This is a genomic window from Rothia nasimurium (assembly GCF_042660305.1).
In the GTDB taxonomy this organism is placed as follows: Bacteria; Actinomycetota; Actinomycetes; order Actinomycetales; family Micrococcaceae; genus Rothia; species Rothia nasimurium.
On the sequence record NZ_JBHSTW010000003.1, the window covers coordinates 1 to 57179 of the forward strand.

General features: G+C 60.8%; 53 protein-coding genes, 1 tRNA gene and 1 riboswitch. Of the genes, 40 read left to right on the forward strand and 14 right to left on the reverse strand.

All coding sequences use genetic code 11. The features are described from left to right. Positions 1 to 309 precede the first annotated feature (309 nt). The 21 genes from ACFP6B_RS01330 (at position 310) to ACFP6B_RS01430 (ending at position 19359) form a co-directional block, all read left to right on the forward strand. Positions 310 to 1188 (forward strand): DsbA family protein, encoded by an 879-nt coding sequence (locus tag ACFP6B_RS01330; protein WP_377125818.1) that lies wholly within the window; start codon positions 310 to 312, stop codon positions 1186 to 1188. Between the two features lie 198 nt (positions 1189 to 1386). Next, positions 1387 to 2400 carry a nucleoside hydrolase gene (locus ACFP6B_RS01335; protein ID WP_377125821.1) on the forward strand — a complete coding sequence of 338 codons (1014 nt, stop codon included), beginning with the start codon at positions 1387 to 1389 and terminating at the stop codon, positions 2398 to 2400. Between the two features lie 152 nt (positions 2401 to 2552). After that, a complete protein-coding gene (locus ACFP6B_RS01340) occupies positions 2553 to 3308 on the forward strand; it encodes an ECF transporter S component (protein WP_237209662.1) in 756 nt (251 codons plus the stop codon). Between the two features lie 3 nt (positions 3309 to 3311). Then, a complete protein-coding gene (locus ACFP6B_RS01345; RefSeq protein ID WP_237187443.1) occupies positions 3312 to 4067 on the forward strand; it encodes an energy-coupling factor transporter transmembrane component T family protein in 756 nt (251 codons plus the stop codon). Next, positions 4064 to 5302, forward strand: coding sequence for an ATP-binding cassette domain-containing protein (locus ACFP6B_RS01350; RefSeq protein ID WP_377125826.1), 1239 nt, complete (start codon positions 4064 to 4066; stop codon positions 5300 to 5302). The genes ACFP6B_RS01345 and ACFP6B_RS01350 overlap by 4 nt, the downstream gene beginning before the upstream one ends. Before the next feature lie 190 nt (positions 5303 to 5492). Further along, positions 5493 to 5569, forward strand: a tRNA-Thr gene (locus ACFP6B_RS01355). A 513-nt stretch (positions 5570 to 6082) separates the two neighbouring features. Continuing rightward, complete coding sequence (locus tag ACFP6B_RS01360; protein ID WP_377125829.1) at positions 6083 to 7135, forward strand: ABC transporter substrate-binding protein; 1053 nt, start codon at positions 6083 to 6085, stop codon at positions 7133 to 7135. Between the two features lie 3 nt (positions 7136 to 7138). After that, entirely contained in the window at positions 7139 to 8188 is a 1050-nt protein-coding gene (locus ACFP6B_RS01365; RefSeq protein ID WP_377125832.1) for a FecCD family ABC transporter permease, read from the forward strand. After that, positions 8188 to 9246 (forward strand): FecCD family ABC transporter permease, encoded by a 1059-nt coding sequence (locus ACFP6B_RS01370; protein ID WP_377125835.1) that lies wholly within the window; start codon positions 8188 to 8190, stop codon positions 9244 to 9246. Before ACFP6B_RS01365 ends, ACFP6B_RS01370 begins: the two co-directional genes overlap by 1 nt. Positions 9247 to 9250: 4 nt before the next feature. Next, a complete protein-coding gene (locus ACFP6B_RS01375; RefSeq protein ID WP_377125838.1) occupies positions 9251 to 10090 on the forward strand; it encodes an ABC transporter ATP-binding protein in 840 nt (279 codons plus the stop codon). Further along, positions 10083 to 11156 carry a siderophore-interacting protein gene (locus ACFP6B_RS01380; protein ID WP_377125841.1) on the forward strand — a complete coding sequence of 358 codons (1074 nt, stop codon included), beginning with the start codon at positions 10083 to 10085 and terminating at the stop codon, positions 11154 to 11156. Before ACFP6B_RS01375 ends, ACFP6B_RS01380 begins: the two co-directional genes overlap by 8 nt. 41 nt (positions 11157 to 11197) lie before the next feature. After that, positions 11198 to 12013, forward strand: a complete 816-nt coding sequence (locus ACFP6B_RS01385) for an SGNH/GDSL hydrolase family protein (protein WP_377125844.1) — start codon at positions 11198 to 11200, stop codon at positions 12011 to 12013. A gap of 544 nt (positions 12014 to 12557) precedes the next feature. Next, positions 12558 to 12794 (forward strand): 50S ribosomal protein L28, encoded by a 237-nt coding sequence (gene rpmB, locus ACFP6B_RS01390; protein ID WP_083090534.1) that lies wholly within the window; start codon positions 12558 to 12560, stop codon positions 12792 to 12794. A 2-nt stretch (positions 12795 to 12796) separates the two neighbouring features. Continuing rightward, on the forward strand, positions 12797 to 12967 hold the full coding sequence (gene rpmG / locus ACFP6B_RS01395; RefSeq protein ID WP_083090533.1) for a 50S ribosomal protein L33: 171 nt from the start codon (positions 12797 to 12799) through the stop codon (positions 12965 to 12967). A 3-nt stretch (positions 12968 to 12970) separates the two neighbouring features. Beyond that, a complete protein-coding gene (rpsN, locus tag ACFP6B_RS01400) occupies positions 12971 to 13276 on the forward strand; it encodes a 30S ribosomal protein S14 (protein WP_135011231.1) in 306 nt (101 codons plus the stop codon). A gap of 79 nt (positions 13277 to 13355) precedes the next feature. Next, complete coding sequence (locus ACFP6B_RS01405) at positions 13356 to 13643, forward strand: HU family DNA-binding protein (RefSeq protein ID WP_237197087.1); 288 nt, start codon at positions 13356 to 13358, stop codon at positions 13641 to 13643. Positions 13644 to 13780: 137 nt separating this feature from the next. Continuing rightward, on the forward strand, positions 13781 to 14353 hold the full coding sequence (locus ACFP6B_RS01410) for a hypothetical protein (RefSeq protein ID WP_377125849.1): 573 nt from the start codon (positions 13781 to 13783) through the stop codon (positions 14351 to 14353). 43 nt (positions 14354 to 14396) lie between these two features. Further along, positions 14397 to 15020: a copper resistance CopC family protein gene (locus tag ACFP6B_RS01415; protein ID WP_377125852.1), complete on the forward strand. Its 624-nt coding sequence runs from the start codon at positions 14397 to 14399 to the stop codon at positions 15018 to 15020. Between the two features lie 34 nt (positions 15021 to 15054). After that, positions 15055 to 15717: a copper chaperone PCu(A)C gene (locus ACFP6B_RS01420; RefSeq protein WP_377125855.1), complete on the forward strand. Its 663-nt coding sequence runs from the start codon at positions 15055 to 15057 to the stop codon at positions 15715 to 15717. Between the two features lie 112 nt (positions 15718 to 15829). Then, positions 15830 to 17182 carry a Dyp-type peroxidase gene (locus tag ACFP6B_RS01425; protein ID WP_377125858.1) on the forward strand — a complete coding sequence of 451 codons (1353 nt, stop codon included), beginning with the start codon at positions 15830 to 15832 and terminating at the stop codon, positions 17180 to 17182. 29 nt (positions 17183 to 17211) lie between these two features. Then, the gene (locus ACFP6B_RS01430) at positions 17212 to 19359 is read left to right on the forward strand and encodes a cytochrome c oxidase assembly protein (RefSeq protein WP_377125861.1); all 2148 of its coding nucleotides are present in this window, start codon (positions 17212 to 17214) and stop codon (positions 19357 to 19359) included. 103 nt (positions 19360 to 19462) lie between these two features. Here the strand turns inward: ACFP6B_RS01430 and ACFP6B_RS01435 are convergent, their stop codons facing one another. Together ACFP6B_RS01435 and ACFP6B_RS01440 are read right to left on the reverse strand one after the other, a co-directional pair. Beyond that, positions 19463 to 19672: a hypothetical protein gene (locus ACFP6B_RS01435; RefSeq protein ID WP_377125864.1), complete on the reverse strand. Its 210-nt coding sequence runs from the start codon at positions 19670 to 19672 to the stop codon at positions 19463 to 19465. Between the two features lie 234 nt (positions 19673 to 19906). Next, entirely contained in the window at positions 19907 to 21277 is a 1371-nt protein-coding gene (locus ACFP6B_RS01440) for an amino acid permease (protein WP_377126102.1), read from the reverse strand. A 245-nt stretch (positions 21278 to 21522) separates the two neighbouring features. Here ACFP6B_RS01440 and ACFP6B_RS01445 point away from each other — a divergent pair, with 245 nt between their 5' ends. After that, entirely contained in the window at positions 21523 to 23454 is a 1932-nt protein-coding gene (locus ACFP6B_RS01445) for an NHL domain-containing thioredoxin family protein (protein WP_377125867.1), read from the forward strand. A gap of 17 nt (positions 23455 to 23471) precedes the next feature. Here the strand turns inward: ACFP6B_RS01445 and ACFP6B_RS01450 are convergent, their stop codons facing one another. Then, positions 23472 to 24452 carry a zinc ribbon domain-containing protein gene (locus ACFP6B_RS01450; protein WP_377125870.1) on the reverse strand — a complete coding sequence of 327 codons (981 nt, stop codon included), beginning with the start codon at positions 24450 to 24452 and terminating at the stop codon, positions 23472 to 23474. Between the two features lie 64 nt (positions 24453 to 24516). Here ACFP6B_RS01450 and ACFP6B_RS01455 point away from each other — a divergent pair, with 64 nt between their 5' ends. After that, positions 24517 to 25212, forward strand: a complete 696-nt coding sequence (locus ACFP6B_RS01455) for a hypothetical protein (protein ID WP_237187188.1) — start codon at positions 24517 to 24519, stop codon at positions 25210 to 25212. A gap of 94 nt (positions 25213 to 25306) precedes the next feature. Here ACFP6B_RS01455 and ACFP6B_RS01460 read toward each other — a convergent pair whose 3' ends face one another. Beyond that, a complete protein-coding gene (locus ACFP6B_RS01460; RefSeq protein WP_377125873.1) occupies positions 25307 to 26410 on the reverse strand; it encodes a MauE/DoxX family redox-associated membrane protein in 1104 nt (367 codons plus the stop codon). A gap of 138 nt (positions 26411 to 26548) precedes the next feature. Between ACFP6B_RS01460 and dcd the strand changes: the two genes are divergently transcribed. Both dcd and ACFP6B_RS01470 read left to right on the forward strand, forming a co-directional pair. After that, positions 26549 to 27145, forward strand: a complete 597-nt coding sequence (gene dcd / locus ACFP6B_RS01465; protein WP_135011219.1) for a dCTP deaminase — start codon at positions 26549 to 26551, stop codon at positions 27143 to 27145. Between the two features lie 9 nt (positions 27146 to 27154). After that, entirely contained in the window at positions 27155 to 28357 is a 1203-nt protein-coding gene (locus tag ACFP6B_RS01470; RefSeq protein WP_377125876.1) for a hypothetical protein, read from the forward strand. A gap of 12 nt (positions 28358 to 28369) precedes the next feature. Here the strand turns inward: ACFP6B_RS01470 and ACFP6B_RS01475 are convergent, their stop codons facing one another. After that, positions 28370 to 29677 (reverse strand): MFS transporter, encoded by a 1308-nt coding sequence (locus tag ACFP6B_RS01475; protein ID WP_377125879.1) that lies wholly within the window; start codon positions 29675 to 29677, stop codon positions 28370 to 28372. A gap of 127 nt (positions 29678 to 29804) precedes the next feature. Beyond that, positions 29805 to 30068 carry a DUF4235 domain-containing protein gene (locus ACFP6B_RS01480; protein WP_377125882.1) on the reverse strand — a complete coding sequence of 88 codons (264 nt, stop codon included), beginning with the start codon at positions 30066 to 30068 and terminating at the stop codon, positions 29805 to 29807. 178 nt (positions 30069 to 30246) lie between these two features. After that, positions 30247 to 30351, forward strand: a riboswitch (TPP riboswitch). 55 nt (positions 30352 to 30406) lie between these two features. Here ACFP6B_RS01480 and ACFP6B_RS01485 point away from each other — a divergent pair. The 4 genes from ACFP6B_RS01485 (at position 30407) to ACFP6B_RS01500 (ending at position 34555) form a co-directional block, all read left to right on the forward strand. After that, a complete protein-coding gene (locus ACFP6B_RS01485) occupies positions 30407 to 31024 on the forward strand; it encodes an ECF transporter S component (protein ID WP_377125885.1) in 618 nt (205 codons plus the stop codon). A gap of 15 nt (positions 31025 to 31039) precedes the next feature. Beyond that, entirely contained in the window at positions 31040 to 32641 is a 1602-nt protein-coding gene (locus ACFP6B_RS01490; protein WP_377125888.1) for an ABC transporter ATP-binding protein, read from the forward strand. Further along, positions 32631 to 33431, forward strand: coding sequence for an energy-coupling factor transporter transmembrane component T family protein (locus ACFP6B_RS01495; protein WP_237205706.1), 801 nt, complete (start codon positions 32631 to 32633; stop codon positions 33429 to 33431). Before ACFP6B_RS01490 ends, ACFP6B_RS01495 begins: the two co-directional genes overlap by 11 nt. 242 nt (positions 33432 to 33673) lie before the next feature. After that, complete coding sequence (locus ACFP6B_RS01500; protein ID WP_377125891.1) at positions 33674 to 34555, forward strand: aminotransferase class IV; 882 nt, start codon at positions 33674 to 33676, stop codon at positions 34553 to 34555. A gap of 18 nt (positions 34556 to 34573) precedes the next feature. Here ACFP6B_RS01500 and ACFP6B_RS01505 read toward each other — a convergent pair whose 3' ends face one another. After that, complete coding sequence (locus tag ACFP6B_RS01505; RefSeq protein ID WP_377125894.1) at positions 34574 to 35803, reverse strand: multidrug effflux MFS transporter; 1230 nt, start codon at positions 35801 to 35803, stop codon at positions 34574 to 34576. Between the two features lie 112 nt (positions 35804 to 35915). Next, positions 35916 to 36530 carry a nucleoside/nucleotide kinase family protein gene (locus ACFP6B_RS01510; RefSeq protein WP_377125897.1) on the reverse strand — a complete coding sequence of 205 codons (615 nt, stop codon included), beginning with the start codon at positions 36528 to 36530 and terminating at the stop codon, positions 35916 to 35918. Positions 36531 to 36621: 91 nt separating this feature from the next. Here ACFP6B_RS01510 and ACFP6B_RS01515 point away from each other — a divergent pair, with 91 nt between their 5' ends. After that, positions 36622 to 39273 carry a DEAD/DEAH box helicase gene (locus ACFP6B_RS01515; RefSeq protein WP_377125900.1) on the forward strand — a complete coding sequence of 884 codons (2652 nt, stop codon included), beginning with the start codon at positions 36622 to 36624 and terminating at the stop codon, positions 39271 to 39273. A gap of 170 nt (positions 39274 to 39443) precedes the next feature. Here the strand turns inward: ACFP6B_RS01515 and ACFP6B_RS01520 are convergent, their stop codons facing one another. After that, positions 39444 to 39917: a low molecular weight protein-tyrosine-phosphatase gene (locus ACFP6B_RS01520; RefSeq protein WP_377125903.1), complete on the reverse strand. Its 474-nt coding sequence runs from the start codon at positions 39915 to 39917 to the stop codon at positions 39444 to 39446. 302 nt (positions 39918 to 40219) lie between these two features. Between ACFP6B_RS01520 and ACFP6B_RS01525 the strand changes: the two genes are divergently transcribed. From ACFP6B_RS01525 to ACFP6B_RS01570, 10 genes are all read left to right on the forward strand, one after another. Beyond that, a complete protein-coding gene (locus ACFP6B_RS01525; protein WP_377125906.1) occupies positions 40220 to 40645 on the forward strand; it encodes a hypothetical protein in 426 nt (141 codons plus the stop codon). Next, complete coding sequence (locus tag ACFP6B_RS01530) at positions 40645 to 41505, forward strand: hypothetical protein (RefSeq protein ID WP_377125909.1); 861 nt, start codon at positions 40645 to 40647, stop codon at positions 41503 to 41505. The genes ACFP6B_RS01525 and ACFP6B_RS01530 overlap by 1 nt, the downstream gene beginning before the upstream one ends. Before the next feature lie 103 nt (positions 41506 to 41608). Continuing rightward, complete coding sequence (locus ACFP6B_RS01535; protein ID WP_237187165.1) at positions 41609 to 42286, forward strand: hypothetical protein; 678 nt, start codon at positions 41609 to 41611, stop codon at positions 42284 to 42286. A gap of 316 nt (positions 42287 to 42602) precedes the next feature. Further along, positions 42603 to 44450 (forward strand): molecular chaperone DnaK, encoded by a 1848-nt coding sequence (dnaK, locus tag ACFP6B_RS01540; protein ID WP_377125912.1) that lies wholly within the window; start codon positions 42603 to 42605, stop codon positions 44448 to 44450. A gap of 2 nt (positions 44451 to 44452) precedes the next feature. Beyond that, positions 44453 to 45058: a nucleotide exchange factor GrpE gene (locus ACFP6B_RS01545; protein WP_377125915.1), complete on the forward strand. Its 606-nt coding sequence runs from the start codon at positions 44453 to 44455 to the stop codon at positions 45056 to 45058. 104 nt (positions 45059 to 45162) lie between these two features. Further along, complete coding sequence (locus ACFP6B_RS01550) at positions 45163 to 46158, forward strand: DnaJ C-terminal domain-containing protein (RefSeq protein WP_377125918.1); 996 nt, start codon at positions 45163 to 45165, stop codon at positions 46156 to 46158. A gap of 2 nt (positions 46159 to 46160) precedes the next feature. Further along, the gene (locus tag ACFP6B_RS01555) at positions 46161 to 46586 is read left to right on the forward strand and encodes a heat shock protein transcriptional repressor HspR (protein ID WP_237207531.1); all 426 of its coding nucleotides are present in this window, start codon (positions 46161 to 46163) and stop codon (positions 46584 to 46586) included. Positions 46587 to 46801: 215 nt separating this feature from the next. Next, a complete protein-coding gene (locus tag ACFP6B_RS01560; protein ID WP_377125923.1) occupies positions 46802 to 47545 on the forward strand; it encodes a DUF2785 domain-containing protein in 744 nt (247 codons plus the stop codon). 128 nt (positions 47546 to 47673) lie between these two features. Beyond that, the gene (locus ACFP6B_RS01565) at positions 47674 to 48759 is read left to right on the forward strand and encodes an LLM class flavin-dependent oxidoreductase (protein ID WP_377125926.1); all 1086 of its coding nucleotides are present in this window, start codon (positions 47674 to 47676) and stop codon (positions 48757 to 48759) included. A gap of 151 nt (positions 48760 to 48910) precedes the next feature. Then, complete coding sequence (locus ACFP6B_RS01570) at positions 48911 to 50362, forward strand: alanine/glycine:cation symporter family protein (protein ID WP_377125929.1); 1452 nt, start codon at positions 48911 to 48913, stop codon at positions 50360 to 50362. 91 nt (positions 50363 to 50453) lie between these two features. Here ACFP6B_RS01570 and trmB read toward each other — a convergent pair whose 3' ends face one another. The 5 genes from trmB to ACFP6B_RS01595 form a co-directional block, all read right to left on the reverse strand. Continuing rightward, positions 50454 to 51275: a tRNA (guanosine(46)-N7)-methyltransferase TrmB gene (gene trmB / locus ACFP6B_RS01575; protein ID WP_377125932.1), complete on the reverse strand. Its 822-nt coding sequence runs from the start codon at positions 51273 to 51275 to the stop codon at positions 50454 to 50456. A 153-nt stretch (positions 51276 to 51428) separates the two neighbouring features. Beyond that, positions 51429 to 52082: a hypothetical protein gene (locus ACFP6B_RS01580; protein ID WP_377125935.1), complete on the reverse strand. Its 654-nt coding sequence runs from the start codon at positions 52080 to 52082 to the stop codon at positions 51429 to 51431. An 18-nt stretch (positions 52083 to 52100) separates the two neighbouring features. Further along, positions 52101 to 53705, reverse strand: coding sequence for a GMC oxidoreductase (locus ACFP6B_RS01585; RefSeq protein WP_377125938.1), 1605 nt, complete (start codon positions 53703 to 53705; stop codon positions 52101 to 52103). 434 nt (positions 53706 to 54139) lie between these two features. Then, positions 54140 to 55831 carry an alanine/glycine:cation symporter family protein gene (locus ACFP6B_RS01590; RefSeq protein WP_377125941.1) on the reverse strand — a complete coding sequence of 564 codons (1692 nt, stop codon included), beginning with the start codon at positions 55829 to 55831 and terminating at the stop codon, positions 54140 to 54142. 127 nt (positions 55832 to 55958) lie between these two features. Then, complete coding sequence (locus tag ACFP6B_RS01595; protein ID WP_377125944.1) at positions 55959 to 57047, reverse strand: hypothetical protein; 1089 nt, start codon at positions 57045 to 57047, stop codon at positions 55959 to 55961. Positions 57048 to 57179: the final 132 nt, after the last annotated feature.

The window sequence follows — 57179 nt, forward strand, 5'->3', positions numbered from 1 at the left end:
GGCTCTTTGCGCCGATGGTACTGCACTGGTGACGGTGTGGGAGAGTAGGTCACCGCCGGTTTTTATATTGGGATACAGGAAGGTCCTGGACTGTTTGTCCAGGACCTTTTTGTTTTAAGTATCGAAAAATATCACCAGTCTTTTACGCTCCATCGGGCATAAAGACCTGGGCTCTCCATACTGCCCCTCACCTAAACTAATTGTTTCCTGGGAAACCAGTTTGAGCTTCTGTGGAAGGGCAGATATACCCGTCAAATCACGGTAGGCTTGAATCTATCAAGAACGCACGTACGAAAGTGAGGCACACCTGTGTCTAAGGGAAACCCCTCCACTGACGCCCGCGAGCGTGCCCGCCAGCTGGCGGCACAGCAGGCCAAGAAAACCTCGAAATCATCCACCCGTTGGATTCAGTTCACCGTCCTTGGCGTCATCGCCCTCATCGTAGCTATCGTTGCTGTCGTCATCATCAACGGCAACCGCAACCAGATTGCTGACGCTGGACCGGTGCCGTCCTCAGCTAACCAGTACGGCGGTATCGTCCTGACTGCTGACGGTATTGAGCAGAACAGCAGCAGCGAAGAAAGCCGCGACAGCAACGACCTGGGTACTTCAGAAGCAACCTACACCGCTGCAGACGGCTCCGAAGCTAAGATGCCCCTGGGTGTAGCCCTGCCCGAAGAAGCAGACAATAACGGCGAGCCCGTCCGTCTGACGATTTTCCAGGACTACAACTGCATCCACTGTGCAGCCTTCGAAACCGAAAACGCAGACACCATTGCAGCCCTCGTTGCCAGCGGTGACATCACCCTTGAGGTCCGTAACCTGACCTTCCTGGATGCCTCCAGCCCCACTTTCTACTCGGCCCGTACTAACAACGTGGCCTACTCCGTGGCTAACCAGGTTTCCACCGAAGACTTCCTGAACTTCCAGAAGGAAATCTTTACCTACCAGGGCACCGGTGGCCTCTCTAACGAAGAGCTTGTTGCGATTGCTGAGAAGTACGGTGCAGATGTGAAGGACGACGTTGCTAACAACACCTGGCGTCCTTTCGTCCAGACTGTAACCCTGGAGTCAGCCTCCAACGGTGTGAGCGGTACCCCCACCATCTTCGCTGACGGCGAGGTCTTTAACTCAACTGACTTCAACGCCTGGATCACCGAAAAGATTGAAGCTAAGAAGAACGCCTAAGTTCACCCAGTAAACAGTCTGTAGAAGGCCTGGCCGCTGTGTACTAAACTGGTACACAACGTGTAGGGGCAGCTACACGCCTTTACCCATGCTCACAGCGGGGTAAAGGTGGGTAGCTGCCCCTTTTTCTGTGCCCCGCGCTGGGCACGTCAGCCTGCCCCTTGCCAGTAACCGACTACCTAGCACCGTAAAGATTTCATGACCCTGCACTTCTTCATCGACTGCGACCCCGGCATCGACGATGCCCTTGCCCTCACCTACGCTTTTGCCCACCCGCAGGTTGCTGTAGAGGGTATCGCGGCAACCGGCGGGAACGTGAGTACCGAGCAGGTAGGACGCAACGTCCGCGGTCTGCTGGAACTGCTCGGCGGGCAGGGTACCCCCTGGGCCCTCGGTGCTGAGAACCCGCTGGCCCAGCCGCTCACCACCACCGAAGAGACCCACGGCCCGCTGGGCACGGGGCACAGCTTGCTCCCCGGGCAGACCAGGCCCACGGAGCGTACCCACGGTGAAGGGGCGGACCTGTGGGTGCAAACTGCCCGCCGTTTCCCCGGAAAGCTGCACGGGCTCGTCCTGGGGCCTTCAACTAATCTGGCGCTGGCTCTACGGCAGGATCCAGAGCTGCCCCGTTACCTAGCCAGCCTGACCATCATGGGTGGGGCCCTGAACCACCGGGGGAACACCATGCCCACCACCGAGTGGAACGTGCACTCTGACCCCGAAGCCCTGCACGAGGTCTTAGCTGCCTATAGCCGCCCTGGCCTCGATCTGCCCTATGCGCCGCTGCTCTGCCCGCTGGATACTACCGAGAACGCCGTCATGACTCCTCAGCTACGCGAGCGTCTACTGGCCGGCGGGGGAGAACTCTTTACCGCCCTGGACGGGGCTCTGCAGTTTTACATGGAATTCCACGAGTGGGACAAACTGGGGTTTATCGCCCACGTGCACGACCCCTTCGTAACTGCTCTGGCTGTGAACCGCGCCCTGGCCGCCGACGGCCGGGCCCACACCCAGCTGGGGGAGACCACCCCGGTGACGCTCGACGTTGAGCTGGCCGGGACCCTCACCCGCGGCCAGGTAGTGGCCGACTGGTTAGGACGCTGGGGGCGCGAACCAAACGCCCAGGCCCTGACCAGCGCCCGGGCCCCTGAATTTTTTGAGCACCTGATCCAGACCGTTCGGGCTGTGTATGCCCCAAAGGGGACTGGCTAGAACCAGCTCAAAAAATAAAAAGAACAATTATTCTACAGAAAGGGGTGGGCATGGCCCCCTCATCACACGCACCTGCACAGCCGTCAACGTCTGGGCAGAGGAGCTCAGTAGCCGCTGGTCTCCTCGGTAAAAACCCGGAACACAACACACCCTTGACCACCTCCCAGAAGGTGCTCAACCTGCTCGCCGCCCTGGTGATCGCAGGAACCTACACCTGGGCCGTCCTCACCGCAGGCGGTGCCACCAACTACGCGGGCTACCTGGAAGGCACCAGCGATGCCCAAGCCGCTATCTCCCTGCCGCTCATGCTGGGCTATACCGCGGGCGTCCTGTTGCTTCTGGCGGCTAACCTAAGCCGCCTACCCCTTGCCACCATTGCCCTGATTCCTTTTGCGGCAGCTTTCAATATCATCGTGGGCCAGCTCATTGGCTTCTCGGGTATTCCCCTCTACCTTGACTCCGTTGCTACCGTGCTCATTGGTGTGCTGGCCGGACCCGCCGCCGGAGCCATGACCGGTATTATCACCAACCTTGCCTGGGGCCTCACCATTAACCCCACCACCATTCCCTTTGCCGCCGGTGCCGCCCTCATCGGCTTCCTTGCCGGTTACGCTGGCCGCCTGGGCCTCTTCCGCAAACTCTGGGGAGCCCTGCTCGCGGGCTTTATCACCGGCATCCTGGCCGGGTTCGTCGGCGCCCCCATCGCCGCCTTCGTCTTTGGCGGCGGCCAGGGCGTGGGTACCGGTTCCGTGGTTGCGGCCCTGCAGGCTGCTGGCCAGTCCCTGCTGGGTGCTACAACCCTGCAATCCCTGCTCTCTGACCCGCTCGATAAGACCATTGCCTTCGCCCTGGTCTGGCTCATCATCAAGGGCCTGCCCGCTCGCGCCCGTCGTCAGTTCGGCCGCTAACCGGTGAGCGCCCCCGCCCTGAACCCCCGCACCTGGGTCACCCTGGGCTGCGCCGGGCTCCTGCTCGCCTTTGCCCCGCTGCCACTGATCTGGCAGGCGGGGCTGCTGGCTGTGCTCATCGCCCTGCACGGGGTGGGGCGGACGCTTGCCCCCTGGGTGCGCCTGGTCCTGGTGGGGTTGGCGCCGGTTGCGGTGATGGCTTTTATCATCCAGCTGGTGTCACGCGGGGGAGAAACCGTATGGGCAACCTGGGCGCCCGTGCACTGGATGGTGTTTGAAGTGACCGCCGAGGGCGCCCGAGCTGGCCTGGCTCTAGCCCTACAGATTCTGGCCTTCGGGTCGGCCTGTGCCCTGCTGATCCTACCCACCGGGGCCGCTGGCCTGCGCTATGCCCTGACCGTCTGGGGACTGCCACCTAGACTCATCTACCTGCTGGTCGCTTCGCTCAACGCCCCTACCCAGCTGGCCCACTACTCCCGCCTAGTGCAGCGGGCCGCCCGAGCCCGAGGTATGGCCGACGGGTCGCGAGGTGCCCGCGCCTGGTTGGGGGTGCGGACGGCGTCCGCCCTCTTCAACCTGCTGTTGCTCGACCACGAGGTGCGAGGGGCAACCCTGGCCACGCGCGGGATTGACCGGGCCGGGCCCAGAATTTTCTGGCAGGACTACACCGACAGTCGCACCCAGTGCTACCTTCGCTGGGTGCTCCTACCGCTGGCCTGCCTGCTCGTGCTTGCTACCTATACGGGGGTGCTGCTGTGACCTATACGCGGACGCTGGTCTTTGGGGCCCGGGGGACGGGAAAGTCTGCCCGGCTACAGGCCTGGGCCCAGGAACGGAACGGGCTCTTTGTGCCCTCGAACCCCCATGCCCTAATGACGGGGTTGGTACCCACCGTGGCCGAAGAAATTGCCCTGGGGGTGGAGCAGATTGTGGGTAGCCGGGATCAGCTCCACCGGGCTGTACAGGCTGTTGCAGCTGACCTTGGAATTACCGACTTACTGGCAGCCCACCCCCTGCAACTTTCGGGTGGGCAGACCCAGCTGGTAGCCCTGGCAGCCTACCTGGTGCTGGGGCAGGTGGACGGAAACCTCGACGGGGCGACTGTGCCAGTCCTAGCCCTGGACGAACCCCTGCTCGGCCTCGACGATGCCATGCGGGCCCGGGTGCTGGACGCTTTCTCCCGCTACCCGGCAAATCTGGCCTGGGCCTCAGCCAGGCCCCAGACCGACGAAGAGAGCCTTGCCGCTAGCGTCGAAAACCTAGGGGAAAGTATTTCACCGTCTGCTGGGGCGCCGTCTCCGCCGCCTTTGCCCGCCCGAGCCGCGGCAGACGTCCTGGCCCGCGACCTCGCTATATCCCCGGTTACCCCGGCCCGCCGCCGGTGGAAGAAACCGGTAGCTACCCCCGTTGCTACCGGTATTAATGTCGAGATAGCACCCGGCGACTGCCTGATCCTCACCGGCCCCAACGGCACCGGAAAATCCACCCTGCTGCGCACCATCGCGGGGCTCCTACCCCCAGTTGCCGGGCAGCTCACCATCGGTGGGCTACAGCCCCACAGGCAGGACGCCCCCGCCCGCGCAGCCCTCGCCCAGCTGGTGGCGCAAACCCCCGCCCACCACTTCTTGGCCTCCACTGTGGATGCTGACATGAAGCTAGGGAACGGGGCGAAGGCTAGTAGCCCTACCCGCGAAGCCCTGCGCGACGCCGTCCTACCTACCGGCTCCGGCGAAACACACCCCCTCGACCTACTCCCCGCCGAGCAACACCTGCTTGCCCTCGCAGAAGCGCTCGCCGCCGGGGCGTCCTGCCTACTCCTCGACGAACCCACCGCAGGGCTAGACGCCCCCGGTCTTGAGCAGGTCGCAGCGCTCATCGCCGCCCACTGCGCGGCAGGAGGCAGCGCTATCGTCGCCACCCACGACCAACAACTCACTCAAGACCTCACAGCCCGCCTGCCCCTACACCACTACCAGCTAGGTACGAGCTGGTAACGAAGCTTATTCATAAGGGGTTCCGCAGGCTCACGCTCGCTGCCGACCCTCTCGCCTGGTTCGCTTCGCTCACAAGGGCGATTCACGCCAGCCCCGAGCCAGCAGCTTCACTGTGAGCCTGCTTCACCGCGTTGATGAATAAGCCGCAACATGCACCTGCCTGCGATATCGGGTACACTTGAAAAGTCTTGCCTCCTTAGCTCAGCTGGCCAGAGCACCTGTCTTGTAAACAGGGGGTCACCGGTTCGAATCCGGTAGGGGGCTCCACTATATGAACTCTGCGATCGATTGGACACCCATAAACCGGTGACCATTCGGTCGCAGATTTATTTCCTCGCGCGCCAGTTTCGCTGACGCTCAACTGATTCCAGGCCCTCTTGAGTGCTCGCGAGCTCGCACCCGGGCCTTCCATCCGCTCCCTTATCTGGTTCGAATCCGGTAGGGGGCTCTCTTTATGCCCAAAACAGGGCAATACCCGCTATCTAGACGCGGGGCGTCCGGGCTTACTCTCGCTGTGCAGGGTTCTTGGGCTGTGTGCAGAGAAAAGTCTGCACACAGCCCAAGAACCCTGCACAAGCCAGGTGAGCGGCAATTTCACTACGAGCCTGGGGCGCACGCGAAAAGCATAACTTGCCCCTATCTCACCATGCGCACCTAGCTACCCAGCGTTTGCACAAATACGCAAACAAAAGATAGTGTTATTCCTGGCTTAGGGTCGCCTAAGCAGTTCTATAGATAGTCCTATAGAACCAAACACCCTTCCCAGGAGAACACAAGACCATGGTCGCCATCACTCGAAGCACCTTCCTCAAAGCCACCGCAGCTACCGCCCTCACCGGCCTACTCGCAGCCTGCACCACCGGCTCCAACGACACCTCAAGCAGCACCACCAGCTCAGCCGCCTCAGGTGAGAGCTACACCGTCAAGCACGCCTTTGGTGAGACCACCTTCACCGCCGTCCCCCAGAAAATTGCCGTCGTGAACTTCTGGAAGAACCCCGACGTCCTCCTCGCCCTGGGCGTTGTACCCGCAGGCACCCCCGTGGTCACCTACGGAGCTAATGCCAAGGGCTCCACCGACTGGTTCGACGCCAAACTGGCCGAACTGGGCGGCACCGCCCCCGTCACCTACGACGAAACCGACGGCCCCGACTACGAAGCTCTCGCCACACTGGCCCCCGACGCCATCTTCTCCGTCTACGGCGACATGACCCAGGAAGTCTACGACAAGCTCACCGCCATCGCACCTGTCGTTGCCGCCCCCGAGGGCGTCGGCGCCTTCGCAGCCTCCTGGGAAGACGTCGTCAACCAGGCCGCAGCCATGCTACAGAAGACCGACGAAGGTGCCGCCCTCATCGAAGCCACCCAGAAGACCATCGACGACGCCGCAGCCCAGTACTCCAACCTGGCAGGCAAGACCTTCGTCGCTGGCATGTTTGACCTGGAAGCCCAGAGCCTTTCAGCCTACGTAGCCAGCGACTCCCGCTCCCAGTTCCTCACCTCACTGGGCATGGAACTAGCCCCCTACATTGAGCAGAACGCCACCGAAGCCGACGCCTTCTTCATGACCATCTCAGGTGAGGTTCTGCCCGAGGTTCAGTCAGACGTGCTCTGGGCCTGGGGCACCAGTGACTCCGACGAAGAAGCAATCAAGAGCAACACCCTCTTCTCCCAGATGCCCGCCGTAGCTAACGGCGGCCTGGTCGTAGAAACCGACGCCGCTATCTCCCTGGCTCTCTCAGCTGCTTCACCGCTGTCTTTGGACTGGGCTATTAACCAGACCGAAACCCTGGCCAAGATTTCTGCCGCCGTAGACGCAAGCCAGGCGTCCTAACCCGTGAAGGTCGCTCCCGTCCGGCCCTCTAGCAGCCGCCGCGCCACCCCCGCCGGGGGAGCGCGGCGGCTGGTCGTGCTGAGTCTGGCCCTGGGCCTGCTCCTCGCTCTCGCTGCCCTGGCTAGCTTCGGCCTGGGCGCTCGCCCCATTAGCCTGACCACCTTGCTGGACTACCTGGCTGGCGGTTCGGTTGCTGAGGCGGATGCGGCGGTGCTGACCCAGCGGTCGGTGCGGACGCTGACGGCCGGGTTGGTGGGGGCGGCGCTAGGTTTAGCTGGGGCCGGGCTTCAAGGTATTACCCGTAACTCTCTGGGTGACCCCGGAATCCTCGGTATTAACGCCGGGGCAGCCTGCGCTGTGGTTGCCGGTATTACCTTTTTCTCCGCTGACTCCACAGCGGCCTTTGCCCTCTGGGCTTTTGCCGGAGCGGTGGCTTCGGCGGTTGCGGTGTATGCCCTTGCCTCGCTGGGGGCTGGGGGAGCGACCCCCATCAAGCTAGCCCTGATGGGGGCAGCCCTGACCGCCGGCTTAGGTGCGGTAACGAGCGCCCTGATTCTTACCAACCAGAACACCCTGGATAACCTACGCCGCTGGCAGATTGGAACCGTTGCCGGAGCCGACCTTTCTGATATGGCAGTGGCCGCTCCACTGCTCGCCGTAGGAGCCCTCATCGTGCTCACCGGTGCAAAAACTATCAATAGCTTTGCCCTGGGGGATGATATGGCTGCTTCTTTGGGGGAGAACGTTGCGGTGCGCCGCCTGGTCATTACCGGTGGCGTCACTTTGCTGGTGGGCACCGCCCTAGCCCTGGCCGGCCCTATCGCCTTTCTGGGGCTCATGGCTCCCCACGCCATGCGGGCCCTAGCCGGAGCTGACTACCGCACGCTGCTGCCCCTCTCCACTCTTTTCGGCGCCGCCCTGCTGATCCTCGCAGATACCGCCGGGCGCGTCATCGCCCCGCCCCAGGAAATCCAGGTGGGCGTCATGATGGTGGCTCTCGGCGTGCCCGTCTTTATCTACCTGGTACGACGCGGGAAGGCGGTTAACCTCTAATGTCGGCCCTACCGCGCCCCCAGTCCCAGGACGCCGCCCAGGCGGTGGCTAGCGTCCGCGCCCGGGCCCGACGCCGCCCGGCTTTCGCTGTCATCGGCCTGGGCCTAGCCTTACTCGTAGCCTGCGCGGTGCGCGTGCTACTGGGCTCCTATACGGTCACCATTCCCGACTTCTTCACGATTCTCGGCGGAGGAAGCATCGAGAATGCCCGGGGCGCCCGCTATATCGTCATGGAAGAAAAACTCCCCAGAGCCGTGCTGGGTACCCTGGCCGGGGCCGCCTTCGGCCTAGGCGGAGCTATCTTCCAGCTGCTTCTGCGCAACCCCATCGCCAGCCCCGACATTATCGGCGTCTCCAACGGGGCTGCCCTGGGTGCTGTTATCGGCATCGTCTTTCTGGGCCTGGGTGGGCTGCCACTGACCCTGCTGGCTATAGCCGTTGCTCTGGCCGTTGCCCTCTTGATTATGGCCCTCTCAGCGGGCGACAGTAGCGCAGGTAACCGCTTCATTCTGGTAGGCCTGGGTATCTCAGCCCTGGGGGCAGCCTTCATCCAGTACCTGCTCTCTCGCACCTCAACCACCAGCGCCCAGACGCTCACCCACTGGCTGGCAGGTTCCCTGTCCACCGCCAACTGGGACCGCATCAGCCTACTGGTCCTGATCCTACTACCCCTGCTGTTGCCTCTTATCCTTTTCTACCGGCCCCTGCACGCCACCGCAGTTGGCGAAGAACTAGCTTTTGGCCTGGGGGTGCCCACCCGCGCCGTCCGCACCGGCTTTATCGCCCTGGGCGTGCTCCTGGTAGCCGTAGCAACCGCTGCCACCGGCCCCCTGGCCTTCATCGCCTTCATGGCCGGGCCCATAGCCCGAGCCCTGACCGGCGGACGCCACAACCTCACCGCCGCCGCCCTGGTTGGTGCAAGCCTGGTTGTGCTCGCTGACTTCATTGGCTCCAACCTGATACCGGGCGGCGTTAACCTGCCCGCTGGCGTCCTCACCGGTGCCTTTGGCGCCCCCGCCCTCATCTGGCTGCTGACCCGCCCACCCGAAAGAAGCTAAGCCCATGAAAACCGTAACTTCCCGCGACCTGACCGTCTCCCGCGTGCGCCTGGGCTACGGGGACCGCACTATCGTGCCGGACCTCTCGCTGAGCATACCTGCCGGAAAAATCACCGCCATCATCGGGCCCAACGGCTGCGGCAAGTCCACCCTGCTGCGCGGTATCTCCCGCCTGCTCAAGCCCAGTGACGGCGAGATCACCCTGGACGGTAAGCCCGTTACTTCCTACGGCGGTAAGGAATTTGCCCGCATGGTCGGTCTGCTGCCGCAGAGCCCCATCGCCCCTGAAGGTATCACCGTTGCCGACCTGGTCTCCCGTGGGCGTTACCCCTACCAGGGGCTCTTTCGGGGCAACAGCAAGGAAGACGACGCCGCGGTCGCCTGGGCCCTAGAAGCTACCAACACCCTAGAACTGGCGGAGCGTCAGGTCACTGAGCTCTCCGGCGGCCAGCGCCAGCGCGTCTGGATTGCTATGGCCCTGGCCCAAGACACCGATATTTTGCTTCTGGACGAACCCACCACCTACCTGGACCTCGCCCACCAGGTAGAACTCCTTGACCTGCTGGCCGATATCAACGAGCGCCGCGGCACCACCATGATCATGGTGCTGCACGAGCTCAATCTAGCTGCCCGCGTCGCCCACCACCTGGTCGCTATGAAGGGCGGAGAAATTGCCGCAGCCGGTACCGCTGCAGAGGTCATGACAGGGGAGAACCTGCACCGGATCTTTGGCCTACGGGCCTCGGTGGCTGACCCCCTGGGGGACGGCTCTACCGTCGTAGTGCCCCACGCCCGTGCCGCAAGCCACCCGGCAGAAAACCTAGAAAGCCAGAGCCTTGTCTAAGCCCCGCCCGTCCGCACCTCGCTCCTCTGCCCGCCGCGAGGTCAAGCGCTCCATCAACCAGTACGGGGTCTTCCCCGTCACCGTCTCGCGGGTTGAGAAGCTGACCGATTCCTTTGTGCGTGTCTCACTGACCGGCCGTTCTCTACTGCACGCTGCCGCCCCTATCTCTGACGGCACCGGGCAGGTCTATGACGCCTACATCAAACTCTTGATTCCCCCGGCGGGAGCCAGCGGGCCCACCATGATTGAGCTCGATACCTCCTGGCGCACCCGCTGGCTGGCTGCCCCCGAAAGCGAGCGGGGGTACATGCGCACCTACACCGTCAGCAACTCCCGGTTAGTGCCTTCGGTTGGGCTGGACGAAACACCCCTGCTGGGCATGCTCCCGGCAGCTGAAGCGGACCTCGAACCCCTGGAGCGTGAGCTGCCTGAAGGGCAGCAGCCCGAAATTGACGTGGACTTTGTGCTACACACCGATAGTGAGGGAAAGAGCGGGCCCGGCTCAGCCTGGGCCGAACAGGCAAGGGTAGGTCAGCAGATTTCCCTCCTAGCTCCCCTGCGCGGTTCTACCCTCTGGGCCTCCTACAACCCGGGTGAGGCCCGTTCGCTCCTGCTTGTGGGGGACGAAACCGCAGCTCCGGCCATTCTCTCTATCCTGCGCTCCCTGCCCACCGAGGCTACCGGGGCGGTGTTTCTTGAGGTGCCCGGTGCTGAGGACGCCCTCGACCGCCTCCCCGAGGTGCGGCGGGCTGCTCAGCGGGTGCCGGGCGTCCGCCTTAACGTGCTGGATCGAACCGATCAGCAGGCGCGAGGTCAGCAACTTGCCGACTCCCTGCGGCAAGTCTGCGGCGTCGAAACGCTTGAAGAGAGCGCACCTCGGGAGGAAGCTACACCCGGTGAAATTGTCTGGCATCTGGCGGAGAACCCGGTCGATACCTATGTGCTCCTTGCCGGTGAGTCATCGGTGGTTAAAACCCTGCGCCGAATCTGCGTGAACGAAGCCGGGCTACCCAAGGAAAGCATCTCTTTTATGGGGTACTGGAAGGCAGGGCAGGCCGAGGGGTAGAGTGGCCTGGTACCCACCTCATAGAGAAAGGCCTAGTCCGCATGATATCGATCCTCGGCAAAGACGAATCTATCCGCTACGTTGCTCTGGGGGACTCCTTCAGCGAAGGAGTGGGCGATGACGCCCCGGACCGCCCCAACGGAGTACGCGGCTGGACTGACCGAGTAGCTGAACAGTTCATGCTGGCAGACCCGCAAGCCCAGTACGCCAACCTGGCGATTCGCGGGCGCCTGCTCGTGCCCATCATTGAAGAGCAGCTAGAACCTGCCCTGGAACTTAAGCCCAACCTGGTCTCGCTGGTTGGCGGTGGCAATGACTCTTTGCGCCCCGGCTTCGATGTGGACGCTCTGATGGTGCGTTACGACGAGGCCTTTAAAACCCTGCGCGATGAGGGTATAGAGGTCTTTACCATGACCGGTTTTGATCCCGGCCCCAAGGGTTTCTTTAGCGGTAACCGTGCCCGGGTGGCCCTCTTCAACGAGCTTCTGCGTGAGGTTGCCGATGACCGCGGCGTCACCGTGGTGGACTACTGGCGCATGCATGAGCTGCTTGACCTTCGATTTTGGGCCCCTGACCGTTTGCATATGAACGCAGCCGGGCACATCCTGACCGCCCGCCGGGCACTAGAAACTCTGAGCGCCGAGAACATCCGTATCGGGGACCCCGTCATCCCCGCACCCCTGCATAAAACCCGTGTGCAAGAGGCCCTGGACAATGCCAAATGGGCTCGGGAGTTTGTGGTTCCGTGGATTGGCCGACGTCTGCGCGGCACCAGTTCCGGTGACAATATCAGCCCCAAGTACCCCACCTGGACGCGGTTTGATGTCCTCCCTGAAGAATCCGACCCAGCCCTTTAACAGCTAGGCTCCTGGATTAAAAGACTTAAGCTGTTAACATCACACTTAAGATTACACGCCTGTAATTTACCCTCTTGGCAGGGGCGGACGCCGGTGGCAGCTGCCGCCTGGCAAGGGCGAAAAACCGCGGATTAAAGCCTGAGATGACTTGCGAAAAGTTAAAAGCCCGGTAGAATTGATAGAGGTTCAAACGCACCCTTGAGACCATGAAAAGCAGCTTGCGCACACCGGAGCAGGTAGCACCAGCACCGGCTGACGCAAGCTTTTTATTGGCCTCATAGGTTGCGTGGTATCCCGTAATTACCTAGACTTTAAGGCTGTTCGTAGTGGTGGCAACACCTCTCGTACACCTAAGCTTCACCGTTTTTCCCGCGGCGGGGATTCTCATCGGCCTCTCACCCGATGTGGAGTCTCAAACACTCTAGCCTTGGAGAATAACCCGGTGCTCTACCTATAGGTGACGGGACGCCCATTGCTGATCGCCAGAAAACTGGCGAACGCCAACTGCGTACCGTCATTTCGTCAACATTTGGAGGAGAAAACTATGGCAGCTGTCTGCCAGGTGACCGGAGCTGTTCCCGGCTTTGGACACAGCATTTCGCACTCGCATCGCCGCAACAAGCGTCGTTTCGATCCGAACGTACAGAAGAAGAAGTACTACGTACCCTCACTTCGTCGCAACGTAACCCTGAACGTCTCTGCAAAGGGCATCAAGGTTATCGACGCACGTGGTATCGACGCAGTAGTTGCTGACATCCTTGCACGCGGAGAGAAGATCTAAACATGGCATCAAAGGCTAAGGACGTACGTCCTATCATCAAACTTAAGTCCACTGCGGGCACCGGCTACACTTACGTCACCCGTAAGAACCGCCGTAACAACCCCGATCGTATGGTTCTCAAGAAGTACGATCCCGTTGTCCGCAAGCACGTTGACTTCCGAGAGGAGCGCTAAACAATGGCGAAGAAGTCCAAGATTGCTCGCAACGAGCAGCGCAAGGTCATCGTTGCACGCTACGCTGAAAAGCGCCTGGAACTGAAGAAGACCCTGGTTGACGAAAACGCAACCCCCGAAGAGCGCGAAGCAGCCCGCCTGGGTCTCCAGAAGCTGCCCCGCAACGCTTCACCCGTTCGTGTTCGCAACCGCGACCAGATTGACGGCCGCCCCCGCGGTACCTTCCAGAAGTTTGGTATCTCCCGCGTACGCTTCCGCGAGATGGCACACCGTGGCGAGCTGCCCGGTGTTACCAAGTCAAGCTGGTAATCTGTAGCTGATACGGTTAGCCTTGTGAACAGGGCTAACCCAGCCACTCACTTTTTGAAAGTCTCAGGAGGAGCATTCAATGGCTAAGAACCGTAGCGAACTCGTTGCAGAGGTTGCAGAGAAGGCCGGCACCAGCCAGGCAGCAGTGAACGGTGTGCTCGACGCACTGTTCCAGGTCTTCGAAGCATCTGTTGCACAGGGCGAGAAGATCACCATCCCCGGCTGGATGGCAATTGAGCGCACTGACCGTGCCGCTCGTACCGGTCGCAACCCGCAGACCGGCGAAACCATTCAGATTCCCGCAGGTCACGGTGTTAAGCTGACCGCAGGTTCAAAGCTGAAGGCAGCAGTCTCCACCAAGAAGTAAATTCTTGAACAGACTTTGAAAAGGGCCATCCCGTTTTTCGGGGTGGCCCTTTTGTGCCAGCTGGGCAGAATAAAGTGAACCGACTATGAGATAATGGGCAGGTAAGACACCAGCAGAGACCGGCCGGGGAGGAAAACATGCGCCGAGGGCACCAGCTAGCCCGCTCCTGGCTCATTGCCGGTAGCGCCACGGGCCTAGGCGCCATCTCGCACCTGCTGGCCGGTGGGCACCTACCCCACCCCATCGTCCTAGCCCTTGCCACCTCCCTGGCAGCCCTCCTGACCCTGGGCGCTACCTGCCTGAAGCTCACCCACACCAGCTTGGCACTCGGCGTGGCTGCCGGACAGGGCACCTTGCACCTTCTCTACAGCCAGGGCCAACCTCTGGCCCCTATGACCGGATACGCTCATCACGGCCCTGCAAGGCTTACGGCACCTGTAGCCCTTGACCCCCTAACCCAGGCCGGGCCTGCCATGTGGGCTGGTCACGCCCTAGCGGCAGCTGCCAGCTTCGCCCTGCTGGCCTACGGTGAGAGCCTGCTTAAGGCCCTCACCGCCCTGCTAGCTTATCTGCGGGCCAGACTGGAACCTGTGCGGGTGCGTCCGATCCTAGCTATCTCTTCCCTCCCGGTGGTCGCTACCGCTAGCAGTCCCTTTAGTCTGCTGATCAGAACCTGCACCGCCCCGCGCGGCCCACCCCTCCTTGCCTAAGCCGAAATAGAAGCCAGTTTTTCGACCAGCAAGGATAAATCCTATGTTTAAGGCTCCTAGAGCCTCAGTCGTGCCCCCTAGCCTGATTGCAACAGCGGCCCTGGCCACCGCCAGCCTGCTGGGCATGAACCCTGCCGCGGCCCACGACGAGCTGATTTCTACCAACCCAGCCAATGGGGCCAGTCTGCCCGAAGCTCCCACCAGCCTGAAGCTGACCTACAGCGGTGAGATTATGGACCTGGAGGGGGCCAATCAGGTGCGCGTTACCAATGCCGCCGGAGAAAGTGTAACGGACGGTGCCCCCCAGATAGCCGGCAAAACGGTTACTCAGGACCTGGCCACCGCTAGCGCCCATGACGCCTATACTGTCACCTGGCGGGTTGTCTCATCTGACGGCCACCCCATTCAGGGCATCTTCACCTACACCGTAGGTCAAGGAAGCACCGCAGCTAGTTCTAGCGCCGCGAGCCTGGAAGCGGCTCAACCCTCGGCAGTTAATACCGGCAGCTCCGGTGAAACTGCCAGCAAGACCGGGGCTACGAAGAAGGCAGCGAGCTCGGCAGAGCAGGGACTTTCTACCCCCCTGAAACTGGCCCTAGCCCTGCTGGCGGTAGCGGCTCTGGGGTCAGCCCTGGTCGTCCTGCTGGCTAAAACCAAGGGTAAGTAAACTATCCATCTTTCGTATTCAAAGAAGAAGTACTATGTCATCACAGAAAATTTTGTCCACTCTGGCCCTGCCCGCTCTTGCCCTACTGGTCCTGACCGGCTGTGGTAGCGACAAGACAGCAACCGATAGCTCCTCAAAGGCCTCCGCTAGCTCCAGCGCCTCCGCCAGCACATCTGCCAGTGAGACTAGCGCCCCAATTACCGTTGAGGAAGCCTGGATTAAGGCCAATAATGGCGATATGACCGGGGCTTTTGCCCGCCTGACCAATACCAGTGCTAGCCCGATTACTATCCAGGGGGCCAGCAACGCAACCGCCGGTATGGTCCAGCTACACACCACCGTCTTCGACCCGGCAACCGGCACTAGCGTGATGAAGGCCGTTGAGGAGGGCTTCACCATCGAACCCGGCACCACCTTTGAACTGGCCCCCGGCGGGAACCACATCATGCTTATGGGCATGTCCTGTGCCCTGGGAGCAGGAAGTAGCGAGTTCATCACCCTACAGACCTCAGCCGGTGAGCTGACTTTTGAAGCTACAGTACGCGATTACGCCGGTGCCCAGGAAGAATACGCCCCCGGCGGGGCCGCTAGCAGCGCAGCCCAAGAAGCTAGAAGCCAGGCTAGTGACCATTCCATGCAGACTGACCAGGCCAGCGCCAGCGAATCAGCAGCTGCTGTGCTACCACAGTGCAACTAGGGCACCAGCTACCTAACCCACCCCTAGCTACCGGCAGGTAGCAAGCGGCCTGCCCGCCGTCCCTCCCTTTTTAGCTCGGAGCGGACGGCGGGCAGGCTACCTAAGGAAGATTATGACTAGCTCATTTGACCCCGCTTCGCACCGGGCCCGAAGCGGTGCAGAAACAGACTGGCAGACAGAAGAAAACCCCAAGAGGCAAGAAGAGGCGGTAGGTTCTGCTGGAACCAACCGCCGTGTGGCTCTAGCCGGTGCCCTGGGCCTAGGAACCGGTGTGGCCGCTAGCCTGGCAAGCCAATATGCCTCAAGCCTTATTAAGGGCCAAGACGAGGAGACAGCTAGCACCGCGCCCCTGCAAGAAGCTGTCGTGCCCTTTTACGGGGCCCGCCAGGCAGGTATTGATACTCCCGCCCCCAGCCACGGTGTCTTCATCGCCCTGACCCTGCACCCGGGGCTGGATCGCGATGGTATCCGCCGCCTACTCACCGTGCTAACCGACGATGCCGCCCGCCTGACCGCAGGGCGCCCCTCCATCACCGACCAGGAGCCGGAGCTAGCAAGCGTCCCGGCCAACCTGACCGTCACCTTCGGCTTCGGCGAGCGCATTTTCGATATCGTAGCGCCCGAGAAAAAACCCTCCTGGCTAGGCCCCCTCCCCGCTTTTGAGCAGATCGATCAGCTTCAAGAGCAGTGGAATGACGGCGATTTGCTCCTACAAATCTGCTCATCTGACCGCTTCACCCTGGCCCATACCCAGCGCGTGCTGCTAAAAAGCATTCGCAGTTTTGCCTCGGTGCGCTGGGTTCAGGAGGGCTTTCGCCGCGCCTACGGTAGTGAGCCGGAGGGCATGACCATGCGTAACCTCTTTGGCCAGGTCGATGGCACCATTAACCCCTCCACCGGCGACGGAAGCATGGAATCCTACGTCTGGGGTAAGCACAAGGACCTCACCCCCTGGGAAGAGGGCGGAACCTCCCTGGTGATTCGTCGTATCCACATGAACCTAGATACCTGGGACCAGGCCGACCGCCCTGCCCGCGAAGACGCTGTAGGCCGCAACCTCACCAACGGTGCCCCGCTCACCGGCACCGAAGAGCGGGACCCGGCAGATCTTTCCGCAAAGAATGAACTGGGCTTTACCGTCATTGCCCCCTACGCCCATATCCGGCGGGCCGCCGCCCAAAACCCGGTGGAGCAGATCCTCCGCCGGGGTTACAACTACGATCTGCCGGTACAGGAGGCCTCGGGCTTCTCGGATCACCAGCAAATAAGCGGGGGAGTAAGTTCCACGGGCCTCATCTTCTGCTCCTACCAGGCAGACCCCGTCAAACAGTTTCTCCCTATTCAGCAGCGCCTGGCCCAGCTCGATATGCTCAATACCTGGACAGTACCCATCGGCTCTGCGGTCTTTGCCCTACCAGCCGGGGCCCGCGAAGGTAGTTTCGTGGGCGAGGGACTTTTTAACTAAACCACCGTGGACAGGAAACAGATATAGACATGGCAGCACAGGAGATAGAGCGCGGGCTCAAGGGTAGCTGGATTTGGGTTTTCCCAGCGGCCTCCCTGCTAGCCTTGGTTGTCAGCCTGCTGGCAACCGGTTCAAACGCCGCTACTGACCTGGCGGATGCTGGTGCCCTGGTGCGCTGGGGCCTACCGCTAGCCGAGAGCCTCCAAAACTTCTCAATGGCCGCAACCATAGGCTCACTTGTCTTTGCCCTTGGCCTGGTGCCCCGCTTCCTTGATGCGGCCCGGGGGCGGGTAAAGGTGAACATGGCTCATGCCACCGACGCGGTACAGCGGAAGAAGAACCTGCACCGCCCGGAGCACCCGGCCTTTACCCGCACTCTTCTTCTGGCCTCTGCTGCTGCCCTGACCTGGACTATCGCCGCTATCGCGGTCCTGGTCTTTAGCTATGCCGATATTTCAGGCCGCGCCCCCTCGGGCGAAGCCTCCTACACCTCAGAACTCATCAGCTATATCACCACCATCGACCCTGGTAAGCAGGCAGCCACCAGCGTCATTGTAGCTGCCACCGTGACCACCCTGGTCTTTGCTGTGCGCTCGCTGACCGGTCTGCTCCTAACCTTGGGGCTGTCCCTCATCGGTATCGTAGCTATGGCCCTGGGGGGGCACTCAGCCGGTGGCAAAGACCATATGGGGGCGGTCAATTCCCTGGGCCTGCACCTGCTAGGTGTGTCACTCTGGTGTGGCGGGCTGATAGTGCTGGCTTTCATCTCCCGTGATATTACGGGTAAGGAGGCAGGCAGCGGCACCCTGGCCGAAGGGCAGCGGGGGGCTACTGCGCCTTCTGCCCGTCGCGTACCCCTGGCGGTAGCGGTACTGCGCCGATACTCGGTATTGGCCCTTTTCAGTTTCGTGCTGGTGGTGCTCTCTGGCCTGATTAATGCCCTGGTTCGCCTGAACACCCTGAGCGAACTTTTCACGACCACCTACGGGGCCCTGGTGCTGGCCAAGCTCACGCTAACCCTGCTACTGGGGGCCTTGGGGGCCCTACATCGCCTGCGGCTGATTCCCCGGATGCAGACGGGGCAGACCAGTGCCACCGGTGGTCTTTGGTACGCTATCGCCTGCGAGCTGGTGTTGATGGGGGTAACCAGTGGCCTGGCCGTCTCCCTCTCCCGCACCCCGCCCCCGGCACCTGAGACCCTGGAAGCTGGAGCCGAGCCCGTCCGCATTATCACTCTCTACGATATGCCCCCTGAACCGGGCCTAGCTGAGTGGTTTACCCAGTGGCGTTTTGACTGGTTTTGGGTGGCCTTTATCAGCCTGGCCGCCTTCTCCTACATCTGGGCCCTGCTTAAGGTTCGCCGTGCCGGTGGGCAGTGGCCGCTTGTCCGGGCCCTGTCATGGTTCTTAGGGCTTCTGGTCCTGCTCTATATCACCTGCGGCGCTCTTACCGTCTACTCCATGGTGCTCTTCTCAAGCCACATGGTGGCGCATATGTTGCTGACAATGGTCTGCCCCATCTTCCTGGTGCTGGGTGCCCCCGTTACCCTGCTCCTGCGCGCCTTAGAACCCCGTCAAGACGGCACCCGTGGGCCTCGTGAATGGATTCTGCGCCTGGTACACTCGGGCTGGTCTAAGGTCATCACCCACCCCATCTTCGCGGCAGTGAACTTTGCCGGGTCAATTGTGCTTGTCTATTTCACCCCCCTCTTTGGGGTCATGCTGCGTTATCACGTGGGCCACGAGTTCATGCTGATCCATTTCTTGATAACCGGCTACATCTTTAGCCTGGTGCTGATTGGTATCGACCCCATTCCCCACCGCCCCACCTACCCTATGCGTCTGATTATGATTATCGCGACCCTGGGGTATCACGCCTTTGTGGGGATTTCGATGATGCAGATGGATGCCCTGCTCCAGGCCTCCTGGTTCGGCAACCTGGGGCGGCCTTGGGGTCTATCTGCCCTAGAGGACCAGAAGCTAGGTGGCTCGCTCATGTGGGCTATTGGCGAGATTCCCACCATGATTATCGCTGTGGCGGTAGCGGTGCAGTGGTCCATGAACGATAAGAAGGTGCAAAAACGCATCGACCGTCAGGCTGATCGCGACGGGGATGCCGAACTCAACGCCTACAACGACATGTTCGCGCAGCTGGCAGAAAAGGACGCCCGCCGCTAGGACCTTGCTCGGAGGCGCTGGAGGCTTATAAGAGTAGAGAAAAGCCCGGGTAGGTACCTGCCCGGGCTTTTCTTTGTCTTTTTTCTCTCTCTGAGGTGCTGTGCTAGGAGGTGCGGCTCCAGGGCTGAACAGGAGGAGTGGGTTCCTGAACTTGGGTGGCGAAGCGGGTGCCGCCAACGGGCTGCTGGCTAGTTGCCTGAGGGACAGCAGGAATTGAGCCGCTGAGCGGGCTGACCTGCTCTAGTCGGGCGGAAATCTGAGAGATTTTCTCGAACAGGTTCGATGACGAGGGAGCTGCAGTGTGCTGGGTCATCAGAAGCCTCCAAACATCGTAAAGGTGGTTTCAGAAGGGTACTAAGCGGAGCTGGGAAGTCTCTGCCTGCCCCCGGGGTCTCTTTAATATAACCACCCCCAGACAGGCTTATTCTTTCTTTTACCTGGGAAAACCCTTGAAGAATGACCACTTGGGGGACAAGTTGCTGAGGGGGCTGCCCCTAGATCGGCCAGAAGCGGGGCTGCGTGGCCTTGATCTGTCCCCCAAACATCTTCAGCTATGTGATGAAACAGTCGTGCTATGACGGTGGGTGAAGGCTCCCATCATGGCCAGCACCGCCGCAACTGCGACCGATATCAATACCTCTACGCGGTGGGCTTCGGTGAAACCCATATAGATGAGCAGGGCTAGCAGGCCCACAATCAGTAGGTAATTAACAACGACAGTGCCCTGCCCCCCGTCTAACCTGCGGCTTCGCAAGTGGGAGACAGCTACAATCAGCCAGACAAAAATACCTACCCCACCGGTGGAATTAACCAGCAACGAGAAAACCTGTTCGGGCATGAAGTAATTGAGAGCTACCGACACCAGGCCGATGAGGGAAGAGAGCATAATAGCGTTGCGGGGAGCCCGAGACGTAGAAACCCGAGAGAAGGAGCGGGGGGCGTCCCCCTGCTCGGCCAACGCAAAGATCATACGTGAGGCCGCATAGAGACTAGCGTTCAAGCAGGACAGCAGGGCAGTGAGGACCACAATGTTCATCGCCAGCCCGGCATAGGGGATACCCAGGGCTTCGAACATGGTGACAAAGGGGGAAGAGCCAGCCGCCACCATGGTCCAGGGAATCACCAGCAGAGTCACCGCAATAGACCCCACATAGAAGAAAAGCACCCGGAAAATCACCGACCGCACCGCCTTAGCCACAGCAACCGCAGGGTTACTAGACTCACCGGCTGCCACCGTGGCAATCTCAGCCCCAAACATCGAAAAAATCACCGCCAACAGGGCGGTAAAAATCGCACCCACACCGTTAGCAAAGAAGCCGCCCCCCGCCGTGTAGTTAGAAAAGGACGCCGTCGAGTTGGGAATCAGCCCCAGCACAGCAAGCAGACCCACCACAATAATGACGGCGATCGCCCCAATCTTGATGGAGGAGAACCAGAACTCAGCCTCCCCGTAAGAGCGCACCGACAGCAGATTCAGGCCCATGAAAGCCAGCACCAGGACCAGGGCCACCAGCCACTGGGGTGCCACCGGCCACCAGCCACTGATGATAGTGGCAGCCGCAGTAGCCTCAATCGCTACCGTCACCGACCAGAACCACCAGTACAGCCAGCCCACCGAGAACCCAGCCCAGCGGCCAATATAGCGGCGGGCATAGACCGAAAAAGACCCTGTCTCAGGAGAACGGGCGGCCATTTCCCCCAGCATGCGCATGACCAGCACCAGCACAGTGCCCGCCAGCAGATAGGTCACAATAACGGCAGGGCCAGCCGTCACAATAGCGGTCGACGAAGCCACCAAAAGACCGGCACCAATCGCACCGCCCATAGCGATCATTGATAAATGTCGGGGCTGTAAAGTCCGGGCCAACTGAGAGTCAGCACTTGGCTGCTCCACCTCGCGTGTAAGCGTCACACACACCTTCTTGCCATACGGCGCACCCAAATATGCGCACCTACTTTAACCACCGGCGTCCGCAAAAATTTCCCGAACACATCCCGGCGGTAACTGCTGATAATCCTAACCGTTACGCAAGTGTTACGCACAGTTGAGTTCTATGACACCACCCCCTACACAGAACGCAACAAATGCCCCCGAACCCAGCAGCCCACTAGGCTGGTGAGTAACTAACCCTGCGCTCAAATGCGCACCACAGAAGGAGAACCATGGCAGAGAATGCAGCCGCACGCCAGACCAAAGTCCGCGCCTCAGAACTCGTCGGCCGAGGCTGGCTCAACACCGGCGACAAGCAGCTTTCCCTTGAAAGCCTGCGCGGAAAAATCGTTATCCTCGACTTCTGGACCTTCTGCTGCATGAACTGCCTGCACGTACTCGACGAACTGCGCCCCCTCGAAGAAGAATTCGCAGACGTCCTCGTTACCGTCGGCGTGCACTCACCCAAGTTCGAACACGAAGCCGACCCGGTGGCGCTCGCCGCCGCCGTCGACCGCTACGACATCACCCACCCCGTGCTCGACGACCCCAACCTGGACACCTGGAACGCTTACACCGCCCGTGCCTGGCCCACCCTGGTCGTCGTTGACCCCGAAGGCTACATCGTCGCCCACCTCTCCGGTGAGGGCCACGTTAAGGGCCTCACCTCCCTGGTGCGCGAACTCGTTGAAGAGCACGAAGCCAAGGGTACCCTGCACCGCGGCGACGGCCCCTACGTGCCCCGCCCCAAGCCCCAGGGCACCTTTGCCTTCCCCGGCAAGGCGCTGGCCCTACCCGAAGACCTGGCCGGCCGCACCGGCACCTACCTGGTCACCGACACCGCCCGCCACCGCCTAGTGCAGGTCGAGGGTGACCTTGAAACCCCCCTAGCCAGCTTCGGCGGCCCCGAGAAGGGCTACGCGGACGGCGACGCCACCACCGCCCGCTTCAACGAACCCCAGGGCCTGGCCCTGGTCCCTGCCGAACTGCGCGAGACCCTGGGTGCGGACGTCCTCATCGCCGACTCCGTCAACCACCGGGTACGCGGCCTTCGCCTAGCTGACGGAACCGTCACCACCCTGGCAGGCTCCGGCGCCCAGCGCCTGATTGACGGCGACACCGCTCGCACCGACCCCAACGTCATTGCAGAGGGCGCTGACCCCCTCACCGTCGCCCTGTCATCCCCCTGGGACCTGGTCTACTCCCGCGAGGCGTCCGCCTTCCTGATCGCCATGGCAGGCACCCACCAGATCTTCAGCTTCGACCCTGCCACAGGCCAGCTGGCTGTTTTCGCGGGTACCGGCGCTGAGGGGCTCAAGGACGGCGCGGCCGCCGACTCCTGGTTCGCCCAGTCCTCCGGCATTATCGAAGCCCGCGACGGCTCCATCTGGATTGCCGACTCCGAAACCTCCGCCCTGCGCCACATCACCTTTGACAAGGGCGCAGCGACCGTTAGCTCCGCCGTGGGCATCGGCCTCTTCGACTTCGGCTTTGTCGATGGCCCCCGCGAGGACGCCCGCATGCAGCACTGCCTGGGACTCACCGAACTGCCCGACGGCTCCATCGCCATCGCCGACACCTACAACGGCGCTATCCGCCGCTTCGACCCGGCCACCGGTGCCCTCGGCACCCTGGACCGCGGCTTCGCTGAGCCCTCCGACCTGCTGGTCGAAGAGACCGAGGACGGCGGCGCCCGCCTCATCGTCGTGGAAGCCAACGCCCACCAGCTGGTGCGCGTCGCTATTCCCGAGGCCATGCAGCACGTGGACGAAGGGGCCTCCCAGGTCACCCGTAAATCCACCCAGCTGACCGGTGGAACCCTGGACTTCACCGCCCGCTTCACCGCTCCCACCGGCCAGAAGCTCGATACCCGCTGGGGCGACCCCACCCAGCTTAAGATTTCATCCACCCCCGAGAACTTCATTCTCGAAGGTGCTGGAACCTCCCAGGGCCTGACCCGCCACCTGGTACTCAACCCCGAGATTACCGAAGCCGTCCTGCATATCACCGCTCGTGCCGCTGCCTGCGACGGTGAGCCCGGCGGGGAAATCCCCGACCACGCTGCCTGCCACCTCTACCAGCAGGACTGGGGCCTGCCCGTCATCGTCACCGGTGACGATGCAGACGAGGCCCACCTGGTGCTCGATTTGCGCGGGGTGAACTAGGCAAAAGTGACGTTTAGTCAGCGGGGGGTAAAGGTGAGAGTCTCCCCGCTGGCAGAGAGCGAACCAGCCAGGGTAAAAGGAACTGTCTCGGTGACCTGCTGGGTCTTGCCCGTATAGAGGTCAAGCTCGGTAAAGGAAATCTCTGCCTCACCGCTGCTCTTGCCCAGGGCCCACTTGCCCCCGGCCAAAGTCACCTCTGGCTGGGGGTACTTCGTGACAAGCCAGGTCACATCGCCGTTCACTCGACCTGAAAAGTCGTACTCAAAGGGACAGCCGGTGGGGTAGAGGGAGCTCTGCGCGGCACAGGTATCAAGATAGGTCTTAATCTGCTGCTGAACCGAGGTCACCGCAGTTTCAGAAGGGGTGAGGTCTACAGCAAGGGTGGACGGCTCACTACTGGGGGCCGTCACATCGACCGTCTGCGACCCAGCGGTATACAGTGCTGACTCATAGGTGACCGTATAAGAGCCGGGGTAGAGCACCGCAAACTCGCGGGAGCCACCCTCAACCGCCACCTTAGTGTTATTGAGGGTAGCTGCCTCTACCGAATTCGAGGTAATTTCCACGGTCGGCAGTTCACCGGCGTCAATCTGCCACTGGTCAAAGACTCCCCAGTGGGAGCCCACCTTATGCAGATAGAAGTCCGTGCTACCAGCCTGCCCATCGAGGGTATAGGTAACGGTCACGGTGGCCTGCTCCCCGCCGTCCGTCACGGTGACAGTTTCGGTCGAAAGATCTTTGAGACCGGTAACGGAGGCCTGCAGTGCATCCCCATCGAGCATAGCGGCGCTGGCATCGGGAACCTGGGCACCCAAGATACCCAGGGCTTTAGAACCGTCGCCCTCCCGCACCGCAGCGAAGTAGGCCCGCACCTGCCCCTGCGGCCCGTAGACCAGACGGTTAATGAGGGCTAAAGAAGCAAGAGCGATAAAAAGCGCGGCAAGGACGCCCAACAACCACCAGGCTAAAACACGGTCTACTGAAGATCTAAAATGCACCCTTTAAATGTAGCTCACACGCGCTTACGCCCCGTTTAGGCGGTACTGCCGATAGAGTAGAGCCATGGCAGAACACGCTCACCAGGTACCCGATAAGTACGGGGCCGTCACGAAGATCTTTCACCCCCGTATCAACTCCTACCACCGCCGCCTCATCGCGGGTGTGCCCGCGGGTGTGCTGGCTTTAGCCTGCATCTGGTTCATGGTGGCCAAGCGCCCCACCCCGGTCTTTATGGTGCTTCTGGGCCTGATTACCCTGGGTGCCCTCTTTGCTATCTACTCCACCCTGCGCCCTCAGATTGTGGTTAAGACCGAAACCCACGTGCTGAGCGGACGCCTGTTCGGATGGCAGGCTGCCGAGCTCAGCTCGATTTCTCAGACAGTCTTCGCTGAGCGTCTCACCCCCCGCCAGGCAGCGGGCAAGGAGCTAACCGGCATGGCAGCTTTGCGCTACAAGGGGGTGCCTGCCCTCTGGGCCGTGAACGCCAAGGGCAAGCGTGTTTTCCGCCTTGACGGGCGTATCTGGGACGCCAAAACCCTGCGCTCCATCGCCACCGCAATTGCCCCCCAGACCACCGTCTACCAGGTTATCAACGTGACCCAGATGAACAAGCAGCACCCCGGCCTGGTGACCTTCAACGAGCTGCACCCCGGCTGGAAGTCCACCACCGTGGGCGTCATCTCCCTGCTCTTCCTGCTGGCCCTGGCTGTTGCCGCCGTTCTACCCGAAGAGACCCTGCAGCAGTTCAATATTCTGTAGCCAGACGTTCACCGGCTAAAGAAAGGCCCGGGGTTCCCCTGATATCAGGGGAACCCCGGGCCTTGGCCTATCTGCTGGGAACAGGCCCTAGAAACTACTGGCGGTCATCCGCGACGATTTCGTAGTTTGAGGTGAGCTGGCTGTCGTCCGCATCAGCATCTGCCTCTACATGGTTCTCGTAGTCAGCGTTAATCTCAGCAATGATGTCTTCGACGAAGCTCATGACCCTGCCACCGCCGAAGACCGGCCCGCCTGCTAGAAGGCCGTCCGCACCGAGCGCGACAGCGCTGGGGGTGCCGTTGCCGAAAATGCGCTGGGTTTTAAAGCCGGGGTCAACAAAGGCCTGGATATCGCCGGTGAAACTGAAGCGGTCGATATCGGAGTCGTTTGATACGACCGGGTGAATGCCAAGCATGGGTAGCTGCTGCTGCCATTCGTCAATCTTGCCGATGACCTGGTGGCAGTGACCGCAACCGGGGGAGACGAAGAAAAGCACACGGGCCTGCTGCAGGGCCAGGTCACGCAGGCTGGTTTGTTCGCCTGAACCGGCAGGCAGGGAGCGGTCCTCGTGGGGGTAGTAGAGGGGTGCGAAGGGGACAGGGGTACGGACGTACTCGCCCTCCTCATCCACGGGCGATTCAAGGGCCGGTGCGGCCTTCTCTTCCTCGGCAGCAGGAACCAGCTCAGAGCGGTAAATCGCCCAGAGGGTCAGCGAGGCCAGGCCTGCACCAATCACCCAGAGCCAACCGTTGGCGTCGAGGGCCAGGAGCACGGTCAGGGCTGAACCGCCGGTGGTCAGGGCCCCGATGAGGGCGCCGCAGGCAGCCAACAGGAGGGCTGTGTTGCGAACCAGGGTGTAGACCGAGACGGGGGCGGTAGAAGCTGACCCGAAACAGTTACAGCTGGCGGTATTACCCTGGACCACAGCCCGTGCGATAACGGCCCAGTAACCAATAAAGAGCAGCAGGGCGGCTAGAGCCGCAAGAATCTGGATAATACCGGGGGCAAAGAAAAGGACGGCCGCCAGGGCCAGCTCTGCCCAGGGCAAGACCCTGGCAATCGGCTTAACCGGCAGCCACTGATCTAGCTTGAGATTGACGATAGCGGTAACCGTGCTGGAAGGCTCTTTAGCCTTGGCGTAACCGCTCACAGCCAGCGTCACAATAATGGTGAGCGTGCATAGCACTAGGGGAGTCATAGTCTGCTTTCGTGCGAGTGAAGGAAGATGTTTTTGCTTTTAAGACTACGTCTCTTTCCCCCAAAAGAGAGGGTGTACTGCGCCACGCTGTATATAGAGCATCAGCCCGGTGCTGTTGAAGTGCGGTATTTTTGAAGTGTGCTATTTTCTGATCAGGATATCCGCAAAGAAATTGATGCCGGGCGAATTGCCCTAGAGCCCTACGACCCGTCAATGATTCAGCCCGCCTCGGTTGACGTGCGCATTGACCGCTTTTTCAGGCTCTTCGACAATCACAAGTACCCCTACATCGACCCTTCCCAGGCCCAGGAAGACCTTACCCGCCTGGTAGAGGTGGCACCCGATGAGCCCTTCATCCTGCACCCTGGCGAATTCGTGCTGGGTGCAACCTACGAGAAGGTGACCCTGCCCGATAATATTGCTGCCCGACTTGAGGGCAAGTCCTCCCTGGGGCGTCTGGGCCTGCTCACCCACTCCACCGCCGGCTTTATCGACCCCGGCTTCTCGGGCCATGTGACCCTGGAGCTGTCGAATATGGCGACCCTGCCGATTATGCTCTGGCCGGGCTCTAAGGTCGGCCAGCTTTGCTTCTTCCAGCTCACCAGCGCAACCGAGCACCCCTACGGGTCAGGAGCCTACGGCAACCGCTACCAGGGCCAGCGCGGCCCCACCGCCTCGCGCAGCTACCTGAACTTCCATAAGACCCTCATCCCTACCGATACCCCGACCAGCTAAAGGAGCCCCATGCGCGGCCTGTTGCTTCACCCCGCAGACGTTCCGGTGCTGGTGGTCTTTGAGGACGCTTCAGACCGGCTCTGGGAGGACTCCCTGCGTGCCTGGGGGTCCCTAACCCCACAGATTATTGACCCCCTCACGGAGGCCCATGCGGAGGACATCCGCCTGGTCGTGCTGACCCGGCGGCCAGCTGCCGACGTGGTAGCTGCCTACCCCAAGGGCCTTGAAACTACCACTATTGATAGCTCTGACGAGGGGCTTGCAGCCGAGCGCCTTACGGTGCACGTCACCATGCACCTGCTCAAAGCCCATGCGGGGAACAAGCACCTCTTGCACGCCGCTGTATTAGGCGACGCAGAGAGCGGGCAAGCTGTGGGCCTGGTGGCAGCTTCTGGCACCGGTAAAACCACCGCAGCCAGCGCGCTGGGGGCCTCTTTTGCCTACCTCAGTGACGAGACGGCCGTGGTCAACGTCGATGACCTGAGCATCATGCCCTACCCCAAGCCCCTTTCGGTGATTGAAGAGGAAAATGCGCCAAAGGTTCAGTACGACCCCGCTCATCGGGGGCTCAAGGTGGCTGCTCCCGAGCAGAGCTACACTCTTTCACATTTGGTGATCCTTGACCGGGATAAGACCGGCCAAGCATCGGTAAGCTGGGAACGTCTGCCCCTAGACGAAGCCCTGTTTATGATTGTTTTGCAGTCGTCGGGGGTGCAGCAGATGCCGCAGGGGCTGGCAGAACTGGCGGGTCTCTTGAACCGCGTGGGCGGAGCTATCAAGCTCACCTACAGCGAGATTACTGAGACTCTGCCCTTCTTCCGTGATCTGCTGGCAGGGCAGCTGGACATTCCACAGCTCGCACCAGATTTTGAGTACCTGCGTGCCCCTGAACCTGTCACCGGTGGTAGCAGCGGCGAAAAGCTCTACCAGCGGGCTGCCGGTACCGAGGGCTTGGCTATCGGAGATAGCTTCTTGCTGACGACCTCAGGGCGGCTTTCGCGAGTTTCTATTATCGGCTGGGATATCTGGTCTTTCTTAGAGACACCCCAGCGGGCAGACACTATCTACGCGGCCATGGTTGAGCTCTACGGAGAGATTGCCCGCCTTGATTTCGACACAGTTCTGCGGGCCATGGTTGATGGGCAAATGCTGAAGGTAACCCGTCAGCCAGATAGCCCTGCGGAGACACCACGCCCCGATAACCGAACCTAGAGCGGCAGTAGCCTACCTGGCTGTGCTGACCTGAGGATCCTTAATAGGAATCATCAGAAGCAGACCGGCAAGGAGCACGATAACAATACCCACAATGCCCCAGATTTGGCTGCCCATGAGGGTAACGAAGAGGCCGAAGAGGGCGGGGGCCAGGAAGCTGGCTGCACGGCCGGTGGTGGAGTAGAGCCCGTAGATTTCACCTTCCTGGCCTTCCTCGACCAGGCGACCCAGATAGGATCGAGCCGCTGACTGGGCCGGGCCGACAAAGGCGCATAGGGCGAGGCCGCAGACCCAGAACATGGTGGTGGACGGCCAGACCAGCAGGGGGACGGCTACCGCGATGAGGGCTACCAGGGAGAAGATAATGACCCGCTTAGGGCCAAAGCGGTCATCGAAGAACCCGCCCAGTATGGCCCCGGCCCCCGCCACGATATTGCCGAAAATAGCGAAGATAATGACCTGGTTGGTGCTAAAGCCAAAAGATCCTGCCGCGAGCACGCCGCCGAAGGTAAAGATACCGTTGAGCCCGTCACGGAAGATGGCGGACGAGACCAGGAAGTAGAGGGTGGTGGGGGCCTGCCGGTAGAGCCTGACGACGGTGGCGATAAGCTGCTTGTAGGAGGCAAGGATTCCCACACGGGGAGCGTCCGGACGTACCGCCTGCGGCAGGGAGCGCACCTTAAGAATCAGGGGCAGAGAGAATATAAGAGCCCAGACCGCTGAGAAAAGGGCAACGGCGCGGATATTGAGGGCGCTGTCCTCTGTAATGCCCAGTAGGCCGGGGGAAATGAAGCCCACCAGTACGAGAAGCAGGGCTACGATACCGCCGAAGTAGCCGGCTGCCCAGCCGGTCCCGCTCATTTTGCCGATGGTATCGCGGGTGGAGATGGTAGGCAGAATGGCGTTGTAGTTAACCACCGCAAATTCGTTGACCAGGTTACCCAGAGCCAGCAGGGCTACACCCCAGAGCAGGTAGTCGGGGGAGGGAGCTACGAAGAAGCACAGGGCCATCAGGAGCACTAGGAGCAGGCTGTTGACGCTTAGCCAGAGGCCACGGCGGCCGGTGACATCTGCCCGCTGACCCGAGAGCGGGGCGAGGAGGGCGATACAGATACCGGCGATGGTCAGACCGGCAGAGAGTACGGCTGAGGTGTGCTTGGTAGTGCCAAAGCTGGAACTGGTCAGGTACACCGTGAAGACGAAGGTCGTCATGATGGCGTTGAAGCTGGCGTTGCCCACGTCCCAGAGGGTCCAGGCTAGGAAAGTGGAGCGGGAGGCCGAGGCAGTGGTGCCGGGGCTACCGGGCGTTGGTGTGGTCATGGCTATATGCTATCGGTCCGACCCCCGCTTTGGGCCCGTGAAACGGTTAAGTCAGGGTAAAAGTAAAGGCTGTTCCCCTTCAGTGAAGAAAGGAATCAGCCTTGGGCGAAGGTCTGTCAGCTAGGTTTTAGACCTCAGCCTGGGAGCCGGAGCTAGCCTTTGCCTCAATCTTGTGCTGGGCGCGGGTGATGCTGACCTTGATGATGGTGCCGACCAGGCCGGTAATCAAAGACCAGAGGATGATGTCGCGCCAGCGCTCGTCGTCATCGGGGTTGTTGGCGGGGGGTTCGTTGCCGGTAATCTTGGTCCAGGTCGCGCCCAGGACCTTGTTGGCCAGGGCAACGCCGCCGAGTGAGGCAGCGGTTCCTGCGATCTTGATGAGGGGGTTCATGAGGTTCCCTTTCGGTAGCTGATGGAGGCTCTACAGAGAGCTACTGGCACTAACACTATCAGTACTGTGTAAATGTGGGCAGCTGGCAGCGGCTTCTGTCATAAAAGTTTGTATCTTTTCTTTGCCCGGCTGACCTGCCTATACTACAAAGGCGTTCAGAAGGAACGTCCGCCCACGGCGGAAACAACAGGGGAGCGCCCACACGGGGCGCTGAGAGTGCACATGCAGACCCTCGAACCTGATCCGGTTAGTACCGGCGCTAGGGAGTCGAAAAGAACGGCTGGTTTTTTGCCTGCCGGTGCATGCCCCCTTTGCTGTACCACACCAAAGGAAGGCTTATGTCTAAGAAAGCTGCGCTGACATGGCGCGTTAACGATATTGTAGTAGCCTCTGTGCTGGCTGTTGCCTGCGCTGTGCTCTTCTGGGCCTGGAATAACGGCGGCTACAACATGGCCCAAACTGCCTTGGCCCTGGCCCCCGAGTACGCCTCGCTGGTGGGCGGCACCTGGCTGATTGCGGGCGTCCTTGGCGGCTATATCATCCGTAAGCCCGGCGCTGCCCTCTACACCGAGCTGCTGGCTGCGGTGATTTCTATGCTGCTGGGCAGTAGCTACTCTGTAGCGATCATTATCTCCGGCATTATCCAGGGTCTGGGTACCGAGCTGGTCTTCCTGCTCTTTGCCTACCGCGTCTGGAACCTGGGCACCGCCCTGCTAGCGGGTGCTTCTGCCGGTGCCTTTATGAGTATTTCTGAGCTCTTTATCTACTACGCGGGCGTCTTTGAAGGCTCCAAGGCTGTCACCTACGCGGTGTGCGGCGTTATCTCCGGCACCCTGCTGGCTGGTCTGGTATCGTGGCTTCTCACCCGCACCCTGGTAACAACCGGCGTGCTCGATTCTTTGGCCGCTGGCCGTGCCCGCCGTCGGGCTAGCACCTCACCCCGCTCCCAGGCCTAGAGCAGGGGCAGGCGCGTGCAGGTAGAGCAGGGGGCCCGCTTTGTGGCCCGTAATTTCGGCTGGCACCACCCTGGGCGGGGTACCCCTGCCTTTTCGGGGCTGAACTTTGAGATTGCCCCGGGGCAGAAGGTACTCCTGGTGGGCCCTTCTGGCGCGGGCAAATCGACTCTGTTGCACGCCATGGCGGGCCTGCTTGTTGATGAGGACGACCAAACCCAGCTAGGTGAGCTGACCGTCAACGGGCAGGCCCCCACCGAGGCCCGCGGGGTTTGCGGGCTCATGCAGCAGGACCCCGAAAGCTCGGTGGTGCTGGCGCGGGTGGGCGATGACGTGGCCTTTGGGCCCGAGAACCTGGGGGTGCCCCGCGAGGATATCTGGGACCGGGTGACCTGGGCCTTGGACGCCGTCGGTTTGGGCTCCCTGCCCCTTGACCGTTCCACCTCGGCTCTCTCTGGCGGGCAGAAGCAGAGGCTGGGGCTAGCCGGTATCTTGGCTATGCACCCCGGTGCCCTGCTCCTGGACGAACCCACCGCCAACCTCGACCCGGCGGGCGTGCTTGAGGTGCGCGACGCCGTCCTGGCCGCCGCTGCCGCTTCGGGAGCTACCCTGGTGGTTATTGAACACCGGGTTGGTATTTGGGCAGAGCATGTTGACCGGGTGCTGGTGCTCGATGCTCAGGGGGGAATCAGTTTCGATGGCCCGCCGGCGCAGGTGCTGGAACAGGCCCGCGACCAGCTCATTGCCGGTGGGGTGTGGGTGCCCGGCTATGTGCCCCACCCGCCCCGGGCAGGGCAGGTGGGGGCGGACGTCCGCCCCGGGCAGGGTACGGACGAGCCCTCCCCGCTACTTGAGGCCCGCGAGGTGAGCCTGACCCGGCAGCTACCTACCCGCCGCCAGCGTAAGGAGCGCTCCCGCGCTATCGCCGCGGGGCAGGTGCCTACCCTCGATCTGCCCACCCTGGCTAGTGGAATCAATCTGACCCTTTCTTCCGGGGAGCACCTGGCTCTGCTGGGGCCCAACGGTGCCGGGAAATCGACCCTGGCGCTGACCCTTGCCGGGCTAATCTACCCGGCTGCTGGGCAGGTCTACGCCCATGAGGCACTCACCGCGGGTCTACCCGCCCGGCACCGTAGCTCCGACCCCGCTAGCTGGCCCGCTGCCGAGCTGGCCGACCGCATCGGTCTGGTATTCCAGGAGCCGGAGCAACAGTTCCTTGCCCCCACCGTGCGCGCAGAACTAGAGTTTGGCCCCCGGCACCTGGCCCGTGTGCGCAAGGAGAAGATTGATGAAGACTGGCTGGCTGCCCGCACCGATGAGCTCCTTGCCCGCCTGCGCCTTACCGACCTGGCCGATGCTAACCCCTTCACCCTCTCGGGCGGTGAAAAACGGCGGTTATCGGTAGCCACAGCCCTGGCTACCGAACCGGCTGTCCTGGTGCTTGATGAACCTACCTTCGGGCAGGACGCCACCACCTGGGCCGAGCTCGTCACCCTCATTAAAGAACTGCTCGACCGGGGGCTTGCCGTTATATCGGTAACCCACGATACAGACTATGTAGCGGCCCTCGGCGGTACGCGCCTGACCCTGCAGAAAGCGGAACCCACCCATGGCTCTTGACCTTTTCGCGCTAGGCCCTGCCCACCGTAGCCGCGCCGGAAAGCTCAACGCGGGCACCAAACTGCTGGCTACCTTCCTGCTATCGATAGGGCTGCTGCTCATCAAAGACTGGGGCACAGCCCTGGTGGTCTTTGCTCTTGAACTGGCCCTGCTCAAAGCCTGGGGCGTGCAGCCGTTCGCCCTGTTGGCCCGTTTCTGGCCCCTGCTGATTGGCACCCTGCTCACCGGCTGGTCCACCTCGCTGATCGCCGATAAAACGGGGGAGACGGTGCTCCAGGTGGGGTTTATCTGGATTACCACCGACTCCCTTGCCATGGGTATCTCCCTGATGATTCGTGGCCTGGCCCTGATTCTGCCCAGCCTCTTGCTTATCACCACCACTGACCCCACCCACCTGGGCGACTCCCTGGCACAGACGGCTAAACTGCCGGCCCGCTTCGTCCTGGCAGCCCTGGCCGCCCTACGCCTGCTGGGGCTCATGTTCAGCGAATGGCACACCCTGGGGCAGGCACGGCGGGCGCGGGGACTGGGGGCAAGCGACTCCCTGCTCCGCCGCGTCCGTACCCTGGCCGGGCAGACCTTTGCCCTGCTGGTGCAAGCTATCCGGCGCGGCACCCGCCTGGCTGTCACCATGGAAGCTCGTGGTTTCGGTGCCGGGCCCCGCACCTGGGCCCGCGTTCCCGTCTACAGCAGGGATGATTCGATCTTCCTGCTGTGCTGTCTGGGAACGCTCATCATCGGCTACGTGACATCGGGCCTTGCTGGCACCCTCACCTGGGTGTGGCAGTAAAAATATGACCTAAAAAGTCCAAAAATCTTTGAGAAAGCCCCACCGACCGCGTTAGAGTGAAAGCGTGTACCCGGTCACCAGACCCCACGCCTGGTAGTACTGGGAAAGAGTTCGAGCTCCCGACCAGAGGGCTCGAAGAACGCTCGCGCCGCACGCGGTGCTCGCATCAGGTGCTCCCGCCCCGCAGCCCTTAACGCCAGGTTGCCGCGGGAGCATCAGCGTTAAGGGTTAGGCTTGGAAGTATGACTACAACCGTTGTGATGCTAACTGAAGCCAACCCCGCCGGTGAGCTGGTTGACGCCACCGCCCCCCTCATCAACATCGAAGACCAGGGGCTGACCCGCGGCGACGGCGTCTTTGAAACCATGCTGGCCGCTAACCGCCGCGTCCGTAAATTTGAAGCCCACCTGACCCGTCTGGCCGGTTCCGCCCGCCTGCTCGACCTGCCCCTGCCCGCTGAAGACAACCTGCGGGCTGCCGTGCAGCTGGCCGTCGATGCCGCTGCCCAGGGGCCCCAGACCGTGCTGGGTGAAGAGCACACCGTCAAAATCATCATTTCCCGCGGTACCGTTGAAACCGGCCCCCACGCCTGGGTGACCGTGGCCCCGTCCTCACCCACGATTCTGCGTCAGCGCGAGCAGGGGGTGCGGGCTATGCTCCTGCCGCGCGGCCACGACCCCGCCGAAGACTCCGCCTACCCCTGGCTCCTGGCCGGAGCCAAGACCCTCTCCTACGCCATCAATATGTCAGTACTGCGCTACGTGGGCAAACACGGTGCGGACGACGCCATCTGGGTGACCGACGACCGCCGCATTCTTGAGGGGGCAACCTCCTCGGTCATCGTTGCCAAAATCGAGGGGCAGAAGAAGGTGCTCTACACCCCCGAACCGGCCCACGGTATTCTGCCCGGTACCACCCAGGGTGCTATCTTTGCGGGCGCTCGCGCAGCCGGGTGGGAGCTCGGCTACGGGCCCCTCTACCCCCAGGACCTGCTGGAGGCGGATGCCGTGTGGCTGGCGTCCTCGGTGCGCCTGCTGGCACCGGTTACCCACCTCAACGGCACTCCCGTGGCCACCGATAAGGAACTGACCGAAGAACTGCTGGGCTACCTGGCGCGCGGTTAACGGTGGGGTAGATACTCGCTAGGGTTTGGGTCGGTCAATCGCGTAGTCGCTCTCGGCCCGCGGCGTAGTGGCCAGGCTCAGAGCGCTGAGGGCCGCAAACCCCACCATCGCGCAGGCCATGGGCAGGTAGGCGCTGCTGCCGCCCAGGGCAACCAGGGGTGAGGCTAGGCCACCCATCAGAGCCTGTACAGTGCCGAGCAGGGCGCTCGCGGAGCCCGCAATGTGGCGGGCTTCGCCGAGGGCCAGGGCTGAGGCGTTACCAAAGACCATGCCGACTGAGGCTGTGAAGGCAAATAGCAGAACCATGGTGGGAACAAGCGAAGGGGTGCCCATCAGGAAGTAACCCAGCAGGAGCAGGCTGACGGTCAGCAGGGAGCTGGTGCCAACGACGAGGAGCTTGCGCAAGGCAACTTTGCCTACCAGGGCGGTCATCACGGTGGAAGCAAGGACGATGGCCAGGGAGTTCAGGCCAAAGACGTAGGTGAAGTGGGTTTCGCTCAGACCCATGACGTTTTGCAGCAGGTAGGGCGAGCCGGAGATATAGCTAAAGAGGGCACCGAAGGCCAGCACCATGGTCAGCATGAACCCCCGGTAGCGGCGGATTCGGGCCACCTCGATAATGCCGGCATAGGCTGAGAGCAGGGAGCCGGTGCGGCGCTTGTCTGCCGGTAGGGACTCCTTGATGAAAAAGAGAACCAGCACCAGGGAAATAGCGATAATGACGCTAATGACCTTGAAAATATCGCGCCAGGTACCGTGAGCCAGCACGAAGCCGCCGATGAGCGGGGCGGCGACCGGGGCGATACCGTTGATCATCATCATGATGCCCATCAGGCGGGCGGTCTGCAGACCGCTGGTGGAATCGGCCACGATAGCGCGGGCTAGCACCATGCCGATGGAGCCGGTAAAGCCCATCACGAAACGGGCCGCAATAAACAGCTCAATGGTAGGCGCAAAGACGCAGACCAGGGCCGAGAGGGCACAGAGGGTTACCCCGATGAGCAGGGGCAGACGGCGCCCGGTCTTATCAGAAAGCGGCCCCACGATAAACTGCCCGGTGCCCATGCCCACCATGAAGGCGGTCAGGGTGAGCTGGGCGTAAGCGGTGGTGGTCCCTAGATCAACCGCGATAGCCGGGAGTGCTGCCAGATACATATCAATGGCGAGCGGGCCCACGGCGGTGAGTGACGCCAGGGTAATAATTGCAATCGGTGGCAGGCCCCGATTAGGTGTGGTGGCTGAGCTCATCGGCGGTGGGTCTTCCTCTTAGGGGCGGTTTTCAACCCGTCCATTCTACGCCTGCCGGTTTCTTATTTGATAGGGAAACTAATGTGATGTTGCAGAAATGAAAAAATATGACCTACCGCTGAACATAGCGGACGCCCGCCCCCGCATAGGCGCTCGCGTAGGCTGCCAGCAGGTCGGCTTCTTGTTCTGCCCACATGTCCCAGTAGGGGCGGTAGGTTTCTCCGTCCCGGGCTAGGGCCCGCTGCCTGCGGCACGCGGTATCAAGCTCCACGAAAACACCCACATCGTGGGTACCGGTCAGGGCCCCTACCCCCTCAGCGATGAGCACGCCGCCCGCCGCCTGCTGGGCAGCGGTAAAGGGGTGCGGGCCGGTTGCCTGAGAGCTACCCCAATCCCAGCCAAACCAGTGCGGGGTAGTCTCGGGGGAGCTGGCGCGTCCGTCCGCCACGGCCTCGGCAAGCTGCTGCCATACCAGGGCAGCTTGGGCCAGCCCGCTCCAGCCCTGATAGAGGTCTTCTAGATGAAAGACCTCGGCCGCGATACCTCGCTTGCTCAACCAGGTAGCCAGCTCAGCAGCCAGGGTGGTTTTACCCGACCCGCTGCGTCCGTCAATCGCCACCAGTAGCGGCCGCTCACCCCGCACCTGCTGGTGGGCCTGTGCCACCACCTCACCGAGCGAATCTAGCCCCGTTAGCTCAAGCACCCCGGCCTCCTTCGCCTTTGCCATAACTACTGCCCTCAGGCTACCGCACCGGGGCGACCTGCTAGGCCATAATGAGAAACAAGCCAACAGGCTCCACCGACAACCAGGGGAACACATGAGCACCGAAGAAGCCCAGGGCACAGCCCTGCTCCACGCCAGCCAGCGCAGCCAAGCCACCCTCGCGGCCTTATCCGCCCCCACCGCCCTGCGCTTCAACCTGCCCGAGGGCTACGCCGGCTCCCTCTACCGCTTCGCCCCGTTGGCGCCCGCTTCTATCGAGAACCTTTCCACCTGGCTCACCCAGCAGTTCTGGCGCAACCAAAACCCCGCCCTGCACGATGACCTGCGCACCCTTGCCGCAGCGGGCGACAACCTTCCCGCCCTTCTGGCAGACATCCAGGCCGGGAGCGGCGGCCTGCTGGGCCGACTCTTTGGCGGCCAAAAGCGCCGCGCCGCAGAAGCTGCCAGTGCAGCCCTTGCTGAGCGGCTGGCGTCCGCCTCCGGTGCTCTTACCCGCCTCACCCCGCTCTTTGCCCAGGCAGACCAGCTCACCACCCTTACCCCCGATGCGGCCTTCGCCGCCAACACCTTAGGTATTAAGGACGCCGCCGCCCCGGCCCTTGCCCGCTATGCCGGGGAAAACTGGGCCGCCCCGCACTGGGAAGAAGTCAGCACCGCAGACCACGCCGCCTTCCTGTCGGTATGGGGAGCCCTCAACACCCCCGAACGTGCCCAGCTGCTCACCGGTATGAGCGGTGACATGCAGGCCCTCAAAGCAGAACGGGCCACCCTCACCCTCAAGAACGTTCCCGTCGAAAAACTGCGTGATCTGACCAGCGGCACCGTCCGCACCGCGCCCCTGGTAGACGCTGGCTTAGCTACCGTCGCCGACGTCCTCGCCCAGGGCAGCGCCGCAGCCCTCACCCGCATACCCGGTATTGGTGAAACCACCGCCAACCAGATTTACGCCGCTGCCACCCGCCTACTCGACGAAGCAGCGGGTCAAGAAAAAGAGAACCTGGGTGAAACTCGCACCCCCGCCGCCGAACGAATCCTCATCGGCCTTGACCGCCTGCGTACCATCGACGCCGCTCTGAACGACTCCGACCTCTTCGACCGCCTGGCCTCCTACGCGCCCCTGCTCACCCAGCCGACCCCGGCGTCCGGCCCCCTCTTTGTGGCCGTCGGCGACGACCTGACCGACCTCAACCAGCTCCGCACCGACCTTGCCCGTTGCCGGGACCTCGCTCCGCTCACCGTCCCCGCAGCCACCTGGCTCACCGCCGATGCCGCCTGGGCCGGCTACCTCGCCGACCCCGCCACCCACCAGGCCCTGCTCGCCCACTACCTGGGCAAAGAAACCCTCGGCGACGCCTACCTACCGGCTGAAATCTTCGAGAGGATCCGCAAATACCCCCTCAACCTCACCGGCCTCTCCGCCACCCTGCGCGGCTACCAAACCTACGGCGCCAAATTCATGCTCGCCCAGAAAAAAGTAATCCTCGGCGACGAAATGGGCCTGGGCAAAACTATGCAAACCCTCGCCGCCCTCACCCACCTCACCAACACCGGCAAAACCCACTTCATCGTCGTCTGCCCGGCCTCCCTGGTCATCAACTGGCAGCGCGAAACCGAAAAATTCACCACAATCCCCACCCACCTAGCCCACGGGGACGCCCGCGACGCCGCCCTCACCGTCTGGAAAGCCGACGGCGGCCTACTCATCACCACCTACGACGGAGCCCGCCTCTACGCCGACGCCACCTGGCGCGCCGACGCCGTCATCGCCGACGAAGCCCACCTCATCAAAAACAAGAGCGCCCAACGCTCCCAAAAAGTCGCCGACCTCGTGAGAGCCGCCGACTACGCCGTCCTACTCTCCGGCACCCCCATGGAAAACCGCGTCTCAGAATTCGTCACCCTCGTCGACTACCTACAACCCGACCTCGTCGCCGGCGGCGGGGCCGAAAACCTACTCGCCAGCGAATTCCGCGCCCGCATAGCCCCCGCCTACCTACGCCGCAACCAAAAAGACGTACTCTCCGAACTACCCGACATGACCGAACACCGCGACTGGCTCGAACTCACCCCAGCAGACGCAGACGCCTACCGGGCCGCCGTCGCCGAAGGCAACTTCGCCCTCATGCGCCGCGCCGCCTGGGCCGCAGACGACTCCGCCAAACTCACCCGCCTACTCGAAATCGTCGAAGAAGCCACCAACGCAGGCCGCCAAGTCCTCGTCTTCTCCTTCTTCCTCTCCGTCCTCACCCGCCTCGAAACCGCCCTCGGTACCAAAACCATCGGAACCATCACCGGCGCCATGCCCCCAGTCGAACGCCAAGCCGCCGTCGACAGGCTCAAAGATGCCGCCCCCGGCTCCGTCCTACTCGCCCAAATCACCGCAGCAGGCGCCGGACTTAACATCCAATCAGCCTCCGTCGTCATCCTCGCCGAACCCCAGTTCAAACCCACTATCGAAGCCCAAGCCATCGCCCGCGCCCACCGTATGGGCCAAACCCATGCCGTCGATGTCTACCGCCTCCTCGGCGCCAACACCGTCGACGAACGCATGATCGAACTCCTCGGCCTCAAATCCCAACTCTTCGACGAATACGCCCGCCTCTCCGCCTCCAAAGACGGCGCCGCCGAAGCCGTCGACATCTCCGACTCCAAGATGGCCGCCCAAATCATCGCGGACGAACGCGCCCGCCTCGGCCTGGACGCCGCCGCACCCGTGGCTGATAGTGAGGGGACGGCTGAGGGCTAGGGAACAGGAGGAAAGCGCACAGGGTTCGCGCTCGCTGGGCGGACGCGGCCAGGGCGCCCCTTGCGCTGACAACCGCTCTCGTTCGTCGCCCGGGGGCTCCTCACGATTCACCGCCAGCCCCGATCCACGTCAGCTCTCAGGGGCGCCCCTGCCCGCTTACCCGGCCCAGGCTAACTGCTGTGGGTCTGGATCTGCTCGATGACTCCGGGCACGGCGTCCCGAATCATCTGGAAGGTCTCGTAGAAGTCGCTCATATCGCCGTACCAGGGGTCGTAGATGCCCAGCCGGTCAAGGGGCTGGTCTGCGACAGCCGGGTCGAACTCGCGCATGAGCCTAACCTTGGCCGCTGCCTCGTCGTTAGGGGCCATACGCTTAAGCGCCCGGTAATGGTTGGTGTCCATGGCTAGAAGCAGGTCGTAGCGGTCAAAATCGGCCCGGGTGAACTGCTGGGCTCGGTGGGAGCCGGTATTGATGTTGAGCTCATCGAGCACCTTCTTGGCTCGACGATCGATGGGATTGCCCTCTTCCTCATTGGAAATGCCGCTGGAGGCGACCTCTACAGCGAGCCCGGCTTGGGCGGCAGCCTGCTTGATGAGGTACTCGCCCATGGGGGAGCGGCAGATATTTCCGGTGCATACAGTCATGATTCGATACATGCTCACTATGTTCCCATGAAGCTTTCGGGAAAGGTGGGCGGGCAGAGAAGCTGAATAAAAAGTGGTAAAAAGTTCGCTCTAAGGCGGAAAAATAAGGGCAACCTGTGTATAGTCTTACAGGTACACACACTTGATGGTGGCTCTTAGGCAAGAAGGTTTGCCCGGTTCATACAGCAGTGAACTGAGAAGAGTAGCACCAGACACTCAGTTTCTTGAGTTCTTTCGAGATGACAAAAGCCCCGCAGGCCACACACCTGCGGGGCTTTTGCGTACTGCCTACAATGGGTGACATGAGTACCAGCACAACAGTCAACGACGACCGCCCTGAGGAACAGACCCCTAAACCTCGCCGCAGCGGGGGTAACCGCCTAGCTCTTGCCGCTCTACCGCTCATTTTCATTCTTGCGCCCTGGATTCTAGCGCTGACTGCGCCTGAGCAAGCGGTGATTACTTCGATTTTGGTCGGCACCCCACTCGTCCTTGCGATTCTTGCTGCCTACGATGCGGCAACCTACCGACCTAATCTCACTTTCTGCCTGTTGGTCGCAGCCTGTATGTGGCTGGCTTCCAGGCTTTTTTATCCGGACGGAGCGGGCTGGTACGTTTGGGCGGTAGTCATCATCTATATCGTGTCTGTCAGCCCCTGGCACAAAAAATTTGCGGACGAGTGGGGCACAAGTTCCGAGGGTAAAGAAGGCTCTGGAGGGGAAGAGTAATGCTTCGCTGGGAACTGCACCACCCTGTGGTAGGGCACCTGCTTCTGGAGCGTGGATCTGATGCCGAATTCATCGAGATCGACCCGGACTGGCCTATCAAAAAACCAGACGAGAAGTCACTGCACGCCTTTAACGAGTCTCCGGTAGGGGCAAAGATCCGTGAACGTATCGCCGAACGTATCGACCGGCCTAAGCAACGGGTGAGGGTGCTCGTTGACGGTGAAGTAGTGGGCCGGTATGACCATACTCCTACCAGCATTGCACTCAAGAAGAACCTTCTAGACGGAAAGTTCTCCCGGGCTAAGACCGCTGTTCCCACAGACCCCCAGCTTAAACTCACCACAAACTTTCTGGATGAGCTGCTGGTCGTGGCCTATAAACATGGGACAGCTAAGGAATATGTCGAGCTCGACGTGCCAGCCGGTAGCCGGTCAGAAGCCTACCGTGAGGCGCTTGAAAGAAGCCCCTCTCGACGGTTTGTGTTGCCCTTGCTGTTCGGTTTGGGCCGCTCTGCCTGGTTTCTCGCCATGCTGGTGCTTATGCCTGTGCTGGGTAGGGTAGTGCAGTGGCTAGTCGAACGTCTTCCCGATATAAATGCGCCCCAGATAGCCCTGCCTGTTCCAGAATTTACTCTTTCCCTGCCTGCCCCACCCCAGATAAGTCTGCCCGTTCCTTCCTGGCGCGTCCCCTGGCCTACTATTACTCCACCGGACTGGCTTATTTTTCTTATGGAATACTCCAAAGCCTGGGTTCCTCTCGTCATCGGAATAGTCGCTGCAATTCTGGCTGTACGTAATGGGAAAAAATCTAAGCGCAGGAGGGCCGAGCTCGAAACTGACGGCAAAGAAGTCCAGAGATAGTACAGGGAAAACGCAAACACCGCGCGAAATATAATCAAGCTGACCATTTTCGCCTGTAAAGTTAGCTAAGACACACACTATCTGTATGAAGGATGAGATTGCCATGACTCAGCAGCCTACAAACCCTGAGCCCAACCTCCCTGGTGCAGGTCAGGCGGCGTCCGCCCAGGGGGTCCCACAGCCTGCGCCCGGCACCCAGGCACCCGATACTCTTATCGGCGGCCCTATGCCCCAGCCTCCCGCTGACCCGAAAAAGAGAAATATGGGTCTGCTCATCGGCGGCCTGATGGCTATCGGTATTGCCATAGCTATTCTGGCTGGAATCTTCCTGACTGGCGCGTTTGGTGGGGCGAGTAAGGTCTCCAGCTACGACAAGTTTAAGGAAGGGATGCAGGAAGCCACAGCAGGCTCTGCCGCCTCTGTCTGTGCTGATAGCGGTGACACCATCTTGGAGTCAGCTCTTGAAGAGACTAAGCAACAGGGGGCTACCGATCTGGGTGTTGCCCCTGAAGATGTCAATATTTATATTTGCTCCCCGGCCGACTTGAGCAGCTTTGAAGGCATGATGGCTATTGACGATTCTTCGCCCCTCATTATGGGGTTCTATGTAAACGGTGCTTCAGTTGATGAGAATCAGGTTGCCGAATTTTCTCAGTCTGACTTTGAAGGCGGCTGGGTTACCTATGGAGAGAACTGGATGGCTGTAGGTATGAACGCTGAAGAGAGCCTTAAGGCCAGCCTGCTCGATACCTTCAACGGTAAGGAAGCTGAGCTCAACTAAGACGTAGAGTCTCCGAAGTATCAGACCTGTCGGTACCCCCCCCTGTTGTGGGGGTGCCGACTTTTTTGTGTCCACTTTCAGTGTTTTAAAAGGCGCGGACGCCGCCACCCGCCTTGCCCTGCAAGGGCAGGGCGGGGGTCCATCCGCTCCCCACTAGCCTAAACTCGAACTGCGCAAAAAAGTTGAGTCTTTTTGACTCAACTCTGTTGACTTCTGCTCAAAACGTGGCAAACTAGATATCAAGACAAACGAGTTGAGCTCATGCGACTCAACTTGTTTGAAAGATGTACAGATAACCAAACCATAAGGAGTAAACATGTCACGTGCAGTAGGTATTGACCTCGGTACTACCAACTCAGTTGTATCAGTCCTCGAAGGTGGCGAGCCCACCGTCATTGCAAACGCAGAAGGCGCCCGCACCACCCCCTCCGTCGTAGCTTTCTCAAAGGATGGCGAAGTTCTGGTCGGCGACGTTGCAAAGCGTCAGGCAGTCACCAACGTTGACCGCACCATCGCTTCCGTCAAGCGCCACATGGGCACCAACTGGACCACCGACATCGACGGCAAGAAGTACACCGCCCAGGAAATCTCAGCCCGTATCCTCATGAAGCTCAAGGGTGACGCTGAAGCCTACCTGAACGATAAGGTCACCGACGCCGTCATCACCGTCCCCGCCTACTTCAACGACGCCGAACGTCAGGCCACCAAGGAAGCCGGCGAAATTGCGGGCCTCAACGTCCTGCGTATCGTCAACGAGCCCACCGCAGCAGCCCTGGCCTACGGCCTCGACAAGGGCAACGAAGACGAACTGATCCTGGTCTTCGACCTCGGCGGCGGTACCTTCGACGTCTCCCTGCTCGAAGTTGGCAAGGACGAAGACGGCTTCTCCACCATCCAGGTACGCGCAACCTCCGGCGACAACCGCCTGGGTGGCGACGACTGGGACCAGCGTATCGTCGACTGGCTGCTGGAGCAGGTCAAGTCCAAGACCGGTGCCGACCTCTCCAAGGACAAGATTGCCCTGCAGCGTCTGCGTGAAGCCGCAGAACAGGCCAAGAAGGAACTGTCTTCTGCAACCTCCACCAACATCTCCCTGCAGTACCTGTCTGTCACCCCTGAGGGTCCCATCCACCTGGATGAAAAGCTGACCCGCGCCAAGTTCCAGGACATGACCGTAGACCTGATCGAGCGCACCAAGAAGCCCTTCAACGACGTAATCGCTGAAGCTGGCGTCAAGGTTTCAGACATTGCCCACATCGTGCTGGTCGGTGGCTCAACCCGTATGCCTGCCGTCACTGAGGTCGTCAAAGAACTCTCCGGTGGTCGCGAGCCCAACAAGGGCGTCAACCCCGACGAGGTCGTTGCTATGGGTGCAGCCCTGCAGGCAGGTGTGCTGAAGGGTGAGCGCAAGGACGTTCTGCTCATCGACGTCACCCCCCTCTCCCTCGGCATCGAGACCAAGGGCGGCGTGATGACCAAGCTGATCGAGCGCAACACCGCGATCCCCACCAAGCGTTCCGAAACCTTCACCACCGCTGAAGACAACCAGCCCTCAGTATCGATCCAGGTCTTCCAGGGCGAGCGCGAGTTCACCCGCGACAACAAGAACCTGGGCACCTTCGAACTGACCGGCATCGCACCCGCCCCCCGCGGCGTCCCCCAGATCGAAGTTACCTTCGACATCGACGCCAACGGCATCGTGCACGTCTCAGCTAAGGACAAGGGCACCGGCACCGAGCAGTCCATGACCATCACCGGCGGTACCTCCCTCTCCAAGGAAGACATCGACCGCATGGTCAAGGACGCCGAGGCTCACGCCGAGCAGGACAAGGCCCGCCGCGAGGCCGCCGAGACCCGCAACGCTGCTGAGAACACCGCCTACTCCATCGAGAAGCTCATCAAGGACAACGGCGAGAAGCTGCCCGAGGACGTCAAGACCGAGGTTCAGGCCGACGTTGACGCCCTGAAGGCTGCCCTTGAAGGTGAAGACGATGACGCCGTCAAGGTTGCTTTCGAGAAGCTGCAGGCATCTCAGACCAAGCTGGGCGAGGCTCTCTACGCCCAGGCTCAGGCAGATGCAGCAGCCGGTGAAGGCGCCAAGGCTGAAGACGACGACGTCGTTGACGCCGAAGTAATCGATGAAGAAGACGAGAAGAAGAACTAATCATGGCTGAGAACACCAACGAGCCCGTCGACAACCAGCCCGAGGGTACCGACCCTCTGGAGGAAGCCTTCGCCGCCCCGGCTGCTGAAGGCCACCCCGAGCCCGAAGGTGTAGCTGCTGACGCTGCGGCAGATGAGGAATCTGCCGCAGCCGAGGCCGGCGAAAGTGCAGAGGCAGCTGAGAGCGCTGACGCGGCCCTGGCCGCCGAACGTCTTGAAGATCTGCGCCGCCTTCAGGCCGAGTTCACCAACTACAAGAACCGCACCGCCAAGGAAAAAGACCAGCTGCGCGACTTCGTCATCGCCGATCTGGTAGCAGCTCTGCTGCCCGTCATTGACGATATCGATGCCGCCCGCAAGCACGGCGACCTTGAAGAAGGCCCCTTCGCCGCCATCGCTAACAAGCTCGAAGAGACCCTAACCAAGCAGGGCCTAGAGCGCTTTGGCGAAGTCGGCGAACCCTTCAACCCCCAGGTTCACGAGGCTGTACTGCAGCAGCCGACCAGCGAGGTTGAGCCCGACTCAGTCTCCATGGTTCTTCGCAACGGTTACAAGGTGAAGGACCGCGTGGTCCGCACCGCCCAGGTAGCTGTTGCGGTAGCAGAATAAGGGACGCGGGCGGGCACCCGGCCTGATACGTCAGGCTAGGTGCCCGCCCCTTCTACCACCATCACCCCTAAAAGAGACACGATCTACCTCGGAAGGAGAGGCATATGGCGAGCGAAAACTGGCTCCATCAAGATTTTTATAAGGTACTAGGCGTAGCCGAGGATTCCTCCGAGGCAGATATCAAGAAGGCCTACCGCAAGCTGGCCCGCAAGTACCACCCCGACCAGAACCCCGGCGACGAGGCCGCTGAGATGAAGTTTAAGGAGGTCTCAGAAGCCTACGACGTACTCTCAGACCCCAAGCAGAAGGAAGAATACGACCAGATCCGTAAGTACGGCGCTGCCGGATTCGGCGGGGCTGGTGGCGGCTTCCCGGGTGGGTTCCCCGGTGGCGGCAACTTCAGCTACTCCACCAACAGTGGCGCTGGCGGCATCAACATTGAAGACCTGCTCGGCGGTATGTTCGGTGGCGGTGCCGGTTTCGGCGGGGCTGGACGTTCCACCGGTGGCTTCCCCGGTGGTGCGGGTGGCTTCCCCGGCGGCGGCTTCTCAGCCCCCAAGGGCGAGGACGCCACCACCAGCGCCCGCATTACTATCCAGCAGGCCTACGACGGCGCTGAGGTCTCGGTTTTCCGCCCCGGTGGCTCCCAGACCCAGGTGCGCCTGCCACGCGGCGTCAAGGACGGCCAGAAAATCCGTGCCCGCGGTAAGGGGCACCCCGGTGCTGGTGGGGCAGGGGACCTGATCGTCACCGTCCGCGTCGACTCCCACCCCGTCTTTGACCGCGAGGGTGATAACCTGCTCGTGCGTGTGCCCGTCACCCTGGAAGAAGCCGTCAAGGGCGGCGTGATTGAGGCCCCCACCCTCGATGGCGGGAGCGTCAAACTCCGCCTTGCTGCCGGGGCCCCGTCCGGCCGTAAGCTGCGTGCTAAGGGCCGCGGCTTCGTGACCAAGAAGGGCACCGGCGATATGCTGGTTATCCCCGAGGTGCAGCTGCCCACCAACCTCACACCCGAAGCCGAGGCAGCTCTCGACGCCTTCTTCGCGGTGGCACCCCAGGCCAACCCCCGTGAGGACCTGCTGAGGAAAGCTGGTGACTAAGAATGGCTCTCGAATCTGACCGCCCGGTCTTCGTTATCTCTGTAGCTGCCGAACTGGCCGGTATGCACCCGCAGACCCTGCGCCAGTACGACCGGCTAGGGCTGGTGCAGCCCCAGCGTGCACCGGGGCGGGCCCGCCGCTACTCCGAGCGCGACGTGCAGAAACTCCAGGAGATTCAGGAGCTTTCCCAGTCCGGCGTCTCCCTCGAGGGTATTAAGCGCATTATGCAACTCGAGAACCAGGTGGAGGCCCTGCGGGCCCGCATGGGCGAGCTGCAGGCTGAAAATGAGGCCCTGCGCAATCGCCTGCAGGAGAACTCTCGCATCTTTGCTGCCGGAACCTCAGGTGGGGCTGTGCACCTGGCCCGGGGCAAGCGTCCGGCGGCCCGCCAGACCTCCCAGGCTGTGGTGCTCTACCGGCCGCGCTAAACCCGACCCCTAGACCCTGACTGTAACGATGGTTGCCATCAGCGCGAAAGAGATTCGCGCGGATGGCAACCATTGCTACAGTAAAAATATGGCTGGAGAAGACTAGCGGGGCAGGTGTTTCTTTATATCCTTCGCTCTCGAGATGAAACTACATAGAATGTGAAAGTAGTTAGATAGCCGAAAGGGTGTCTGAGCAGAGTGGAGGAGAACCCCAGGTGGCGCATACTCTGAGCGAACTACTTACTGCAATGACTAGTCCTGACCCGACTGTAAGAGATGGTTGGGCTTACGAAGAACTGGCCCAGGGCATCCTCTCGGGACAGTGGGATTCATCTCTACCATACATACAAGCCACTGCGATAGGGTACCTCGAACACTCTCAAATTCAAGCAAGAGCGTTTGCCCCTCTGATTCTCCGTTGGACGATTCAAGCGGGGGCTCACAACCGTTCTGTCTTTGAAGCCTGCCGCCGCTGGTACCTCGGCGAGAAAGATACTCGCGGGTATGATTCCCAGCTGGGCTGGCTACACGCGATTGCTCACGGTGCCGATTGCCTAGCCGAATGTGCTTCTGCTGGTATCGCAACAGCCGATGAAGTCCTTGAGGTTCTGGCGCAAAGACTGGTTAGCTCCGATATCGCCTGGGTACAGCAGGAGGACGCCCGAGTTGTGCGGGCGGTAATAGTTGTTCTGCTGGGTTCTCCTGATACCCTTCCTGATGCTTGGTTTGAATGTCTGAACGATGCTGTAACAGTCTATGAGCAGCGAGCTGTGCAAGGGAGTGCACCTCCGGTGTGGGTCTCAAATCTGCAGTCAGTTTTAAGTCTTAGCTGTGTATGGGCTTCTGATCCTTTTATTGACGAGTTGATTCTGTCGCAAAACCAAAGAAAAGTAATCCAGCATGAGTCTCGGAAGCTTCTGGGTGTTCTGCTTCCTTGGTTCTTCCCGGAGTCTTCTTGAAAAGTATTGCTGGCGGATAGTTATTGAAAGGCACTGTATAGCCCCACAAAAAACTTTCGGAATAAAATAATCTGGGCTAGTGTTGAACTAACTGTAGATGAGAAAGCTGACACCGAAAGGAAACCCTCATGACCGACATCAACACCGCCCCCGACCTGCGCCCCAGCCTGCCCAGCGTCGATAACACAGCCTTCCAGATGGGTCTGGACACCTTCGGCGACACCACCGCCGACCTGGCAGGGAACCGCCTGCACCACGCCCAGGTCATCCGCAACGTCCTTGAGCAGGGCCAACTGGCCGACCGCGTCGGCGTCGACTTCTTCGGTATCGGTGAGCACCACCGTCCCGACTATGCCGTTAGCGCCCCCGACACCATCCTGGCGGGCCTGGCAACCTCCACAGAGCGCATCCACCTAGGTTCGGCCGTCACCGTCCTCTCCTCCGACGACCCCATCCGCGTCTACCAGCGCTTCGCCACCATCAACGCCCTCAGCAACGGCCGCGCCGAAGCTGTACTGGGCCGTGGCTCCTTCACCGAGTCCTTCCCCCTCTTCGGCTACAAACTTGAAGACTACAACTCCCTCTTTTCCGAGAAGTTCGACCTCTTCACTAAAATCATCACCCAAGAACCTCTCAATTGGAACCCCGGCAACCGCGAGCCCCTGGTCAACCAGGAGATCTACCCCAAGACCGAGGGTATTCTTAAGCACTGGCTGGCTGTTGGTGGCAGCCCTGAATCTGTTGCCCGCGCGGCCCAGTACAAGACCCCGCTCATGCTCGCTATCATCGGAGGCCCCGCTGAGCGCTTCAAGCCCTACACCGACCTCTACCGCCGGGCCAACGAACAGCTGGGCAACGGAACCCTGCCCATTGCCGTGCACTCACCCGGCCACATCGCCGACACCGACGAAGAGGCCCGCAAGCAGCTGCGCGAGCACTGGATTGCCAACCGTAATAAAATTGGCTCTGAACGCGGCTGGGGGCCGGCAGGGGAACGCGAATTTGAGCACGAAATTGAACACGGTGCCTTGTATGTAGGTTCGCCCGAAACCGTCGCGCAAAAAATTGCCGATACCGCTCAGAAGCTGGGAATCAACCGCTTTGATCTTAAGTTCTCCAACGGAGCTCTGGCCCACGAGCACTCCATGAGCTCGATTGAGCTCTACGGCACCAAGGTGATGCCGCGCGTCCGAGAACTGCTGGCAGGTCACTAAACCCCAGCTGGCGAGACCAAATAGGGTCTGTACCCTCCCCGGCGATATAGTAGAAGAGCGCCCCACCGGCCATGCGGCTTGGTGGGGCGCTCGTTTCATCACGCCCGTCGCACAGGTTCCCTCACCCAAGCGACGAATCCAAGGAAAACACATGACCGTCCAAGACATCTTGAGTGCGATCAGCTCCCTGATTTGGGGGCCCTTCGTCCTGATACCCCTGCTCCTCGGTACCGGTATCTACCTCACCATCCGGCTGGGCTTTATCCAGCTCACAAAACTAGCCGTCGCCAACCGGCTAGCCTTCCTCGAACGCAAGGACGAGGACGCCCCCGGCGGCGATATCTCCCAATTCCAGTCCCTCACCACCGCCCTGGCAGCCACCGTGGGCACCGGCAATATCGTGGGTGTTGCCACCGCAATTTCTATCGGCGGCCCCGGCGCCCTCTTCTGGATGTGGATCACCGCCCTCTTCGGTATGGCCTCCAAATACTCCGAGGCCTTCCTCGGCGTGCGCTACCGCACCACCGACGCCAAGGGGGAAATCTCCGGCGGCCCCCAGTACTACCTCCAGCGCGGTATTAAGGGCCCCCTGGGCAAATTCCTAGCCCTCTTCTTCGCGGTAGCTGCCGTGCTGGCGTCCTTCGGCATCGGCAATACCGCCCAGGGTAACTCCATTGCCCACAACCTCGAAGACACCTTCCACCTGCCCACCGGCCTGACCGGCATCGTCCTGGCCATCATCACCCTCTTTGTGCTGATGGGTGGCATTAAGTCCATCGGCAAGGTAACCGCCGGTTTTGTGCCGATTATGATCCTCTTCTACGTGGGCGGGGCTCTTTACATTCTGGGTGTTAACGCTGCGGCACTTCCAGCTGCCCTGGGGCAGATTTTTTCGGACGCCTTCACCGGTACCTCCGCCGTGGGCGGCTTTGCCGGGGCCTCCCTCATGTACGCCGTACAGTACGGTGTAGCCCGCGGTATTTTCTCCAACGAATCGGGTATGGGCTCTGCTGCCATTGCGGCAGCCGCTGCCCAGACCACCCACCCGGTCCGACAGGGGCTGGTCTCCATGACCCAGACCTTCATCGACACCATGATCGTGGTGACCTGCACCGGCCTGGTGCTGGTTGTCACCGGCATGTGGCAGGCAACCGACTCCACCGGCGAACAGATATCAGCCTCAGTGATGACCAGCCAGGCCTTTGCATCGGTGATTGGGCCCGCCGGTAGCTGGATCGTGACCATCGGCCTGGTGCTCTTTGCCTACTCCACTATTCTGGGCTGGGCCTACTACGGCGAACGCAATATCGAAAGGCTCTTTGGCCGCCGGGGCGTCACCCCCTACCGCCTTTTCTTCGCGGTCATCGTCTACTTCGGCTGCACCATGGAACTGACCGTAGCCTGGACCTTCTCAGACATCGCCAACGGACTCATGGCCATCCCCAACCTCATCGGTCTACTTATCATGTCGGGGCTAATCGTTCGAGAAACCAGGTACTACCTGGCCAACGATCCTAATCTCACCGCCTCCAAAACAGAGGTTGATACCTTTATGCAGGGGCACCCCGGAGCGGTTGATTCCTACGAGAAAACCGGTCAATAAGAAGACCTACACCGCATGCAAACAGGCGGATACCCGCAGCCACACATGCGTGACAGCGGGTATCCGCCTATCTTATCTACCTACCGTAGTTCTAGCGACGAATATAGGTTAGGTCGTGGGCGCGACGTCCGGCCTCACCTGCCTTGCGTTCGAAGCTGGTGACCACGCGTCCCTCCCAGCGGGGAGCCCAGCCGCCGACGGGGTCGTCCTCGCTGGTGTTCTCCCCGGCGTGGGCATTGGTGAAATCGGGGTGGGCATCGAGTACCTCGCGCATGACTAGGGCGTATTCCTCCCAGTCGGTAGCCAAACGCCAGGTACCGCCGGGCTTGAGCACCCGGGCTACCTTGTCGGCAAAGGCGGGGGAAACCAGACGACGCTTGTGGTGGCGGGCCTTGTGCCAGGGGTCGGGGAAGAAGACCCAGAGCTCATCCACCGAGGATTCTTCGAGCAAGTTATCAAGGAGCTCGGGCGCATTAGCCTGGGCCACGCGCACATTCTCAACCCCGGCCTGGCCCATCTTCAGCAGTAGGTCAGCGATGCCGGGGGTATAGACCTCAACAGCCAGGAAGTTAGCCTCGGGTACCTGGGCAGCCCGATTGACGATAGCCTCGCCCAGGCCGGAGCCGATTTCAACTACGAGAGGGGCGCCGGTGCGTCCATAGAGGGCCTGCTGATCAAAGACCGCGTCCTCAGCAACCGAGGTATCGCCGATGTTGCGGGGCAGGTCAAGCACGTGGGTGGGGGCGTAGGCGTCCCAGGCCTTCTGGCGGCGGGCGGTCAGACGGTCACCGCGGCGGACGAAGGAGTAGGGTTGGCGGTGGAACTGCTCAGGGACGGGGGCGGTCAAGTCTTCACCTGCCGCTGCACGCTCGGCCTTAGCCGCCAGATCCTGCTTCTGCTTATTGGTTTCCATAACTCTCCTTGCGAGGTTGAAACAGATAAACCGGCGTGCACGGAAACGCTAAGTGCCGCCGTTATAAAGAGGTTTTCATCATAGACAAAATGGGTGGGAGTAGCGCAATAGCTACTCTCACCCATTCGTCAGAGTCACTAGCTGGGTAACACCTTAGGCGGTAAAGCCGTTCACGGTGCCCATAAGCTCTGAAGTATCGTCGTAATCGCCTTCCATCTCGTCTACAACGGTGACAGCTACAAAGAGCTCGTAATCAACGTTAGCAAAGGGGCGAGTGACGTAATAACGCAAGGGAATCTCAACTGATTCTCCCGGGTTAAGGGTGCCCGAGTAAATCCAGCTATAGGTGGGGCCATTAGGAGTGCCCTGGCCGGTGTAATTGAAAACAACAAGCGGGTCAGTAGAGTTTACTTGGGTACCGGTGATAGCGGCGGAGTTAGCGTCAGAACCGGTATCTTTCATTTGGGTCAGAAGAGTACCAGTGGGGTTAACTGCAGGAACTGTGCCGACGTTCGTGATAGTCATGGTCTTGGGCAAAGAACCATAACTAGGTTTGGGATTGAAGAACGTGCTGGTGGGGTTTGCAATGGTTGTACCGGTTGCCCCCAGATAGATAGGGACGTCCTTAATCGGCTCAAAAGCTGACCAATCCATGCTGGGCTGGCCTAGCTCAATCGCCAGGTCAGTCAGGTTTGAGACGGGGGTGCTTGCGGCGTAGGCGGGGATAGCGGTGGTGGCCAGGACGGCGGGGGCCGCCCAGGCACCAGCCTTCAGTACGGTGCGGCGTTTGGGAGTGTGCGCAGTCATTGTGTGTGCTTTCTGTGTTTAGGCGAAACGGCCTGCTGCCAGCAGACGGTCCATGTTGCGTTCTGCGATAGCAGTAATGGTTACGAAGGGGTTAACACCAATCTTGCCAGGGATCAGGGAGCCGTCCATAACAAAGAGACCGGGAACACCCTTGACTTCACCGTTGAGGTCGGTGGTTTCGCCGATGACGGCACCGCCGAGGGGGTGGTAGGTGAAGTAGTCTGCGAAGGTCTTGCCGTCCTTGAAGAGGCCGGTGTTGTAGGAGGTGCCGCGGTTGGCAGCGTTGATCTTGTCCATGAAGGCCTTAGCAGCTGCAACACCGGGGGCTGCCTTGGTGGCGTCCCAGTCCAGGTCCATGGAACCGGTGGAAGCGTTCCAGGTGAACTTGCCCTTGTTGGGGTTGTTAGTGATGGCCAGGTAGAGGGCGATGCGCATTTCGATACCTGCGGGGAAGGGGGCCAGCTCAGCGAAGACCGAGTTGGTGGAATTGTCCCAGTTGGAGACGCCCATGGCGGGGATACCGGACTGGTAGGTACCGGTTGCGGTACCAACGCTGCGGGCAACCATGATGTTGCCGTTGGGGCCCCAGTTGGTACCAAGGGTCGCGGGCAGGTTCTTGATGGTGCCGAAGTTCTTGGCCTGCAGGAGCAGGCGGTTGGTACCGACGGAACCGGCGGCCATGATGACGCGGTCGTAGACCTTCTTGGTGGTGCTGACCAGGTTGCCCTTGAAGTCGATGGTCTTCAGGTCGAGAGTAAAGGTGCCATCGGCCTGCTGGGTAATGGAGGTTACCTCGGTCATGGCGGTCAGGTTGACCTTGCCGGTTGCGAAGGCGGTGGCAAGGATGGTCTTGGGCAGGGACTTCTTGCCGTAGTCGTTACCGAAGATAACCTGGCCGCCGAGCGCGGACTTAGCTACGCGGGCAAAGTTTTCCTGGCGCATGTAGTCCCAGTCGTACACGTTGGGGACGAACTGGTGCTTAAAGCCGGCCTTAGCTGCCTGGGAGGCTGATACGCGTGAGAACTGGTACCACTTGGAGGTGCCTACGATATCGGTGGGGGGTGCTGCGACGCCCAGGTTGGCGTTGGCGCGGGGGAAGTAGGTTGCGTACATTTCCGCAGCGTCGAGCTGGGGGAGAACCTGCTGGAAGTAGGACTGAATAGGGGTAACGGCCATGCCGCCGTTAGCGAGGGAGCCACCGCCGACACCCTTACCGACGTAGACCTTCATGTTAGCGAAGCGCTCAACGCCGAGTACGCCAGCTGCGCGGCCGATGGGTCGGTTGACGAAGTCCATGCCTGCGATGCTTGAGAGGGGCATGTCGGTGCGGTCTTCGAACCACATGGAGCGCTCGGTGGGGGAGGTCATCTGGTCAAACTTGTAGCCGTTTGACTTGGCTGCCATGTTTTCCCAGTCTGCACCCATCTCGATCATGTCGACGGTGTAGCCCTTTTCGGTCAGGGCGCGGGCGGCTACAGCGCCGCCGTAGCCGGAGCCGATGATAGCGATACGCTTCTGGCCGTTGGCGTGGGCGTTAGTGGTGGTTGCTGCGGTCAGAGCGGACGCGGCGGATGCAGCTGCGGTCAGCTTCAGGGCTGAGCGACGGTTTGGGGTAAATGACATGGGTGTGTCCTCTTCTAAGTACAGGTGCGAAACCGAGTGGGTGGTGCTCGTAAGCCTTGGGGGAGACCGCGAGAGCTTTGTGGGCTATTTCGTGAGTATTCTACGGAATATTTTCAGAATGCGAAAAGTCCTGTCCCCACTTTAGCGGTATTTTGGGTGCGCTTACGTCGCACGATGTAGGGGTAGGAGGGTCTATTACGTTCTTCTGTGCTGGAAAATTTATCGCCAGGAGCAGACGGCGTCGCAGTCCTGTCTAAATATGAAAGACATATAAAGAGGTGGGATGGTTTCCATATTTTTTCAAAAAGAAGTAATGCTTGATGAATCAAGGGAAATTTAAAAAGACAGCCTTTGGGTGCGCGGCTCCTTGCTCTTATTTTTAAAAACCATCTGTACTACTTCATGAGTCAAACTTGTGTGATGGATACGAAAAATTATTTTGAGCTGCTGGCCGAGTCGTCGATGGCTCGCGGGTCGGTGGGGGTGCCAAAAGTGGGCTTTGCCTGCTGAATGATGGGCAGAGACCCGGTCTGTAGGGGGATGCTGCCGGTGTTGACCTCTTCGAGGGTGACGTCGTAGACCTGGGGCTGGGAGCTCTGGGCTGCCTCGTCAGCAATCATTTTTTCGGTAATTACTTTGAGGCTGGTGGTATCGGGGTGCTCTAGAACCGGGTTCTTCTGGGAGAGGTCAACCTCGTGGTCAATTTGGGCGTCCAGGCCGCCGAGGTGACCGTACATGAAGCTGTCAATGTTATCGACCGTTGCTTCAAAGTTGGGGTCGTGGGTGAGGTACTTCTTGGTTTCGCGGGCTACAAGACCAGAGAGTAGTAGTAGGCCGATGAGGTTGGGGATGGCCATCAGGCCGTTCATGATATCTGAGAAGGTGAAAACCAGAGTGAGCGGGGCGATGGCGCCAAGCCCACAGGCCAGGGCAAAAATCATGCGATAGCTAACGATAGCCTTGGCGCCACCACCGAGTGACTCTAGGGCGCGTTCGCCGTAGTAGGACCAGCCGAGCACGGTGGAGTAGCCCAGGAGTGCCAGGCAGAAGGTGACGACGTAGCCGCCCCAATCACCGGGCAGGCCGGTGGCAAAAGCAATGGATGTTGATGTGGCCGGGTCATCGCCCCGCCAGGCGCCCGTTGTGAGCAGGATGAACCCCGTCATTGAAATCACCACGATGGTGTCGACAAAGGTCTGGGTCATGGAGGCTAGCCCCTGGCGGACGGGGTGGGACGTGGTTGCTACCGCTGCGGGGATAGCTGCTGTTCCCATACCCGACTCGTTGGAGAATAGTGAGCGCTGGGCGCCGACCTGCAGGGCAAAGATCATTCCGGCGCCGACGGCTCCACCGAGGGCGCCCTCGCCGGTAAAGGCGCCTCGTATAATCATGGCAAAGGCCTCTGGGAGCATGTGGGCGTTGATGGCCACGATATAGGCTCCAAATCCCAGGTAGAGCAGAATCATGAGGGGTACGCAAAGGGCTGTGACCTTTGAGACGGTTTTGATGCCGCCGAGCAGGGCTGCTGCAGTTCCTAGGGTAAGGACGCCCGCGGTGAGGTAGGGCGGAATGTTGAAGGAGTGCTCTAGGTTAGCTGAGATGGCGTTTGCCTGGGTCATGTTTCCGATGCCGAAGCAGGCGAAGACGCAGCAGATGGCAAACATGGTGGCGAGGAATTTTCCGAAGCGGTTGGGGATGCCTCGCTGCAGGTAGGCCTGCGGGCCGCCGGTAAGTTCGCCCATTTTGTCCCGGTGGCGGAAGCGGACGCCGAGGAAGCATTCGGCGTATTTTGAGGCCATGCCAAAAATCGCGGTGACCCACATCCAGAAGAGAGCTCCGGGGCCACCGATGCTGAGGGAGAGGGCTACGCCAACGATGTTGCCGGTGCCTACGGTGGCGCCTAGGGCTGTGCTCATGGCCTGGAAGGAAGATATTTCGCCTTTGGCTCCTTCTTGTCGAGAGCGGCGTCCGAACTGCAGGCTCATGGCCTTGGTGAAGAGTCTGAGCTGGATAAGACCCAGGCGGACGGTGAGGAAGATGCCGGTGCCAATCAGCAGGGGTAGGAGGAGGAAGGGGCCCCAGATGAAGCTGCTGGCTGTGTCGAGTGCTTCTTGCAGGGTGCCCACGGGTCTATCCTTTTCCTTCTCTGTGGTCTAGCTCTCGTTAACCTATCATGCGCGTGGCTAGATTCTGGTTGATAGGTGCAATATGACGGCACCCAGCAGGAAAGTACTGGGTGCCGTTAATGATGGTTTATGAGTAGCGGGCCATATTGCGCTGATTGCTAGAAACGCCTACTGCATTAGTTACCTTAAGGCTGTAGAAGATGCCATTGCTGTGGGAGCTGCTAAGGGGGAAAGTAATCTTAATGAGATTGTCGCTAATGATTTCAAACGGCACTTCAACATCGTTCCACGTAACTGAAGTGGTCGTGGTGAATCCGCTACCCGATAGATGGAACTCATTGTTAGCTGCTGAAACCCTGAAGCTGTTGGTTTCGCTACCGTCTTTAAGGCGGTACCACTCGGCGAGGTGGGGTACATATTCAACGGGCTGCGGTGCAGCAGGTAGCCCTGAGGTGTAATCAGCAGATATAGCATCGACGCTAGAGGTACAGTTACCAGAATCATCGAAGTAGAAATTCATGGTGAAGCAGCAGGAACTTCCGCCCTTCGTCTTTAGCCTGTCGGCTTCGGTCAACCCCTTGATATACATGAGCGAAAAGGGAAGAGAAATCTGTCGGATGAGGTTTTCTGGGCCAACAACGGGGGTGCAGGCGCTTCCTGAATACTGCAAATCTGCATGGATAGTCCAGGTGCCCCCTACTCCCGCATTGGTAACGGGTGAGCAGCCTGTAGGGGTTCCTGCCGTAATAGTTCCTATATGGCGGGCGCCGGTGCGGTCGTATATAACAACCTCATTGATAGCGGTGGGCATTTTAAAGCCGCCATCTACATCCGGTACACAGGTGGTTTTACCGCAACCTGGAATGAAATAGGCTCCTGTGGTCATAATTGCATTGCCTTTGTCATCGACCTTGGGCTTGCCGTCAGGGCCGTATACCGGAACTGGCTTGATACGCCCGGTGCTAAAGGAGAATAGAATCGAGCTTCCGTCTTGGTGTAAAGGAGCCAGGAAGCTTCCCGAATTGTAGTAGCTGCTTACGCTGATGGAACTTACACCGCCAACAAGCTGTTCAGTGAGATCGTGAAGGGTGGTGGGGCAGACAAAGTAGTCGTCGGTAGATGTTGACGCTGCGTAAGCTGGAACCAGTGTAGTTGTTGCGATTGCGGGGGCGGCCCAGGCTGCACCTTTAACAAGAGAGCGGCGTGTTGTTGACATAGGGGTCCTTTCGAGATGAGGTGGGGGAGTCGCATCAGCTTAAAAGGGCGCTACCAAGAGGCCATACCGCTCTGTATGGTGTGGGGGCTATGAGAGATGGTGTGGTTCTTGGAGCCTAGAAAATTTTCGCTA

Coding starts and splice junctions, on each gene's coding strand:
- ACFP6B_RS01335 (WP_377125821.1), top strand. CDS start 1,387: ATGACCCTGCACTTCTTCATCGACTGCGACCCCGGCATCGACGATGCC.
- ACFP6B_RS01360 (WP_377125829.1), top strand. CDS start 6,083: ATGGTCGCCATCACTCGAAGCACCTTCCTCAAAGCCACCGCAGCTACC.
- ACFP6B_RS01370 (WP_377125835.1), top strand. CDS start 8,188: ATGTCGGCCCTACCGCGCCCCCAGTCCCAGGACGCCGCCCAGGCGGTG.
- ACFP6B_RS01375 (WP_377125838.1), top strand. CDS start 9,251: ATGAAAACCGTAACTTCCCGCGACCTGACCGTCTCCCGCGTGCGCCTG.
- ACFP6B_RS01385 (WP_377125844.1), top strand. CDS start 11,198: ATGATATCGATCCTCGGCAAAGACGAATCTATCCGCTACGTTGCTCTG.
- rpmB (WP_083090534.1), top strand. CDS start 12,558: ATGGCAGCTGTCTGCCAGGTGACCGGAGCTGTTCCCGGCTTTGGACAC.
- rpmG (WP_083090533.1), top strand. CDS start 12,797: ATGGCATCAAAGGCTAAGGACGTACGTCCTATCATCAAACTTAAGTCC.
- rpsN (WP_135011231.1), top strand. CDS start 12,971: ATGGCGAAGAAGTCCAAGATTGCTCGCAACGAGCAGCGCAAGGTCATC.
- ACFP6B_RS01405 (WP_237197087.1), top strand. CDS start 13,356: ATGGCTAAGAACCGTAGCGAACTCGTTGCAGAGGTTGCAGAGAAGGCC.
- ACFP6B_RS01410 (WP_377125849.1), top strand. CDS start 13,781: ATGCGCCGAGGGCACCAGCTAGCCCGCTCCTGGCTCATTGCCGGTAGC.
- ACFP6B_RS01415 (WP_377125852.1), top strand. CDS start 14,397: ATGTTTAAGGCTCCTAGAGCCTCAGTCGTGCCCCCTAGCCTGATTGCA.
- ACFP6B_RS01420 (WP_377125855.1), top strand. CDS start 15,055: ATGTCATCACAGAAAATTTTGTCCACTCTGGCCCTGCCCGCTCTTGCC.
- ACFP6B_RS01425 (WP_377125858.1), top strand. CDS start 15,830: ATGACTAGCTCATTTGACCCCGCTTCGCACCGGGCCCGAAGCGGTGCA.
- ACFP6B_RS01430 (WP_377125861.1), top strand. CDS start 17,212: ATGGCAGCACAGGAGATAGAGCGCGGGCTCAAGGGTAGCTGGATTTGG.
- ACFP6B_RS01435 (WP_377125864.1), bottom strand. CDS start 19,672: ATGACCCAGCACACTGCAGCTCCCTCGTCATCGAACCTGTTCGAGAAA.
- ACFP6B_RS01445 (WP_377125867.1), top strand. CDS start 21,523: ATGGCAGAGAATGCAGCCGCACGCCAGACCAAAGTCCGCGCCTCAGAA.
- ACFP6B_RS01455 (WP_237187188.1), top strand. CDS start 24,517: ATGGCAGAACACGCTCACCAGGTACCCGATAAGTACGGGGCCGTCACG.
- ACFP6B_RS01460 (WP_377125873.1), bottom strand. CDS start 26,410: ATGACTCCCCTAGTGCTATGCACGCTCACCATTATTGTGACGCTGGCT.
- ACFP6B_RS01470 (WP_377125876.1), top strand. CDS start 27,155: ATGCGCGGCCTGTTGCTTCACCCCGCAGACGTTCCGGTGCTGGTGGTC.
- ACFP6B_RS01475 (WP_377125879.1), bottom strand. CDS start 29,677: ATGACCACACCAACGCCCGGTAGCCCCGGCACCACTGCCTCGGCCTCC.
- ACFP6B_RS01480 (WP_377125882.1), bottom strand. CDS start 30,068: ATGAACCCCCTCATCAAGATCGCAGGAACCGCTGCCTCACTCGGCGGC.
- ACFP6B_RS01485 (WP_377125885.1), top strand. CDS start 30,407: ATGTCTAAGAAAGCTGCGCTGACATGGCGCGTTAACGATATTGTAGTA.
- ACFP6B_RS01495 (WP_237205706.1), top strand. CDS start 32,631: ATGGCTCTTGACCTTTTCGCGCTAGGCCCTGCCCACCGTAGCCGCGCC.
- ACFP6B_RS01500 (WP_377125891.1), top strand. CDS start 33,674: ATGACTACAACCGTTGTGATGCTAACTGAAGCCAACCCCGCCGGTGAG.
- ACFP6B_RS01505 (WP_377125894.1), bottom strand. CDS start 35,803: ATGAGCTCAGCCACCACACCTAATCGGGGCCTGCCACCGATTGCAATT.
- ACFP6B_RS01510 (WP_377125897.1), bottom strand. CDS start 36,530: ATGGCAAAGGCGAAGGAGGCCGGGGTGCTTGAGCTAACGGGGCTAGAT.
- ACFP6B_RS01515 (WP_377125900.1), top strand. CDS start 36,622: ATGAGCACCGAAGAAGCCCAGGGCACAGCCCTGCTCCACGCCAGCCAG.
- ACFP6B_RS01520 (WP_377125903.1), bottom strand. CDS start 39,917: ATGACTGTATGCACCGGAAATATCTGCCGCTCCCCCATGGGCGAGTAC.
- ACFP6B_RS01525 (WP_377125906.1), top strand. CDS start 40,220: ATGAGTACCAGCACAACAGTCAACGACGACCGCCCTGAGGAACAGACC.
- ACFP6B_RS01530 (WP_377125909.1), top strand. CDS start 40,645: ATGCTTCGCTGGGAACTGCACCACCCTGTGGTAGGGCACCTGCTTCTG.
- ACFP6B_RS01535 (WP_237187165.1), top strand. CDS start 41,609: ATGACTCAGCAGCCTACAAACCCTGAGCCCAACCTCCCTGGTGCAGGT.
- dnaK (WP_377125912.1), top strand. CDS start 42,603: ATGTCACGTGCAGTAGGTATTGACCTCGGTACTACCAACTCAGTTGTA.
- ACFP6B_RS01545 (WP_377125915.1), top strand. CDS start 44,453: ATGGCTGAGAACACCAACGAGCCCGTCGACAACCAGCCCGAGGGTACC.
- ACFP6B_RS01550 (WP_377125918.1), top strand. CDS start 45,163: ATGGCGAGCGAAAACTGGCTCCATCAAGATTTTTATAAGGTACTAGGC.
- ACFP6B_RS01555 (WP_237207531.1), top strand. CDS start 46,161: ATGGCTCTCGAATCTGACCGCCCGGTCTTCGTTATCTCTGTAGCTGCC.
- ACFP6B_RS01565 (WP_377125926.1), top strand. CDS start 47,674: ATGACCGACATCAACACCGCCCCCGACCTGCGCCCCAGCCTGCCCAGC.
- ACFP6B_RS01570 (WP_377125929.1), top strand. CDS start 48,911: ATGACCGTCCAAGACATCTTGAGTGCGATCAGCTCCCTGATTTGGGGG.
- trmB (WP_377125932.1), bottom strand. CDS start 51,275: ATGGAAACCAATAAGCAGAAGCAGGATCTGGCGGCTAAGGCCGAGCGT.
- ACFP6B_RS01580 (WP_377125935.1), bottom strand. CDS start 52,082: ATGACTGCGCACACTCCCAAACGCCGCACCGTACTGAAGGCTGGTGCC.
- ACFP6B_RS01585 (WP_377125938.1), bottom strand. CDS start 53,705: ATGTCATTTACCCCAAACCGTCGCTCAGCCCTGAAGCTGACCGCAGCT.
- ACFP6B_RS01595 (WP_377125944.1), bottom strand. CDS start 57,047: ATGTCAACAACACGCCGCTCTCTTGTTAAAGGTGCAGCCTGGGCCGCC.